57 protein-coding genes, 4 tRNA genes, 1 pseudogene and 1 riboswitch (2 of these 63 running past the window's edge) are annotated in these 56,577 nt (G+C 57.9%); of the genes and pseudogenes, 26 read left to right on the top strand and 36 right to left on the bottom strand.

The window, feature by feature from the left end; all coding sequences use genetic code 11:
- The 7 genes from BLU46_RS24375 to BLU46_RS24345 all read right to left on the bottom strand — a co-directional run.
- Positions 1-777: the 5' portion of a hypothetical protein gene (locus tag BLU46_RS24375; RefSeq protein WP_093207200.1), read on the bottom strand. The gene continues 300 nt to the left of window position 1, outside the view; only the first 777 of its 1,077 coding nucleotides appear in the window; the start codon lies at positions 775-777; the stop codon falls past the left edge of the window.
- 172 nt (positions 778-949) lie between these two features.
- Complete coding sequence (gene flgE / locus BLU46_RS24370) at positions 950-2,272, bottom strand: flagellar hook protein FlgE (RefSeq protein WP_063027880.1); 1,323 nt, start codon at positions 2,270-2,272, stop codon at positions 950-952.
- 31 nt (positions 2,273-2,303) lie between these two features.
- Positions 2,304-3,032, bottom strand: a complete 729-nt coding sequence (flgD, locus tag BLU46_RS24365; RefSeq protein ID WP_063027878.1) for a flagellar hook assembly protein FlgD — start codon at positions 3,030-3,032, stop codon at positions 2,304-2,306.
- Between the two features lie 16 nt (positions 3,033-3,048).
- Entirely contained in the window at positions 3,049-3,501 is a 453-nt protein-coding gene (flgC, locus tag BLU46_RS24360; protein ID WP_017475856.1) for a flagellar basal body rod protein FlgC, read from the bottom strand.
- A 3-nt stretch (positions 3,502-3,504) separates the two neighbouring features.
- Positions 3,505-3,912 (bottom strand): flagellar basal body rod protein FlgB, encoded by a 408-nt coding sequence (flgB, locus tag BLU46_RS24355; protein WP_003214246.1) that lies wholly within the window; start codon positions 3,910-3,912, stop codon positions 3,505-3,507.
- 234 nt (positions 3,913-4,146) lie between these two features.
- Positions 4,147-4,974, bottom strand: a complete 828-nt coding sequence (gene cheR / locus BLU46_RS24350; RefSeq protein ID WP_010165768.1) for a protein-glutamate O-methyltransferase CheR — start codon at positions 4,972-4,974, stop codon at positions 4,147-4,149.
- A 43-nt stretch (positions 4,975-5,017) separates the two neighbouring features.
- Positions 5,018-5,950 (bottom strand): chemotaxis protein CheV, encoded by a 933-nt coding sequence (locus tag BLU46_RS24345; protein WP_063027876.1) that lies wholly within the window; start codon positions 5,948-5,950, stop codon positions 5,018-5,020.
- A gap of 80 nt (positions 5,951-6,030) precedes the next feature.
- Here BLU46_RS24345 and flgA point away from each other — a divergent pair, with 80 nt between their 5' ends.
- The 4 genes from flgA (at position 6,031) to BLU46_RS24325 (ending at position 8,622) form a co-directional block, all read left to right on the top strand.
- Positions 6,031-6,795 carry a flagellar basal body P-ring formation chaperone FlgA gene (gene flgA / locus BLU46_RS24340; protein WP_063027874.1) on the top strand — a complete coding sequence of 255 codons (765 nt, stop codon included), beginning with the start codon at positions 6,031-6,033 and terminating at the stop codon, positions 6,793-6,795.
- 142 nt (positions 6,796-6,937) lie between these two features.
- Positions 6,938-7,261: a flagellar biosynthesis anti-sigma factor FlgM gene (gene flgM / locus BLU46_RS24335; protein WP_003214254.1), complete on the top strand. Its 324-nt coding sequence runs from the start codon at positions 6,938-6,940 to the stop codon at positions 7,259-7,261.
- Positions 7,262-7,309: 48 nt separating this feature from the next.
- Positions 7,310-7,777 (top strand): flagellar protein FlgN, encoded by a 468-nt coding sequence (flgN, locus tag BLU46_RS24330; protein WP_063027872.1) that lies wholly within the window; start codon positions 7,310-7,312, stop codon positions 7,775-7,777.
- Between the two features lie 95 nt (positions 7,778-7,872).
- On the top strand, positions 7,873-8,622 hold the full coding sequence (locus BLU46_RS24325) for a flagellar brake protein (protein ID WP_017475861.1): 750 nt from the start codon (positions 7,873-7,875) through the stop codon (positions 8,620-8,622).
- Positions 8,623-8,682: 60 nt separating this feature from the next.
- Here the strand turns inward: BLU46_RS24325 and BLU46_RS24320 are convergent, their stop codons facing one another.
- Entirely contained in the window at positions 8,683-10,065 is a 1,383-nt protein-coding gene (locus BLU46_RS24320) for an MFS transporter (protein ID WP_093207195.1), read from the bottom strand.
- Between the two features lie 511 nt (positions 10,066-10,576).
- Here BLU46_RS24320 and BLU46_RS24315 point away from each other — a divergent pair.
- Positions 10,577-11,788 (top strand): site-specific integrase, encoded by a 1,212-nt coding sequence (locus BLU46_RS24315; protein ID WP_093207190.1) that lies wholly within the window; start codon positions 10,577-10,579, stop codon positions 11,786-11,788.
- On the opposite strand, the gene BLU46_RS24310 is transcribed toward BLU46_RS24315, so the two are convergent.
- Positions 11,781-12,320, bottom strand: coding sequence for a hypothetical protein (locus tag BLU46_RS24310; protein WP_093207185.1), 540 nt, complete (start codon positions 12,318-12,320; stop codon positions 11,781-11,783). The two genes, BLU46_RS24315 and BLU46_RS24310, sit on opposite strands and share 8 nt — an antisense overlap.
- Before the next feature lie 115 nt (positions 12,321-12,435).
- Between BLU46_RS24310 and BLU46_RS24305 the strand changes: the two genes are divergently transcribed.
- The 3 genes from BLU46_RS24305 to BLU46_RS24295 all read left to right on the top strand — a co-directional run bounded on the left by BLU46_RS24305 (position 12,436) and on the right by BLU46_RS24295 (position 13,907).
- Complete coding sequence (locus tag BLU46_RS24305) at positions 12,436-12,636, top strand: helix-turn-helix domain-containing protein (protein WP_093207180.1); 201 nt, start codon at positions 12,436-12,438, stop codon at positions 12,634-12,636.
- Positions 12,637-12,754: 118 nt separating this feature from the next.
- Positions 12,755-12,991, top strand: coding sequence for a helix-turn-helix domain-containing protein (locus BLU46_RS24300; RefSeq protein WP_026013795.1), 237 nt, complete (start codon positions 12,755-12,757; stop codon positions 12,989-12,991).
- A 157-nt stretch (positions 12,992-13,148) separates the two neighbouring features.
- On the top strand, positions 13,149-13,907 hold the full coding sequence (locus BLU46_RS24295) for a hypothetical protein (RefSeq protein ID WP_231988833.1): 759 nt from the start codon (positions 13,149-13,151) through the stop codon (positions 13,905-13,907).
- Between the two features lie 103 nt (positions 13,908-14,010).
- Here BLU46_RS24295 and BLU46_RS33275 read toward each other — a convergent pair whose 3' ends face one another.
- Together BLU46_RS33275 and BLU46_RS24285 are read right to left on the bottom strand one after the other, a co-directional pair.
- On the bottom strand, positions 14,011-14,376 hold the full coding sequence (locus BLU46_RS33275; RefSeq protein WP_231988832.1) for a hypothetical protein: 366 nt from the start codon (positions 14,374-14,376) through the stop codon (positions 14,011-14,013).
- A gap of 114 nt (positions 14,377-14,490) precedes the next feature.
- Positions 14,491-14,721 carry a hypothetical protein gene (locus BLU46_RS24285; protein ID WP_231988831.1) on the bottom strand — a complete coding sequence of 77 codons (231 nt, stop codon included), beginning with the start codon at positions 14,719-14,721 and terminating at the stop codon, positions 14,491-14,493.
- Positions 14,722-14,908: 187 nt separating this feature from the next.
- On the opposite strand from BLU46_RS24285, the gene BLU46_RS24280 reads away from it, so the two are divergent.
- From BLU46_RS24280 to BLU46_RS33390, 8 genes are all read left to right on the top strand, one after another.
- A complete protein-coding gene (locus BLU46_RS24280) occupies positions 14,909-17,197 on the top strand; it encodes an AAA family ATPase (protein WP_157721312.1) in 2,289 nt (762 codons plus the stop codon).
- 1,153 nt (positions 17,198-18,350) lie between these two features.
- Positions 18,351-18,767, top strand: a complete 417-nt coding sequence (locus BLU46_RS24275) for a DUF5681 domain-containing protein (RefSeq protein ID WP_017138405.1) — start codon at positions 18,351-18,353, stop codon at positions 18,765-18,767.
- Positions 18,764-19,195, top strand: coding sequence for a hypothetical protein (locus BLU46_RS24270; RefSeq protein WP_093207166.1), 432 nt, complete (start codon positions 18,764-18,766; stop codon positions 19,193-19,195). Before BLU46_RS24275 ends, BLU46_RS24270 begins: the two co-directional genes overlap by 4 nt.
- Positions 19,182-19,367, top strand: a complete 186-nt coding sequence (locus BLU46_RS24265; RefSeq protein WP_093207161.1) for a hypothetical protein — start codon at positions 19,182-19,184, stop codon at positions 19,365-19,367. The genes BLU46_RS24270 and BLU46_RS24265 overlap by 14 nt, the downstream gene beginning before the upstream one ends.
- Positions 19,368-19,396: 29 nt before the next feature.
- Complete coding sequence (locus BLU46_RS24260; RefSeq protein WP_093207156.1) at positions 19,397-20,230, top strand: hypothetical protein; 834 nt, start codon at positions 19,397-19,399, stop codon at positions 20,228-20,230.
- A 68-nt stretch (positions 20,231-20,298) separates the two neighbouring features.
- Positions 20,299-20,643 (top strand): hypothetical protein, encoded by a 345-nt coding sequence (locus BLU46_RS24255; RefSeq protein ID WP_093207152.1) that lies wholly within the window; start codon positions 20,299-20,301, stop codon positions 20,641-20,643.
- Between the two features lie 33 nt (positions 20,644-20,676).
- Positions 20,677-21,234: a tail assembly protein gene (locus tag BLU46_RS24250; protein WP_093207147.1), complete on the top strand. Its 558-nt coding sequence runs from the start codon at positions 20,677-20,679 to the stop codon at positions 21,232-21,234.
- Positions 21,235-21,509: 275 nt separating this feature from the next.
- Positions 21,510-21,638, top strand: a complete 129-nt coding sequence (locus BLU46_RS33390; protein WP_269458710.1) for a hypothetical protein — start codon at positions 21,510-21,512, stop codon at positions 21,636-21,638.
- 20 nt (positions 21,639-21,658) lie between these two features.
- Here BLU46_RS33390 and BLU46_RS24245 read toward each other — a convergent pair whose 3' ends face one another.
- The gene (locus tag BLU46_RS24245) at positions 21,659-22,135 is read right to left on the bottom strand and encodes a hypothetical protein (protein WP_093207142.1); all 477 of its coding nucleotides are present in this window, start codon (positions 22,133-22,135) and stop codon (positions 21,659-21,661) included.
- 201 nt (positions 22,136-22,336) lie between these two features.
- On the opposite strand from BLU46_RS24245, the gene BLU46_RS24240 reads away from it, so the two are divergent.
- Positions 22,337-22,942, top strand: a complete 606-nt coding sequence (locus BLU46_RS24240) for a recombinase family protein (protein WP_093207138.1) — start codon at positions 22,337-22,339, stop codon at positions 22,940-22,942.
- Here the strand turns inward: BLU46_RS24240 and BLU46_RS24235 are convergent.
- Entirely contained in the window at positions 22,914-23,768 is an 855-nt protein-coding gene (locus BLU46_RS24235; protein ID WP_093207134.1) for a hypothetical protein, read from the bottom strand. The two genes, BLU46_RS24240 and BLU46_RS24235, sit on opposite strands and share 29 nt — an antisense overlap.
- A 160-nt stretch (positions 23,769-23,928) precedes the next feature.
- Positions 23,929-24,005: transfer RNA gene (locus BLU46_RS24230), tRNA-Arg, on the bottom strand.
- 337 nt (positions 24,006-24,342) lie between these two features.
- Here BLU46_RS24230 and BLU46_RS24225 point away from each other — a divergent pair.
- The 3 genes from BLU46_RS24225 (at position 24,343) to BLU46_RS24215 (ending at position 25,535) form a co-directional block, all read left to right on the top strand.
- The gene (locus BLU46_RS24225; RefSeq protein ID WP_063027868.1) at positions 24,343-24,570 is read left to right on the top strand and encodes a hypothetical protein; all 228 of its coding nucleotides are present in this window, start codon (positions 24,343-24,345) and stop codon (positions 24,568-24,570) included.
- A 20-nt stretch (positions 24,571-24,590) separates the two neighbouring features.
- Positions 24,591-24,770 (top strand): PA3371 family protein, encoded by a 180-nt coding sequence (locus tag BLU46_RS24220; RefSeq protein WP_017475886.1) that lies wholly within the window; start codon positions 24,591-24,593, stop codon positions 24,768-24,770.
- A gap of 438 nt (positions 24,771-25,208) precedes the next feature.
- On the top strand, positions 25,209-25,535 hold the full coding sequence (locus BLU46_RS24215; protein WP_003193592.1) for an Arc family DNA-binding protein: 327 nt from the start codon (positions 25,209-25,211) through the stop codon (positions 25,533-25,535).
- Between the two features lie 109 nt (positions 25,536-25,644).
- Here the strand turns inward: BLU46_RS24215 and mgtE are convergent, their stop codons facing one another.
- The 8 genes from mgtE to ltaE form a co-directional block, all read right to left on the bottom strand.
- Entirely contained in the window at positions 25,645-27,087 is a 1,443-nt protein-coding gene (gene mgtE / locus BLU46_RS24210; RefSeq protein ID WP_063027866.1) for a magnesium transporter, read from the bottom strand.
- Between the two features lie 339 nt (positions 27,088-27,426).
- Positions 27,427-27,503, bottom strand: a tRNA-Arg gene (locus BLU46_RS24205).
- Between the two features lie 72 nt (positions 27,504-27,575).
- Positions 27,576-27,652, bottom strand: a tRNA-Arg gene (locus BLU46_RS24200).
- Positions 27,653-27,760: 108 nt separating this feature from the next.
- A tRNA-Ser gene (locus tag BLU46_RS24195) sits at positions 27,761-27,851 on the bottom strand.
- A 61-nt stretch (positions 27,852-27,912) separates the two neighbouring features.
- The gene (gene csrA, locus BLU46_RS24190) at positions 27,913-28,101 is read right to left on the bottom strand and encodes a carbon storage regulator CsrA (RefSeq protein WP_002554426.1); all 189 of its coding nucleotides are present in this window, start codon (positions 28,099-28,101) and stop codon (positions 27,913-27,915) included.
- A gap of 185 nt (positions 28,102-28,286) precedes the next feature.
- Positions 28,287-29,528 carry an aspartate kinase gene (locus BLU46_RS24185; protein ID WP_003214308.1) on the bottom strand — a complete coding sequence of 414 codons (1,242 nt, stop codon included), beginning with the start codon at positions 29,526-29,528 and terminating at the stop codon, positions 28,287-28,289.
- A gap of 95 nt (positions 29,529-29,623) precedes the next feature.
- On the bottom strand, positions 29,624-32,242 hold the full coding sequence (alaS, locus tag BLU46_RS24180; RefSeq protein WP_063027864.1) for an alanine--tRNA ligase: 2,619 nt from the start codon (positions 32,240-32,242) through the stop codon (positions 29,624-29,626).
- Positions 32,243-32,388: 146 nt separating this feature from the next.
- Positions 32,389-33,393: a low-specificity L-threonine aldolase gene (gene ltaE, locus BLU46_RS24175; RefSeq protein WP_093207129.1), complete on the bottom strand. Its 1,005-nt coding sequence runs from the start codon at positions 33,391-33,393 to the stop codon at positions 32,389-32,391.
- A gap of 190 nt (positions 33,394-33,583) precedes the next feature.
- Positions 33,584-33,753: riboswitch (FMN riboswitch) on the top strand.
- 111 nt (positions 33,754-33,864) lie between these two features.
- On the opposite strand from ltaE, the gene BLU46_RS24170 reads away from it, so the two are divergent.
- Positions 33,865-34,374, top strand: a complete 510-nt coding sequence (locus BLU46_RS24170) for a 6,7-dimethyl-8-ribityllumazine synthase (RefSeq protein WP_093207124.1) — start codon at positions 33,865-33,867, stop codon at positions 34,372-34,374.
- A 146-nt stretch (positions 34,375-34,520) separates the two neighbouring features.
- Here BLU46_RS24170 and astE read toward each other — a convergent pair whose 3' ends face one another.
- From astE to acs, 14 genes are all read right to left on the bottom strand, one after another.
- The gene (gene astE / locus BLU46_RS24165) at positions 34,521-35,525 is read right to left on the bottom strand and encodes a succinylglutamate desuccinylase (RefSeq protein ID WP_063027860.1); all 1,005 of its coding nucleotides are present in this window, start codon (positions 35,523-35,525) and stop codon (positions 34,521-34,523) included.
- Between the two features lie 11 nt (positions 35,526-35,536).
- On the bottom strand, positions 35,537-35,827 hold the full coding sequence (locus BLU46_RS24160; protein WP_003214319.1) for a hypothetical protein: 291 nt from the start codon (positions 35,825-35,827) through the stop codon (positions 35,537-35,539).
- 23 nt (positions 35,828-35,850) lie between these two features.
- Positions 35,851-37,197: an N-succinylarginine dihydrolase gene (gene astB, locus BLU46_RS24155; RefSeq protein WP_063027858.1), complete on the bottom strand. Its 1,347-nt coding sequence runs from the start codon at positions 37,195-37,197 to the stop codon at positions 35,851-35,853.
- Between the two features lie 177 nt (positions 37,198-37,374).
- Positions 37,375-38,841, bottom strand: coding sequence for a succinylglutamate-semialdehyde dehydrogenase (astD, locus tag BLU46_RS24150; RefSeq protein WP_093207120.1), 1,467 nt, complete (start codon positions 38,839-38,841; stop codon positions 37,375-37,377).
- Positions 38,842-39,867: an arginine N-succinyltransferase gene (gene astA, locus BLU46_RS24145; protein ID WP_003214325.1), complete on the bottom strand. Its 1,026-nt coding sequence runs from the start codon at positions 39,865-39,867 to the stop codon at positions 38,842-38,844. It abuts the gene before it with no gap.
- Positions 39,868-39,916: 49 nt separating this feature from the next.
- Complete coding sequence (aruF, locus tag BLU46_RS24140; RefSeq protein ID WP_093207115.1) at positions 39,917-40,936, bottom strand: arginine/ornithine succinyltransferase subunit alpha; 1,020 nt, start codon at positions 40,934-40,936, stop codon at positions 39,917-39,919.
- Between the two features lie 245 nt (positions 40,937-41,181).
- Complete coding sequence (locus BLU46_RS24135; RefSeq protein WP_093207110.1) at positions 41,182-42,402, bottom strand: aspartate aminotransferase family protein; 1,221 nt, start codon at positions 42,400-42,402, stop codon at positions 41,182-41,184.
- Positions 42,403-42,712: 310 nt separating this feature from the next.
- The gene (locus BLU46_RS24130) at positions 42,713-43,693 is read right to left on the bottom strand and encodes a GlxA family transcriptional regulator (RefSeq protein ID WP_093207106.1); all 981 of its coding nucleotides are present in this window, start codon (positions 43,691-43,693) and stop codon (positions 42,713-42,715) included.
- A 246-nt stretch (positions 43,694-43,939) separates the two neighbouring features.
- Positions 43,940-44,704 (bottom strand): ABC transporter ATP-binding protein, encoded by a 765-nt coding sequence (locus BLU46_RS24125; protein ID WP_003214336.1) that lies wholly within the window; start codon positions 44,702-44,704, stop codon positions 43,940-43,942.
- Between the two features lie 27 nt (positions 44,705-44,731).
- Positions 44,732-45,844, bottom strand: a complete 1,113-nt coding sequence (locus tag BLU46_RS24120) for a succinylglutamate desuccinylase/aspartoacylase family protein (protein WP_093207102.1) — start codon at positions 45,842-45,844, stop codon at positions 44,732-44,734.
- A 1-nt stretch (position 45,845) separates the two neighbouring features.
- Positions 45,846-46,544: an ABC transporter permease gene (locus BLU46_RS24115; RefSeq protein WP_010165618.1), complete on the bottom strand. Its 699-nt coding sequence runs from the start codon at positions 46,542-46,544 to the stop codon at positions 45,846-45,848.
- Positions 46,541-47,230 (bottom strand): ABC transporter permease, encoded by a 690-nt coding sequence (locus tag BLU46_RS24110; protein ID WP_003214341.1) that lies wholly within the window; start codon positions 47,228-47,230, stop codon positions 46,541-46,543. The genes BLU46_RS24115 and BLU46_RS24110 overlap by 4 nt, the downstream gene beginning before the upstream one ends.
- Before the next feature lie 91 nt (positions 47,231-47,321).
- The gene (locus BLU46_RS24105) at positions 47,322-48,107 is read right to left on the bottom strand and encodes an ABC transporter substrate-binding protein (RefSeq protein WP_063027848.1); all 786 of its coding nucleotides are present in this window, start codon (positions 48,105-48,107) and stop codon (positions 47,322-47,324) included.
- A gap of 684 nt (positions 48,108-48,791) precedes the next feature.
- Positions 48,792-50,747: an acetate--CoA ligase gene (acs, locus tag BLU46_RS24100; protein ID WP_093207097.1), complete on the bottom strand. Its 1,956-nt coding sequence runs from the start codon at positions 50,745-50,747 to the stop codon at positions 48,792-48,794.
- Between the two features lie 394 nt (positions 50,748-51,141).
- Between acs and BLU46_RS24095 the strand changes: the two genes are divergently transcribed.
- From BLU46_RS24095 to BLU46_RS24075, 5 genes and pseudogenes are all read left to right on the top strand, one after another.
- Positions 51,142-51,411, top strand: a complete 270-nt coding sequence (locus BLU46_RS24095; RefSeq protein WP_008435250.1) for a DUF2790 domain-containing protein — start codon at positions 51,142-51,144, stop codon at positions 51,409-51,411.
- 133 nt (positions 51,412-51,544) lie between these two features.
- Positions 51,545-52,408, top strand: coding sequence for a helix-turn-helix domain-containing protein (locus BLU46_RS24090; protein WP_063027846.1), 864 nt, complete (start codon positions 51,545-51,547; stop codon positions 52,406-52,408).
- A gap of 128 nt (positions 52,409-52,536) precedes the next feature.
- Positions 52,537-53,793 (top strand): annotated as a pseudogene (locus BLU46_RS24085) (DUF1479 domain-containing protein).
- 37 nt (positions 53,794-53,830) lie between these two features.
- Entirely contained in the window at positions 53,831-55,114 is a 1,284-nt protein-coding gene (locus tag BLU46_RS24080) for an ABC transporter substrate-binding protein (protein ID WP_093207093.1), read from the top strand.
- A gap of 470 nt (positions 55,115-55,584) precedes the next feature.
- Positions 55,585-56,577 carry the 5' portion of a ribonucleotide-diphosphate reductase subunit beta gene (locus BLU46_RS24075; protein ID WP_023659243.1) on the top strand. It continues 258 nt past the right edge of the window, so only the first 993 of its 1,251 coding nucleotides appear in the window; its start codon is at positions 55,585-55,587; the stop codon falls past the right edge of the window.

The raw sequence follows: 56,577 nt of genomic DNA, 5'->3' as shown, positions 1-56,577 counted from the left end.
TGCGAACATGAAATTGGCATCCGTCAGCATCGCCGGATCATCGCCTTTAAATTGTGCATATTTGGCCGCATCCTCGAGGTCCTTCTTAGACAGATCAAGCTCGAAGCCGTCACGCATTTTCACGTGATAGCCGCCCCCCGTCTCTTTCACTTCCTTGAAAACGTCCGTGGGTTTCTGACCGTAACGCATCATCGCCCCCTTTATCGCGGAAACGGTGACGCAGTTACCATCAGGGCCCTGGCTGAAGCCACTCCAGATATTGTCCGGCTTCTTTCCAGGATTGCTGTTGTCGGGCTTGTAGTTGAAATGCCTTGAACCTTCGGTCAGCGGCTTGTTGTTCATGGGCTCGCTGGGGCCAAAATCATTTCTATTGGCCCCACCACCACCACCACCACCACCAGGCGATGGTGGTGGTGCCGGGGATGGCGCAGGAGAGGGCGGCGTGTCGTCCGAGTCCGGAAACAATATCTTCAGCAATTGTTTGAGGAACTCAAGCCATTGCCCGGAAGCCTCTTCAATCAGCTTGCTGAGGATTTCCTTGAATTTCTCGTCACCGATCTCCCCTCGCACTTCGTTGAGCTTGTCTCGCAGATCCTGCGCGAGCTGGCTCTTGGAGGTTTTCTCGGCATCATCCAACGCCGTGAGCAGTTTTTTGAGCGTTTCCTCGTTAGAAACACCCTTGTTTTTTTCATCGCCCAGCGGATCCGACGTCGCAACACCCCGACCTGAAAAAACCGCGCCCCCGATGACACCACCTGAAACCGCCACACTCGCCATAGCCTGCTCTCCACCCGTTGACCTCAGCCTTCTTGGCTTCGTAGGTGGAAAAACAGGCGTAGGGCGTTCCGCCAAAACCATGTCATCCAGTGACTGCCCTGGACAATCGACAGGCAAAAAAAAGCCCCTCGACCGAGGGGCTTTTCCAGTGATGCGGCTTAAGGCGACAACATCAGGTCATCTGAATGATGGTCTGCATGATGGTGCTTTGGGTGGAGATGGTCTTGGCGTTCGCCTGATAGTTGCTCTGGGCCTTGATCAGGTCCACCAGCTCGTTGGTCAGGTTGACGTTGGAGTTCTCCAGGGAGTTGGCCACGATCGAACCCAGGGTCCCGACTTGCGGGGTATCAAAACCCGGCTGGCCCGACGCGAAGGTTTCTTTCCAGGTGGTGCCGCCCGCTGGCTGCAGGCCCTGCTCGTTGTTGAAGCTGGCCAGGGAGAGCTGGCCGATGGCCTTGCTCTGCTGGTTGCTGAAAGTGGCGAACAACACACCGCTGCCGTCGATTTTCAGCCCGGTGATTTGACCGGTGGCGTAACCGTCGGTGGTGGGCGGGTTGCGGTAGGTAGCCGAGTTGAACTGGGTGATGTTCGCCATGTTGACGGCCACGCCGTCTGTGTTGGCGGCCGCGCCGTTAGACGTCCAGACACCATTGACCAGGGCGCCCGGCTTCCAGTCGGAAATGGTCAGGGTGGTGTTCGAAGCAGTGGCTGGCGGGGTGATGATGCCCGAGAGCTTGCCGGCGGTGTCAAACGACAGCGTCGAGGCAACAGGTGCCTTGACGTCAGTACCGGTGCCACTGATCGGCGAGCCGTCAGGATTGCGCCCATCGATCAGGGTGTAGGACTTCCACGTGTTGGAGTCCGTCTTCACCAGGTACTGCACCATCGGATGCGCGTTGCCCTGAGTATCGTAGAGCGTGGTGGAGTATTGAGTGGTGAAGGTCTCCGACTTGGTCGGATCAAACGGGGTCTTGGTCTGGTCGATCACCGGCGAGGACGAGTTCAGGTTACTGGTGGAGTCCACCTTGCTCGAAGCCTTCGGCGGCAGGTACGACAGGTTGAGCTGAAGGTCGGTCAAGGCGCCCTTCTGGATGTTGCCGTCGGCGTCCGCCGCGTAGCCTTGCAGGCGCGAGGTGCCGGTGTTGTTGGTGATGTAGCCGTCTTTGTCGGCACGGAAGGCACCGTTACGGGTGTACTCCAGCGAACCGTCGCTGCCCTTCTGCACGAAGAAGCCGCCGCCCTGGATCGCCATGTCCAGCGTGCCGCCGCTGTTGTTGACGTCACCCTGGGTGAACTGCTGGGACACTGCCGCCAGGTTTACGCCGTTGCCGATGCTGTTCTGGCCGGTGCCCAGCTTGGACGCCGCGTAGATATCCGAGAATTCGGCACGGGACGATTTGAAGCCGGTGGTCGCGACGTTGGCGATGTTGTTGCCGGTCACGTCCAGTTGTTTGTTGGCCGCATAGAGGCCGCTAAGGCCGATGTTAAAAGACATTGTTCTCTCCTTTTGCCGTATTTAGCCGGCTCTATGTACCGATAGTCTGAATTTGCGACAGCTTGATACTGCCCATGCCGCCCGCCAGGTTGAGCAGCATTTCGCCGCCGGTCTGGCTCAGGGTCACGCTGGTCACCGTTGCCGGCAGCGAGGTGAGCAGGGCAACCGAGTCGCCCTTGTCATTCTTGGTGGTGGCATTGAAGGTGTAGGTGCCGGGAGCCGCCGTCTCGCCCGCATCGTTCTTGCCGTCCCAGACAAAGCTGGAATTGCCGGCGCTCTGGGCGCCCATGTCGATGGTGCGAACGACGTTGCCGTCCTTGTCGGTGATCTTGACCGAGACGTTGCCCGTTGCCGCCGTCACCGCCACGGAACCGGTCATGCTTTTGCTGGTGTCGACCATGGCCTTGTCGGTCTGGGTGATCACCGAGCGGCCCACCAGCGACGACGCCTGCAGCGCCTGGGAAGAGCTGAAGTTGCTGGAGATCGCATTCACCGAGTCGTTCAGGGTGTTGATGCCTTCCAGGCTGCTGAACTGAGCCAGCTGTGCCACGAACGCGCCGTTGTCCTGAGGCGACAGCGGGTTCTGGTTTTTCAGCTGGGTGACCAGCAGTTGCAGGAACGCGTCCTTGCCCAACGACTGGTTGCCCGTCGCCGACTTGGCTGCGTCGCCGACGCTGCTGTTATCTGTCGCCGTCTTGACCTTGGAATTGAAAAGGTCCTGGACCGCGGTGTTCGTCGAGCTGGTATCAACAATGGCCATTATTTGGCGCCCCTTATCACTGACCCAGGGTCAGGACCTTCTGCATCATGGTTTTGGCGGTGTTCATCATTTCCGCGTTGGTCTGGAACGAGCGGCTGGCGGAAATCATGTCTGCCATTTCCTCGACCACGTTGACGTTGGGGTAGTACACGTACCCTTTGGCATCAGCGGCGGGATGATTCGGCTCGTAGCGGGCATCCAGGTTGCTCTGGTCTTCGACCACACCGAGCACCTGCACGCCCTGGCCCGCGGCATCCTGGTTCTGGAACAGCGAATCGCCGCTACCACTCTGGCCGCCTTGGCCGCCCTGGAACATGGTGGCGAACACCGGGTGCCGGGCACGGTAGGTCTGGTCAATGCTCGAAGACACGGTCTCGGCGTTGGCGATGTTACTGGCGACGGTGTTGAGGCGCGTGGTCTGGGCGCTCATGCCACTACCGGCAATATTGAAAACACTGGCGAGGGACATGGCTTATTCTCCACGCAGGGCTGACATCAGCCCTTTGAATTTGCTGTTGAGCAGGGTGAAGCTGGCCTGGAAGTTCACCGAGTTCTCGGCGTAGGCCGATTGCTCCAGTTGCGCGTCCACGGTGTTCTGGTCGATCGACGGTTGCATCGGCGTGCGATACAGCAGCGACTCGTCACCATTGCCCAGGCCTTGCGCTTCGATATGACGGCTGTTGGTCATGTTCAGGGCGAAGGTGCCGTTCTTGGTCTTGTCTTGCTGTGCGGCGAGCACGGCAGAGAAGTCCAGGTCCCGAGCCTTGTAGTTCGGGGTGTCGGCGTTGGCGATGTTGTTGGCCAGGACTTCGGCACGCTGGGCGCGGAAGCCCAGGGCTTGTTCGTGGATACCGAGCGCTTTATCGAAGCTGATGCTCATGGCGGAGACCTATAGGGACTGACCTGCTTTTCGTAACAGGGTTATAGCAATCGGCATGCCAATTCTTTTGAGGGCCGTATTACAAGGGTTTGCGGGGCAATTGCCGGCGGCAATGCCAGAAAAGCGGCAAAGGGTTTCCGCGAAACGCCAGTAAAGCGGCAATGAAGGTTTGCCGCTTTGCGGCCATAAAAAAGGGAGGCCTGTGCAGGCCTCCCTTTTTTGCTCAAGCATTCATCACTTGGCCTGGTAAATGATCCCAGGACTGCACTGCACCATCTGGTAATGATCCGGCAAACCGTTCAGCGCCTCGGAAGCGCCCAGAAACAGATAACCACCGCGCTTGAGGGTACCGTGGATGCGCAACAGAATGTCCTTCTTCACCTCGGCCGAGAAGTAGATCAGCACGTTGCGGCAAAACACCATGTCGAACTTGCCCAGGCTGGCATAACTGTCCAGCAGATTGAACGAGCGAAACTCCACCCGGCTCTTGATCGGCGCCTTGACCGCCCAGCGCCCCGCGCCTTTAGGATCGAAGAAACGCTGCAAGCGCTCCGGAGACAACCCCCGCCCCAATGCCAGGCTGTCGTACTCACCGGTCTTGCAGTTGGTGAGCATGGTGCCGGACAAATCCGTGGCCACAATTTGCGCCCCGGCCTTCAACTGGCCCATGTTGGTCCGCTCGAACTCATCGATGGACATCGAAATCGAATACGGTTCCTGCCCCGACGAACAGGCCGCCGACCAGATGCGCAGGCGCTGTCCCGGTGCGGCCTTGATCGCCTCAGGCAGCACCTTGTTCTTGAGCACTTCAAACGGATAGGTATCGCGAAACCACAAGGTTTCGTTGGTGGTCATGGCATCGACCACCATCTCCTTGAGCCCGCTGCGCGGCTGACCCTGGATCCGTTGCACCAACTCCCCGAGGGACTTGATGCCTTGCTGCTCCATCAGTTTGTTGAGACGGCTGGATACCAGGTACTGCTTGTTTTCACCGAGCAATATGCCACAGGCTTTTTCCAGGAAGACCCGGAACTGTTCGAAATCCAAATTACCCGTAGACAATGATACCGCCTCTTAAATCGTGTGACCGCCAGGGAAAAGGCCCCTAGCCGTGATCTGCTGCCTTGATCCGGTCGACTACCCGGGATGCCAGGTCATCAGGGCGGAATTTGGCCAGGAAGTCATCGGCACCGACCTTCTTGACCATCGCCTGATTGAATACACCCGACAACGAAGTATGCAGGATGATATGTAGTTTTTGCATGCGTGGGTCGTTGCGTATCTCGGCCGTGAGGGTGTAGCCGTCCATTTCCGGCATCTCGATGTCGGAAATCATCATCAGGAATTCTTCTTCCGGCTTCTTGCCCTCATCCACCAGCTTGCGCAGGTAATCCAGGGCCTGTCGACCGTCATTGAGCGCCACCACTTCAACGCCAACCGTCTGCAGGCAACGGGACACCTGTTTGCGCGCCACCGAGGAGTCGTCCACCGTCAGCACCCGCAGCGAGATCGCCTTGTGCGCGGTTTCGGCGTCTACCACGCCCACCGATATTGCCTCCGAGGTCGGAGCCACTTCGGCGAGGATTTTCTCCACGTCGATGATTTCCACCAACTGGTTGTCGACCCGCGTCACTGCCGTGAGGTAGTGATCGCGGCCGGTGCCCTTGGGCGGCGGATGGATCTCTTCCCAGTTCATGTTGACGATGCGTTCCACCGAGCGCACCAGGAAACCCTGGGTCTTGGTGTTGTACTCGGTGATGATCACGAACGGACTCTCGCGATCCTGCAAACCCGACGAGCCGGTGGCCATGGCCAGGTCAAGAATCGGGATGGTCGCGCCACGGATATTGGCCACACCGCAAACCACCGGGCTGGACTTGGGCATGATTGTCAGCTTGGGGCACTGCAGTACTTCCCGAACCTTAAAGACGTTAATCCCGTAAAGCTGCTTGCCGTCCAGACGAAACAGCAGCAACTCCAGGCGATTCTGCCCCACCAGCTGTGTGCGCTGGTTCACTGAATCCATTACACCGGCCATGCACAGACTCCTACGCTAAAACTTAGGGGTACGACGCGTACCCAACACTAAACGGCACGAGCTTTGCTTTTTTATTGGCCATGGACATCAAAACGACAGTTTCCCGACGCCTCCGATCCCCACAGTACCGCAGATTGCTCTGCGTCTCGATGGCGTTGCTTGCCTTGGCTACGGGCCAGCCGGCCCGCGCCGATAACGTCACCTTGCCTGATCTACTTATCGGCGTCACTCAAGGCTTTCTTGAGTTCACTGTAGAAGATTATCTGGCGACGACGCAGACACCGGGCCGCTATGAAATCCAGGTCAACCAGTTGGATCCGCGCCTGCGCATGCCCATGTGTGACAGAGAATTGACAGCTTCGCTGGAAAGTCCTGCCCAGCCCATCGGGCGCGTGACCGTGAAGGTGCGCTGCGAAGGCGCCTCGCCCTGGACGGTGTTTGTGCCGGCCCAGGTCAAATTGTTCCGCGATGTCGTGGTGGTGACACGCCCGCTGAAACGCACCGGAATCATTGGTGATGAGGACATTGCGATGCGCGAGCGGGACATCAGCCTGATCAATCAGGGCTATCTCACGTCCCTGGATCAGGCGCTCGGGCAGAAACTTACCCGACCAATGGTCACGGACCAGGTGATTACCCTGGTCCATCTTGAACAGGCCGAAGTGGTGCGCAAAGGTGACCAGGTGGTGATCTCCGCCAGCAGCGGCGGCCTGAATGTAAAAATGCCCGGGGAAGCCCTCTCCAATGGCGGCATGAGTGAACAGATTCGCGTGAAGAACCTCAACTCCAACCGCGTGATCAAGGCCCGGGTGACGGCGCCGGGGCAAGTTGAGGTGGCTTTATAGATCACTGGCATCGGACGCCAGCTTTTCCTACACTGTGCGCAACGCGGCATCGCGTATAGGTTTATTGTCAATCGAGCCTAAAGTTTGTCCGGGTATGGCCGAAAACATGGCAAGCGTCCAAATACCCAGAGGTTTTTTTAACATGGTCATCGATTTCAGTCGTTTGAATAACGCCCTGCCAACGCCCGGTTCTTCGCGCACCAACGGTGCCAAAGACAGCGTTGAAGCCAAGTCCCAGCCTCTGCCTGCCAAGACAGAACAGGCCGGCGCGAGCCAAAGCGGGGAATCGGTACACCTGAGCAATGAGGCTCAACAGTTGCAGAAGGTCACTGACTCGCTGAGCGATCAGCCAGTTGTCAATAAAGCCCGCGTGGCTGAATTGAAGCAGGCGATTGCGGATGGCAGCTATAAGGTCGACAGCAACCGTGTAGCCAGCAAGCTGCTTAACTTCGAAGCCGAGCGCTAGGCAAAGGCCTGCGCCAGGCTTTTGGACGCTTAAAACCCAAGGCCAGCCATGCACGACGAAAACTTGCTACAACTGATCATTGAAGACCTGCCTCCCGCACAGCAGTTGCTGGAGCTACTTCGGGAAGAGTCCCTGGCCCTGTTCGGGCGGGACATGCGCATGCTGGAAGAAATTCTGGCGCGCAAGCAATCGCTGATCGTCCTGCTGGAACAGCACGGCAAGAAGCGCAGCCAGATTCTCGTCAGCCTGGGCCTTTCGGCCGACCACAAAGGCCTGGAGCAACTCGCCAGCCACTCTACGGTGGGCGACCAGTTGCTGGCCCAAAGCAAAGAACTCAACCAATTGCTGACCCTGTGCCAGGAAACCAACCTCCTCAACGGCCAGGCGATCCAGCTGCAACAAGCCACCACCGCCAACCAGTTGCGTATCCTCCACGGCGGCGAGCCTCCGGCCCTCTACAACGCTCAAGGCTCCACCTCACGCCTGGCCAAGCCAAGCACCCGCAGCCAAGCCTGAAACCAGCTCACGCGCGCCCTATCCAAGGCGCGTCACATGCTGGCAAAATGAAAGCACTTGCGTGTAGTCGTATTTTGTCTGGAGATGGAAGAACCGTGTTCAACGCCCCTAACGCGGAAGATGCTCCGCAGCCACCCAAGGTACTTACCACGCCGCTGGAAATCGCGGGCACCTTGCGGATGCTACAAGAGAGCCATGATCCGCTGATCATCACCTTCCACGAACGCAACCAGCGCTTTCAAAGCTACCTGGTGGAAATCGACCGGGACAGCAAGACGCTGGCCCTGGACGAAATGATCCCGCGGGACGGCGAACGCTACCTTGAGAATGGCGAAGCTTTCCGTATCGAAGGTTTCCACGATGGCGTGCGAGTGGCCTGGGAAAGCAACGGCACCCTGACCATCGACGAAGCTGGCGGCCACCGCATCTACCGCGGCAGCATGCCCGACGAAGTGATCTACCATCAGCGTCGCAATGCCTTCCGCGCCGCCCTGAAGCTGGCGCAACTGGTCAGCGTCGAACTGGGTGGCGAGAAACTCAAGGCCCCCATCAGTGGCAAGTTGCTGGACATTTCCGCCACCGGCTGCAAATTGCGTTTCGAAGGGGACATCTCCGAGCGCCTGCAACTGGGCCAGGTCTACGACCGGTTTATCGCCGCCCTGCCCTTTGGCAGCATGACCACCTCGGTGGAACTGCGTTACCTGCACTTCGAAGAAAGGATCAACACCACCTTCGCCGGCGTACGCTTTCATAACATGAGCGGGCTGGTGCAGCGTCAGGTCGAGCGGTTTGTGTATCAACTGCAGCGTGAAGCTCGCCGCTTCGACAAGGACGATGATTTTTAAACACTAAAGATCGCGATAGAAAAACGGGCAGTTCCTCAAGGGAACTGCCCGTTTTTGCTTTCAGGGGCGCGCCCTGCTCAAGTCGTGAGGGTGATCATCCGGGTCCGGATGCTCCGGGGGCTCGGTGACGGGTGATGGCCCCTCCACCTCGGGATCGACTTCAGGCTCAGGGTCCGGAACCGCGGTCTGCATCTGCTCCTGCACCACCTGCTCGTCCACTCGCGGGTCGAGACACGCCACCAGCGGCGAACTGGACATGCTGTCAGGCATCGCCACGTGATGCAGCGGTGCATCGTCCACCTGATGAAGGTTGGTGACGGCCTTGGGCCGGATGCGCCACACCAGGATCAACGCACACAGGCTGAAAAACGCATACAGCATGTGGCTGCCGAACAGCTTCATCACCACACCGGCCAACAGCGGGCCGACACTGGCGCCGATACCGTAGGTCACCAGCAACATCGCCGTAAGCGACACCCGGCGATCACCCTCGACGTGGTCGTTGGAAAACGCCACGGCCAGCGGGTAGAGGCAGAACTGCACCAGAGAACAGAGAAAGCCTGCGACAAACAGCACTTCCAACGGCACCTGGGTCATGATCGCCAACGGCAACGCAGCCACCGCCAGGCACAAGGCAAAGCAGCGAATCAACAGCGCGCGGTCATACCGATCGGACAACCAGCCCAACGGCCACTGCACCAGCAGCCCGGCGAAAATACAGCTACCCATGAACAGACCGACCTGCTCCGTAGTCAGCCCCTGCTGGGACGCGTAAAGCGGCGCCAAACCATAGAAGGAACCCACAATCAGCCCGGCCCCCAACACCGTACTGAGGGACTGCGGCACCCGCTTGATAAAGAAGCGCGGCTCCATCGGCGCCGGATGCAGGGGTGCCGGGTGAATACGGCGAGTCATGGCCACCGGCACCAGGCACAGCGCAAAACACAGCGCGACCAGCATCAGCAACTCAAGGCCCAACTCAGGGTGCATCACAAGGATCAGTTGGCCCAGCACCAGGCCCAGGTACGACGCAATCATATAGCCGCTGAACACCGCACCGCGTTGCTTGGCTTCAGCCTGCTCGTTAAGCCAACTCTCGATGACCATGTACTGGCACATCATGCCCAGGCCGACAATCATCCGCAGCACAATCCAGGCTGGCAGCCAGTTGATCAGCCCGTGGCCCAACACCGCCGCGCCGACGATCCCTGCACAGGTGGCGTAGGCACGGATATGCCCGACGCGGCCAATCAGGCGGTGACCGATCTTGCCCCCCAATACCAGGCCAAAATAGTTGGCAGCCATCAACGCACCCACCCACAGGCTGTCGACGTGATCTGCCGCCAAGCGCAAGGCCAGGTAAGTACTGAGCAGGCCAGAGCCGATCAGCATCATCAGGGAAGCAAAATAAAGGGCTCGAAAAGGTTTCCAGATCTGGCGCATCGGCGTTCCGAGCGGCTCCTTGCAGTGGGTGTCAGGACTACCGGAATGATAGTCCCGGGTCGTCGGGTCCGGACAGCCAAAACACGCGGTTGCCGGGGAATATTTTGCTCATGCCAATTGGCTACGTGTCAGACGCTCGACAGTGACCTGCGAGGTACACGATGCAGACGAGTACTTGCTCCGCCCCACCCATGCCTCCCGTGTGAACCTCAAACGCGGGCAAGGTTCGGTTGGTGTTTGAAAAGACTGCCGCACTCAAACGCCCGGCCACAAAAAAGCCCCGCCAGATAAATCTGATCGGGGCTTGCTGACGTTCCGGCCGCGGGGGCAGGAACGATTATGTGGTGTCCCAGGGCCGGTTCGAACGGCCAACCTTCCCCTTAGGAGGGTCATATAAAGCCCAGTCACCATTGGGGAATCCCCGAATTTATTGGCTCTTGCGTCCGGTTGTGTCCGTAAAAACGACCCCGTATAGTTCTTTTTGCACCCACCATGCACCCATGGGAACAAATTGAAAGAGAAGCTAACAGCCAAACTGCTGGGATCACTGCAGGTCACTGGCAACGAATACGAAGTTCACGATACCACCGTCGGCGGTCTGTTCGTGCGAGTTACCGCCGCAGGCGCAAAGTCTTACGTCGTCTCCTGGGCCCGCGGCCGGAAGAAGACTTTAGGCCGTGTCGGAATTCTCACGCTTGATCAAGCTCGCACCGAGGCCACTCAGTACCTGGCGGAGGCTCGAACCCATGGCGAGCCCCTGGCTGTCACTCAAGGCCGCAGAGGCGCCACCCTGCCCTGTCTGCGCGATTTTATCGACGATACCTATATGCCGTGGTTCAAAGCCCATCACAAAGGCCATGAGAAGACGCAGCACACCCTCAGCAATAACTTCGACCCAATCATGCCCCAGCGCTTGGACGCGATCACCGGGCGAGACCTGGAGCTGATCCGCACAGGATGGATGCAGGCCGGCAACAAGCCCTCCACGGTCAACCGGAAAATGGGCTCTATCAGCGGAGTATTCAGCCGGGCGGTCGAGTGGGATTACATCGATGAGCACCCTCTGGCCAAGCTGAAACAGCTCAAGGTCGATTCAAAGGGGGTGATTCGCTACCTGGATGCTGACGAGACCAAGCGTCTACGCGACGCCCTGGACGCTCGACAGGATGAAATGAGGGCCGAGCGCGAGAGTGCAAACACCTGGCGGACGGACCGCCACAGAGAGCCGATGCCAAGCCTGCTGGAACTGCCTTTCACCGATCACCTGAAGCCAATGGTCCTGGTATCGTTGAATACAGGCATGAGGCGCGGAGAGCTATTTGACTTGAAATGGTCAGCGGTGAACTTCGACACGAAGACAATCACAGTAGCCGGGGCCACCACCAAGACAAGCGATACGCGCCACATCCCGATGAACAAGGAGACCATTGGTGCGCTGGAAGCCTGGAAGAAGCAGGTGAGCAAGTCGCCGTATGTGTTTCCAGGTCAGGGCGGCGGTCGCTTTGAGGACGTGAAAAGCGCCTGGCTCAAGTTGCTTGAGCGGGCGCAGATCGACGGGTTCCGCTGGCACGATATGCGCCACGACTTCGCTTCACGCCTGGTAATGGCTGGCGTACCGCTCAACACGGTACGGGATCTGCTGGGGCACGCCGATATTAAAATGACACTGCGCTACGCACATCTGGCGCCAGGAACAAAAGCCGCCGCGGTTGAGCTTATTTAGCTTTGGACTGCTCCAACATCCTCTTGTAGTCCTCATAGAAAGGCTCGAAAGGCTTGTTGTTTTCTATGAAGCTAACGTAGCTCTCGATCAGAGGCCATTCTGACCTCACTTTTTCCATGTCCAGGAAATAGTTGTATTCAGCCTTGTAACCCCATTTCTCGCTAAGGCCGTTTAAATCTCCGTATAGATCATCAGTCCCTTTGAAATAGTGGTCACCGGTAACAACCATTGCTTGCCGCCAAGCAGTCTCACCAGCGTACTGCGGGCCAAGTACACCGGCCCTTAGTTTATAAACAACCTCATCTTCGCTCCATATCGCCGTGAACACGTTCATGAAGCTGGTTTTCTCTGCCTCACCACTTTTCGCAAGGAAGGGGTTAACGACATAAAAGTCGTGCATGCCGTTCTCAATAAACGTCTCCAACAGCTTCACGATCTTTTCTTTTTGAGAAGCCGCCAATAACTCCAGCGCCGCCTTCAGGTACGGATCAACCCTCGCCGATAGGACGACTTTTTTTGAGCGGTTTGCCATCATTCGACTCCTTGCGTCTACAAATATTTTGCTTGCAGAGCGTGTTACTTACAAATAGGATGTTTACGTCCGGACAAGTATCGTACAGTCCGCCGCATCGATCAAGGATAAAGACATGACATCTTCTGAACAGATTGAACCGCTTTCGGTAAGCGTAGAGGGCGCCGCCCGCATCGTCGGCTACTCCCGCTCCGGCGTTTACGAGCTCATTGCCTCCGGAGATCTGAAAGCATTCAAGCTTGGGCGCCGCAGGTTGATCCTGATGACAGAGCTCAGAGCGTGGATTGAGCGCGCTGCAAAGGCTGGAACACGGTGAAGCGTGGAAAGAGTAAGGGGCGGGATTTGCGCAGGGCTGCGCGGGGGATTGCTAAGGCGGTGTTAGAGCACCGCCTTAGCGTAAACACACTGGATAGCACCAACGTGAAGGGCAAACTATGACACGTCATTCTTCAACAGAGCAAGACTGCAAGATGATGGAGGCCCTGCGAAACGGGCCAGTATCGACCATCGAAGCCGCCAAGGACCTGGATATCGTCCAGCCCCCCAACACAATCCGCCGCCTCAGGAAAAAGGGTCATGAGATCCGCACCTATTGGACGCACCAGTCCACTGAGCCAGGCCGACCGCCACACCGCGTGGCCAAGTACATCCTGATGCGCGAAGCGTCTTAATCCGGAGACCGCTGGGTCGCCGCATTTTTGCGGCGCCCCCCTGGCGCCTGCCTGTGAGCCGCCAGCGGGCTTCGGCACGCTGGTAATCCAGCCGAATTACGCTGAGGTCGATTCAGTGGAATGCCTAGCCACAAAACTACTTAGCCGTGGCGACGCGGTGAGCATTGAGCTTGGGCAGCTCGCCATTCAACCGGCGAGCGGCAAGCTCGTGCCGCCTGAGTGGATCACCACCAATACAGCCCGGCTTTGTCGGGAGGCACTTATGTCGGTGGGCATGGATGCTTTTGAGTACGTAGGCTATTCAACTGGGCATTACGGCAAAACCCGGAGTGCTGGTATCACCCTTCAATTTGTCTCGATACTGTCAGGCCAATCTGTCTACGCAGTGTTCAACGCTGATCTGACACGTCAGCGGAACACGGCTACGGCCAAGGCTGGCGCTCTGCTACCGAAAGGACAATTTCGCATCGGTAAGCGAAGCCATTTCTACAAGTTCTGGATGGGGACCGGCCTGCCTTTTCCTCGGCGGCTGGCAGCTATGCACGATTACATGGGGAAGCTACGTAGCGTCCTAGTGACTGGATCAGTGACTGATGACCGTTTCAAAGTCGGCAGTCTGGTACCGGTCAGTCTGACCGCAGAGCAATTCAGAGCAGCCATTTTGCCGGACAACATCCGGACAATTTCCGGACAAGCGCCGGACAACTTCCGGACAAGAGATCCGGACAAGGAAATGGCTACAGACCACGAACCACAAGGGCTTCAGCCGATTACAACTACGTGTGTTTCAAACTACGGAAACAAGGTAATAAGGAAGGAAGGTTACAAGACCATTCCTTCCCCCCCTATACACACCCCTAAGCCACCCCAGGATCAGAGTGTTGATGAGTGGTTGGAGGCATACAGCTCGACCTGATCCACCTTGCTGAGAATTCACCTACCGCCGCCAATGAAAAAGGGCACCACCCTGTGACGGGGTAGTGCCCTCGATACTGCGAAAGTTTCGTAGTTTGTCAGCCCTACTCCAACACCACCGCGCGGTATTGCTGATCGCCGCCCAGGTCATCCGAGCCGAATAGAGCCTGATTGACGGCCTTCCTACTCTCAAGCAGCAGGTCATGCTCATCATGAGTGCCAATGTCCGCCGCAACCCACTCAGGGAGCTCCTGACGCCGCCGCATCTCGCTCAGGTGCGTCCACCACCGAGTAGCGTAACGCCGCTCTGCGAGAATGAGCTCAACCACTAGGGTTCGTTGCTTCTCGGTGAAGAGGGGCAGGTGTAAGGGGCTAGAGTCGCCCGCCTCAAGGCCTTCCGGGCACTCCCCTTCAAATCCGGACTTATCTTGGCCTTTCAGAGCGTTACTGATATTTTGGTAAAGTTGCATGACGTGTACCTTGAAGTTTCGTCGTGTGATCGCCAAGCCGCTGTTGACGCAGCGGCTTGGCACCTTTTTAAAAGTGGGATTCCCTCACATTTAAATACCCGGAGTAAGGGGTATTTACTGCTTACCCTTCTCGCTGATCCAGCCTGCCGCCCAGCTCAAGGGGTCTTTCGACTCCATCGGCTTGAGTGGCTTGCCGTCTCGCGCCGCCTGCTTACCCTCCTCTTCCGTTTCCGCGTGAATCCATACCGTTGTGTGTTTGAAGCCATCAGCAACTCGGCGCGCCTTCAACTCCTTTTGTCTCTCGTTGCTAGTCTTTGCCTGCTTTTGCATATCGTCTTGGCTCATTGGTCACCGCGTTTGTACTAACGGAAATCCATACTGACACTTAGTTAGTACTGACGCAAGGATGGAGAGCAAAATAATTGCAGGGGCGCATTCCCTGCCGTTCTCAAGCTAATTCCATGCCCTGTGCTACCTTCAGTTGGCAATCGTCTGTCCATGATTGTCTATGCGTTTCTTGGAGGATTTTGTCGTGCTCGAACGGATCGAAAGGATTCAAGGAATAGGCCTACTTCACGACGTCAACGGCAGACCTTTGCGTCTATGCAAAGCACAGCTAATTTATGCGGACAATGGTCGAGGAAAATCCACATTAGCGAGTATTCTCCGCTCAGCTGCAACTGGAGACCCATCACTTATAACTGAAAGAAAAACCATCGACGCCAGCTTGGCTCCATTGGTAGATCTCACGTTTGGCAGTGGTCACAAAGTATCTTTTTCTAATGGGGTCTGGTCTGAAAAACGACAGGAACTCTTAGTATTTGATGCCGATTTCGTCGAGAAAAATGTTCATTCCGGTGGAGTTGTAACTCCAGGTCAACGCAAGAACCTGCTCCAATTTGCGCTTGGCTCATCAGCAGTAAAGGCACGTGAAACTGAAGAGGAAACAACAAAGCTTGCCGCGGCAGCCAGCTCTGAAGTAAATCAAATCACTGCACAATTGGCAGGATTTCATCAGGGAATGCTTTTACCTGCATTTCAAAAACTCAGCCCTGATCCAAACGCAGCAACAAAAATAGTAGACCTTCAGAAGAGGATTCAAATCGCCAACAACATTGGAAACATTCTTACTCGTCCTCTACCAGTGCAAGTCTCGCTACCTACCCTCGATATCGAAAGTCTGTTCAAAATATTGAATACTACATTAAATGATATTGAAGAGGACGCGGAAAGCATCATTCAAAAACATCTCCAACACATCTCAAAACCAGATATTGAAAAATGGATTAGTGACGGTCAGAAATTCGATGACGGCAAGAACTGTCCTTACTGCGCTCAAAAAACCACCGACACAACCCTGATCAAAGCATACAGGACACACTTCAACAAGGCTTATGAGGATCTTAAACAGCAAGTATCATTACTGGATCGTGGAATACAAATTCGAGCATCCGATTCTGTAATTGATGTTTTTGATATCGGATTCTCAAAGGCATTAGCCACCATTGCAATCTGGACACCAGAGATAATTACACCGCCATGCACCTTTGAAAGTTCAAAAACTAAAAAGATCATTGGAGATTTGAGAGAAATATTGCTAGAGCTTGCAGCGACTAAAATCAGCAAACCGCTGGAATCTATTGGAAGCGATACAGAAAAAAGCAAGGTTCATGAGCTATGGAATGAGGTAATTGATTTAATGCAGCAAGCAAACCAAAAAATCCAGAATTCAACGCAACTAATAGAAAAATACAGAACCAGTCTCGCATCCGAAAACGCAACATTGATGGGCCAACAGATAACAGCACTCCAACTGGGTACGGTGCGGCACAGCCCAGCAGTCATAGCTTTGCTCACATCGCTAGCTACTGCAAAACAAACCGCGACCGTGGCAGAAACTAAAAAGAAGGCTGCCCGAACACAGCTAAACGAGCAAATGGCATCCGTGCTGGCAACTTTTCAGAAGTCCATTAATTCGCTACTAGATAAATTTGGAGCAACTTTTCGCATCGAAAAGATGGATTCCAACTTTAAAGGCGGCTCTGCACGTAGCGAATATGGATTGCGCTTAAGAGGTATGTCTATATCTCTAGATGGCACTCCGAAATTCTCGACAGTTCTGAGTGAAGGAGATAAGCGAACATTAGCATTTGCTTTTTTTGTAGCAACTATTTCAGCAGATCCGAATCTGCTTCAAAAAATAGTAGTCATTGATGACCCTATGTGCAGCCTTGACGTCAATAGAAAAAACCAAACCAAGGCAATACTCAAGAGCATTCATGATAAGTCCGAGCAACTCATAGTATTAGCGCACGACCCCTACTTCATCCGAGATATGCGTGATGATCTGAGTAGCAAGGCCGCGCAACCACTACAAGCCCTACAATTACGACACGCGGCTAACGGCTATAGTGACCTAGACAAATTCGATGTAGACAAAGAGTGTGAGTCGCCCTTCTACAGACACCACCGTGTACTTATGGAGCTTTGCGCAGGAGTTCCAAATGACTCAAGGAGTACCGCGAAAGCCATCAGACCATTTTTAGAGGGATATTTGCACCGCCGATTCCCAGGGCTACTTCCCAAAGACTCAATGTTCGGCCAAGTCCTAACTCATATAAGAGACTCGACAGCACCAAGCCCCTTAACTTATGCAAAAAGCCTTATCGACGAGCTTCAAGAAATCAATAGTTATGCAGGTCAATTCCATCATGACACTAACCCGGACTGCGACACAGTACAGATCACGTCTAGTGAATTACTTACTTATGGTGAAAGATCTTTAAAATTGGTTTATAGCGGAACTGTTGAACAGGTCTGATTTCAAGGGGCGGGGGAGCATGAATCTCAAATCGCTCCCTCCTGGATTTCAAATCTGCAAACAGGACGATTCCAACTGGTCCGTTAACGGTGTTCAAAAAAATGAGTACATCAGGTGCCTGGACGTGATGTGAGCAGAACTCGGCGGATCTGCTAATGCCCTCAGGCTTGAGTACATCTCCCATTAGGTAAAAGCCCCACGCTACCCCGCTCCCACATTGAAATATCCCCATGTGTGACGATTTGGTCTCAGTGAGATGGTTTGGCCTCACTGGGAGTGGTGGAAGCGCTACGGACAGTGGAAAGCAACACACAGTGTAGGAATCCACACGGTGGGTTGGTCAACATGACCATACCTATTCCGCAAGACCCGAAATGGTGCCCTCTCCCTTTCCCATCGAGACAGACCAAATGAGCCGAGTCGGACCGTCTGGCCTGCTTGGCAACCGCTCCTCCTGACAGCAGGCTGGAGCAGGTATTGCTGCCACAGCAACGCCTTAATGTGATCCCGGCTCACCTTTAAAGCGTGAGGTGGTGAAGCGCCACCCCATCCAATTCTGTCCCGGGGCCAGAGTTCAGCCCGGCCAATCCACTCTCCCCAAAGCAGGAAATCCTGCTTTCACAAATACCCCCAATCAGGGGTATTACCCCGCAGGGGGAAGATCGGTCCAAATCTGGACGCATTTAATCCACGCCACGTTTTGCGAATTACGAAAACGTGGCGCGGAACCTGACATACCAAAATGGGAGCTCAGTTTGTTGTCCTAAATGCGGACTTCAACGCCCTGTATCACTTTGACTACCCTCGACTTACTGCAACAAAAACACCCTCTCCAATACCGCCAAAACCAGCTATTTCAGTCCCATTCAATCCCGTTCTGTGTAGCACCTGAGGTGCACCTAAAAAGCACTGGATAAATGATCAGATCATGCCTAATGTGAGTTTTTGAGCCACTCAAAACTCCATTCGAGGCCGCACCTATGAACACAGCTAAGCCCGCCCGAGGACGCCAGCACAAACCAACTCGCTCCGAAGTTGCTGCCGCCTGGGGCCGCCTTCGCGAAGCCGCAGCAGACGGAAGCGTTCAAGCATCCGCCCTGCTGATAGCGCTCGCTGAAAACAAACCTGTCATCGCCATGGAATCGCCGGCCGCATGACTGATCGCGATAAAGCCGGCAAATGGAAGCCGGGGCAATCGGGTAATCCCGGTGGTCGTTCTGGCCAAACGCAGGAGCTGCGCGCCCGACTCGCGGAAGGTGCAGACGCCGTGACAAAGAAGGTTCTGACAGCGGCCAAGAAGGGCGATATGCAGGCTTGCCGGCTGATCCTTGAACGACTGGTACCGCCAATCAAGCCAACTGCCGAAACAGTGTGCTTCGAACTCGACGACACCGACCTACCCAGCGCAGCCAAATCAATCCTTCGCGCAGTTGCCGCCGGCGAGCTACCGCCCGACCAGGGCAAAGCATTGATCGAAGGACTAGGCGCTGTAGCCCGGGTGATCGAAGTCGCCGAGCTGCAAAAGGCCGTCGAAGAACTCCGCGAACAGATGGAGGGAATGCGGCAATGAGCATTAAGTGGATGCGGGCCGAGCTCAAGCGAATTGCAGAGAAGATCGGCACCGAAGACGAAGAGACAGTGCTCGTTATGTTGACGGTGGTGGACTGCAGGGTTGACGCGGTTGAGGAGGAGATGGACTACCCCAAGACAGTAGGCCATTCGTTCAACTATCCCGTCCTGGGCGTACAGACGGTGATGCACTTCCCACTCTGCACCATGAACAGCTATGACGCGGCCAATCTGGCAGAGGCGTTCATTCTCTACGTCCGCGCAATTGAAAGCCTCCGCCGTCCCGCTCCGGTAGGTGTGATGGATATGCGGCCATTCCCAAGTCCTGGTGCCTGGATCTTCCCGCCACTGGCTGCTGGGCAAGACATCAAAGATCACGTCGCAAAACAGTATCAACTGATCATCGAGGCCCGCCATGAACATCCGTAGCCAGGTGGCCAAGTTGCGCCAGCAATCCGGTCTCACCCAGTTCAATCGCGACGTGCGAGAGATCAGCGCCCTTATGGACGAGTTGCACGCCGCAGCAACCGGCGGCGGCCCCCAAGAGAGCGTGTCCCTATTCGAGATCCTGAGCGAAGCCTCAGACCAACAAACGGCCTAACCACGGCCAGACAATCAAAAGGTAACCCAATGAAAATCGGCAAACGATCCGTCCTCAAAGTTGGCTTGGCCAACCTCCACTACTCCGAATACGAGCACTCCCAGGTAGAGGCAAGAACCTTCAACATTCAGCGCCCCGATGGCACCAAAGGAACCTGGCAGGCTGGTGGCTTGCTGAAGTCCGTTCGCCATTTGCAGGGATTGTCGCTGGAGGCGTTCAAGGACCTCGGAGAAGAAATTCTCTCGATTCGCGAGAACAAGGACCTCAACGCCGCTGCCATTGAGCGCAAGGGCAAGGAGCAGATTGATGGAATCATCCCCGCCCTGATGCCGGCGATGGAGAAGGCAGCAAAAGATATGTTCACGCTGGCCCAGACAGTGGCCAGCGGATTCGCAGCGGTCACACCTCGCGCTAGCTCGGACGTTGTTGGTTTCCTGGCCGACCAGGAGCTGCGAGCCATCGTGCGAGGCCTCAAACCTGAAGAGCGTCAGCGGCTAGTTGCTGAGGCACGTACAGGCAGTCACCCCGACGTTGTAGAGGCCGTGCTCAGGGCAAACCCAATGCTCTCCGGCCTATCGCCAGAGGCTGCTGACAGCCTGTCGCGCGCAGGCATTGCCGCGTCGCGCGCCGAGGACATTGAAGGGCTCAAGCAGATGCTAGCGATCTACGATGACGTGCTGGCCACCGCCTCCAATGCTGGTGTCGCACTGAGCGGTATGGTCGCCAATTCGAATGGCTATACCGGCCGGTTTGAGAAGTGGCGATCGGGCTGTGAGGGCTCCGAAGCACTTCGCGAATGGCTGGCGAAAATGCCCACTCGCACCACCGCAAAAGCGTCTCCTGATCAATCCGAAGCGGCCTAACTGCCCCTCCGTGCGCTACGCAAGTATTGGTAGCGCCGATCAACGGCAGACTCTGTGAGTGTGAAGACATGACCTTTCAAGAGCGTTTTACCGAAGCGTGCAAAACGCAGAAATTCAAACCCTACGAACTGATCCAGGGGCCGGACGCCGGCTACACGGTGTGGGAGGTCCAGCACGTCAGTGGTGGCCAACAAGTGACAGTCGACGGCCCCTTCTTCACCGAGGAAGAGGCCAGGGTTTCGGCCGACCTGCTGAGCGGAACATTCCGCGGCGCCCGGGCCAGCGAGGCGATTTACAACCGGGTGTGGAACTACGACCCGCGCCAGGAACAACTGACCATCGATCAGGCGCGTATGTCGCGCGCAGTGCTCGCCATTCGACTTGGGCTTCCAGCACCTTCCACCAATCCATAGGAGGCCCCATGGCCGCTACAGCAATCGAATACAATCAAACTGTACGGGCAGCTACGGCAGTTCGGTAAGTCCTACCAGTTCTCCGTCCGCACGCCGGCCGAGGCCATCAAAGCACTGTCAGTGCAGATCCCAGGGTTTGAACGGTTTCTATCTAATGCGAAGTCTCGCGGGCTCGTGTTTGCCGTTTTTCGAGGTAAGAAAAACATCGGTGAGAGCGAGCTTACTTATCAAGGCCAAGGCGACATCATCATAGCGCCTGTGATCGTTGGTAGTAAGCGCGCTGGCGTTTTGCAAACGGTCGTCGGTGCGCTGCTTATAGCTGCGTCATTCTTCACGTTCTGGGCGCCTCCGGTGTCAGCAGCGCTATTCGCATCAGGCGTGGGTATGGTTGCTGGAGGCGTTATTCAAATGCTTAGCCCCCAGGCCGGCGGCCTCAAGACCAGCGCCGCGCCAGAGAACGCCCCCGGCTACGCCTTCGGCAGCGCCAAGAACACCACGGCCTCCGGCAACCCGGTACCGCTCTGCTACGGCAAGCGACGGGTGGGTGGAGCAATCATTAGTGCCGCCATTTACGCCGAAGACCGGGTTTGATCCTGGTATTAGAAAATGGCGTTTTTTGAAGCCTCATATAGTGGTAGGAGAACAAAACCCTCACCTATACGGGCACAGTCGCGTAGAGGCATGAGAAAAATGTCACATACCACGGTGAGAGGCTTTAACCCACACTAAAACTACATACTTTCAAATTGTCGGGAATCCGACACCCCAGGCCGTAGAAGATCGAGAGATCGCCCGGTCATGAAATCAAAAGCCCCAGGCGCTAACGACGCTCTGGGGCTTTTTAATGCCCCCAAAAGGAGAACCCCATGGAAATCACTACGCTTTTACTAACGCTCATCCAAGAAAGCGCAACCCTCAGCGACGAGCGTTTCTTCTCAATATGCGGGATCTTCGCTCTGTGGATTACCTGCCGCTTGGTGAAAGCCATGCGTTGATAACAAGTTGCCAAAACTTTTTAGATATCGAAAGGGAGACTCAATTTGGCGGCCTCACTTGGAGCTAATAGGGTGACGATGTTAAGGCTTTGTAGGTATGCCTCCTTGGCTTCTGGCTCGTTTTTGAAACGTCCTTCATGCGCAACGCTATTTCGGTGGGTGTTCAGAGCGGTCAGACTCCTCTGAAGGCTCTTCAATTCATCCCATGTGCCGAGATGCATAGAGGCAGGAGTGATCAGGCGTTGGTATTTCCCAAGTAATCCGTTCGCATTTTTGAGTAACGAATCGACGAAGCTTTCCGGCAAATTGTGCTCGTTTTGAAGGAACTGTCGAATATATATGTTCGCTGCTATCTCGGCAGACGTTGCTACTCGCATTATGCAAGCCGACCAATCCTCACGCTTATACAACCCATTCGCTTTCTTCCAGTTTGATACGAGCTTCTCATCATCAGATCGCTCGACGTAAGGGACTTTTTGGCTCTCACTATCGGACACGTTTCTTCCTTGAATCAGTAGGTAAGGTGGCTTGGGCGCCAAGCATTGATTACGAATCAGCAGGCAGTGACTGATCGTAATATAAAGGTATGCCTATCCAGATACAGGCTTATTTTGCCTTTTTCGGGCTTTTCGCTTGATAAGTAACACCCAAAGTGCAACATTATTAGTAGAACGCCCTAACTGATACAGGCACCCATCATGTTCATCCGCGCATACCTCCGAGCTTCCACCGAAGAACAAGACGCCGGTCGCGCCCGGGCCTCGCTCGAGCAATTTGCAAGCGATCACAACAAGGTCATTGCAAGCGTGTACCTGGAGAACGCCAGCGGCGCCACCGCAGACCGGCCTGAGCTGCTGCGCCTGCTCAAGGATGCACGCAAAGGTGACGTGTTGCTGGTGGAGTCGATAGACCGCCTATCCCGCCTCCCAGTAGAGGACTGGCAAAAGCTCAAAGCCGCGATCGACTCCAAGGGCCTGCGGATCGTCGCGCTCGACCTGCCGACCAGCCACCAAGGGATGCAGGACACCAAGGGCGATGAGTTCACCGGCCGGATGCTGGGAGCCATCAACTCAATGCTGGTGGAGATGATGGCCGCGATCGCACGCAAGGACTACGAGCAGCGCCGAGATCGGCAGGCACAGGGCATTGAGAAAGCTAAAGCCGCCGGCAAGTACCAGGGGCGGCCGGTAGACGAGGGCTTGCACAAGAGGGTTAAGGAACTACTGGAAGCAGGCCTTGGCATTCGGGCGACTGCACGTCACGCCAAATGCTCAACTACAACTGTTCTGAGGATTCGCGGATAGGCGTAAGGAGCGGCGGAGTCACCTGGCTCATCACTGACTCCATTTCCTCAGCATGCAAAAGTGCTGCACTACCTGAGGATTGGCCACTTAGAAGACGCTCAATACCGGGAATCAACTTTATCTCAAACTGGTGATTAAGCCATCTCAGTCGTCCCTCCTTAAGCTTGTCGAATTCTGCAAGCTTTTCGGCACCAAAAACCACAGGTATTAACCGCCGGATGACTTCGTCTTTGTACCAGACCAGTTTGGAATCGTCTTTTTTTCCCTCAGTGAAGCCAAAAATGATACGACCTAGCAGCCCGTGATAGGTAGCAAAGAGCGCCCATACGACCTCTCCTAAAAAAGGCCGCACCGTCTCAACAGTTCCAAAAAACTCGGTGATTAGCTCGAAGCGAACGCCAAGCACCTCCTCCCGATATTTACCGTAAATCAGCTTCCGTATCTCTTCTTCACTCAAAGCATCAGTCAACGTAATGATCGCAGGGAACTTTTTCCTTGCACTCAATACTGCTTGCCATAACAAATCGACCGCGTCGATCTTCCGCGAGATTGTTGCCTTTTGAACGTCTGAAAAAGACGCAGCAGCGATTTTTAGCTTATCAGCTTGCCGTGCCACCTCCGATTGAAGCGATGCAAGCTGCAAATCGCCCTGAGTCTTCAGCTCAGCCTTAATGTTCTCAAGTCGATGATCATATTCGTGCTTGACGCTCATTTTTATGCGCTGATCAATCCAACGTCTTACGCACCATCCAAGAAAAGCTAAAAGAGCCGTGATGGCCGCGGCATAGCCCATGAGACTCAGAACGTATTCATTGAGGGTTTCCATACCGTGGCGACGACTCCTTTCCTTGAATATTAATAAAAAAGCCCCGCTAGATATTTATCTCAGCGGGGCTCTTCATGACTCTGTTGACTCATCTGCACCCACGATGCACCCACGGGTGCTGGAGTGAAAATCGAAAAATCGTCAAAACGCTTGATTTATATGGTGTCCCAGGGCCGGTTCGAACGGCCAACCTTCCCCTTAGGAGGGGGATGCTCTATCCAATTGAGCTACTGGGACTAATGACAGCCAGCCGGCAAGGAGCACGGCGACGGACGGCGTGCATGTTAACGGCGCAGGTCAATTTTGTCATGTCGTCCGTGGGCTTTTTGAGTGTAGGCCTATGCCCGTGACTTTAACGCGTGTTCCACTCAACGATTACGGGCAGTTCGCCGCCATCGTGCAAAATGCACTCCGCCAAAATGCCATCATTGCAAATTGCAACATCACGACAACATGGACCAGATATAACTATCTGATTTAAAAGGATTTATTGTCAAATAAAGACTGGCACGGCACCTGCAATCCTTTATCCTACAAATACAGTCCGGCCCAGCCACCTGCGGAGAACATACCCATGAACAGCGCACTTCTACTAGCCCTTAATACCGTTGCATTGGCTGCGCTGGTGATGTTCCATTTTCAATCCACCACCGCTGATGATGCCGCACAGGTCAGCCAGGCGATTCCCCATCACCTGCAGCAACGTCCGCAGTTGGCGGTCATGAAACCGAACATGCAATCACCGCTGCAACTGACCCAGGGCACTCAGGCCGCTCCCGCCACTGAACACTGGGTTTTCTGAACCGCTTACCGGAGTTTTCCATGACCAAGTCTGCCTGGCTGTTTCTGACCCTGGCCCTGGCCGCCGTCGGCCTCGGCTTGAACGTATTGTCGCAAGACGTACAGACCGTCGCTTTCGTCGCCGCAGCTGTATTCGGCAGCTTGTGGTTGTTGGCAATCATCATTGGCCGCCGCATCAAATTCGATCCTGTACTGCGCTGAATCCTCCCCGCTCGTCGCCCTCTCTGCACAAGGCAGTCAACCTCAGGCTCCCCCGTCAGAACGACTGACCATATGTCGCTCCGCCCTCGTAAATTGGCAATTTGCCACTAATCTTAAAGTTAAGGGCAAAAGGCCATATTGCTATAGGATGTGCGCCCGAAAAGCCTTTTGCGCCTAGGGCCTGCGGCCTCGACACCTATTTGGGTGCAACCGTGGAAAAGTTTTCCAACCAGTCCGCAAATTTTGAAATGAGTACTGGCATAAAGCCGGTAGCCGGTTCAATATTTGTCACAGAATTGACGCCAAGGAACTGGCAAAACTGAGGCATGATGCGGCCTCTTTGCAATTCAGGTTGAACATTTGGCAGCAAGCCTTGTCCTAACATGCATCTTGCGGCCAATTCCAAAAACCGCTCCCCTGAACTAACCGGTTAAATATATGCGCCCATTGAAACAGGCAATTTATTCCAGCCGTACGGCTGACAAGTTCGTCGTACGTCTGCCAGACGGAATGCGGGAACGCATTGCCGAGGTGGCTCGCAATCATCACCGCAGCATGAACTCCGAAATCATCGCACGCCTGGAACAAAGCCTGATTCAGGAAGGTGCGCTGGGCGAAGAGCTGAGCATGCGCCTGGACAGCCCCGAGCTGTCACTGCACGAACGCGAACTGCTGCAGCGTTTTCGTCAGCTCTCCCACCGCCAGCAAAATGCTCTCGTCTCGCTTATCGCTCACGACGTTGAGGCAGCTGCAGAAGCCAACTGATTGGCAACCGAAAGCTGAAAGCCAGCCATGGGCTGGCTTTTTTTTGCCTGGGATTTGGTAAAGAAAAGAAAGGGTCAAGGGGCATAAGCCCCCTGACCTATAGAAGGGATCAAAGCAGGAAGATGGTTGCCAGGCCCAGGAAGATGAAGAAGCCGCCACTGTCGGTCATGGCGGTGATCATCACACTGGCGCCCATGGCCGGATCTCGCCCAAGGCGCACCAGGGTCATTGGAATCAGAACCCCCATCAAGGCCGCCAGCAGCAGGTTGAGCGTCATGGCCGCGGTCATGACCACACCAAGGGACCAACTGCCATACAGCAGGTACGCCACGATACCGATGACGCCACCCCACACCAGGCCGTTGATCAGCGCGACCGCAAGCTCCTTGCGCATCAAACGCTTACCGTGCCCGGTACCCACCTGATCCAGCGCCATGGCACGCACGATCATGGTGATGGTCTGATTACCCGAGTTACCGCCAATCCCGGCCACGATCGGCATCAGCGCGGCCAAGGCCACCAGCTTCTCGATGGAGCCTTCAAACAGGCCAATCACCCTTGACGCAATAAACGCGGTAATCAGATTGACTGCCAGCCAGGCCCAGCGGTTACGCAGGGACTTCCACACCGACGCAAAAATATCTTCTTCTTCTCGCAGACCGGCCATGTTGAGGACTTCGCTTTCGCTCTCCTCACGAATCAGGTCGACCATTTCATCGATGGTCAGACGGCCGATCAGCTTGCCGTTCTTGTCGACCACCGGGGCCGAGATCAAGTCATAACGCTCGAACGCCTGGGCAGCGTCGTAAGCGTCTTCGTCCGGATGGAAACTCACCGGGTCGCTGGCCATGACGTCCGCGACTTTCTTGTCCGGGTCATTGACCAGCAGGCGCTTGATCGGCAGCACGCCCTTGAGAATGCCTTCGTAATCGACCACGAACAGTTTGTCGGTGTGGCCTGGCAGCTCCTTGAGGCGGCGCAGGTAACGCAGAACCACTTCCAGGCTGACGTCTTCGCGGATGGTGACCATCTCGAAGTCCATCAACGCACCGACCTGCTCCTCATCGTAGGACAGCGCCGAGCGCACACGCTCACGCTGTTGGGCGTCGAGGGTTTCCATCAGCTCATGGACGACGTCACGCGGCAGCTCGGAAGCCAGGTCAGCGAGTTCGTCGGCATCCATGTCCTTGGCGGCAGCCAGGAGCTCGTGATCGTCCATGTCGGCGATCAGGGTTTCACGGACCGAGTCGGATACTTCAAGGAGGATGTCGCCGTCGCGATCAGCCTTGACCAACTGCCAAAGCGTCAGACGGTCATTAAGCGGCAAGGCTTCGAGGATGTAGGCAACGTCGGCAGAGTGCAGATCATCGAGCTTGCGTTGCAGCTCGACAAGGTTTTGCCGGTGGACCAGGTTCTCGACCCGGTCATGATTCGCGCCTTCCTGGCGATGCGTCAGATCTTCGACCACACGCTGGCGCTGCAGCAGCTCGACGACTTGAGCCAGGCGATCCTGCAGGCTTTCTTGTGTTTTCTTTACTTCAACTTCGGTCATAGGCGAACTCCACTCCCAGCAGCGGGGCACGCCGGAAGGATCAATCAGTCAATTCATGATTGGTAAAACGGGGTACTGAGTAACTACTGGGTAAGTCCATGGAGGTGTTCCACAAGCCCCGGCGGGGCTGACGGGCGCAATGATACACCGGGCGGCCGCTTTTAACGTCAAAAAACTGGAAAGAACAAGCGCTTGCGACACAAAGCTGAGCATTGGCCACACATATGAACTGCGACGACGCGGCTTGAAAGGAAAACACATGGGCGGGAGAAAAAGGCGCCACGGGAAATAAAAACCCCAGACGGCAAAAAGCCCGCACTAGGCGGGCTTTTTGTTGTTTGGTGCACTCGACAGGATTCGAACCTGTGACCGCTCGGTTCGTAGCCGAGTACTCTATCCAGCTGAGCTACGAGTGCAGATTGTGTTTTTAGACCAGATCACAACTGGTTGAAGCCAAGTTACCTGCATTGCTGCAACTAACTCTTAAATGGTGCACTCGACAGGATTCGAACCTGTGACCGCTCGGTTCGTAGCCGAGTACTCTATCCAGCTGAGCTACGAGTGCATTTGTTGCCGCGCATTATAGGCCGTTCAATCTCTATGTAAAGCTATTTTTTCGTTTAATTTCAACAACTTAGCGAAAAAACCAGATTGCAACGTACTAAGCAAATAATGGCGGAGAACGGGGGATTCGAACCCCCGACACCCTTTTGAGGTGTACTCCCTTAGCAGGGGAGCGCCTTCGGCCACTCGGCCAGCTCTCCGCAACACGGGGCGTATATTAACCAGCTTCATCCCCGTTTGCAAACATAAAAACGATAAAAATTAATGGCTTGGTTCTTCGTCCTTCTCTTTCTTGATCCGCAGGTAAATTTCCTCGCGGTGGACAGCCACCTCTTTCGGAGCGTTAACCCCGATACGCACTTGATTGCCTTTGACGCCGAGCACGGTCACGGTGATTTCGCCATCACCAATAATCAGGCTTTCTGCGCATCGACGAGTCAGAATCAACATACCTTTCTCCTCACGCATTTCATTTCGGGAACAACAGTCTGCAAAAAAAAGGCATTCGACCTACAACCAAATGGCCGTAGCCCTACCGCCTAAGTATTGTCGAGCGCAGGCAAAAGAACAGGCCTTCACCACGCGCCCGGCAAAAAAATGAAAGGCGCGGATCACCGCGCCTTCCTGGCAACGCATCACTCGCCCTGTCGGGCCGGAGCGTCCAGCTCAAACGCGGTATGCAATGCGCGTACAGCCAGCTCCAGGTACTTCTCTTCGATCACCACCGACACCTTGATTTCCGAGGTGGAGATCATCTGGATGTTGATGCTTTCCTTGGCCAGGGCTTCGAACATGCGGCTGGCAACGCCCGCATGGGAGCGCATGCCCACACCCACGATCGACACCTTGGCAATCTTGGTATCGCCGACCACTTCACGGGCGCCGATTTCCTTCGCGGTGTTCTGCAGGATCCGCTCCGCCGCATCGTACTCGTTGCGGTGCACGGTGAAGGTGAAATCGGTGGTGTTATCGTGCGAAACGTTCTGCACGATCATGTCGACTTCGATGTTCGCGCCACTGATAGGGCCCAGAATCTTGAAAGCCACGCCCGGGGTGTCTGGCACGCCACGGATAGTCAGCTTGGCTTCATCACGGTTGAAAGCGATACCGGAAATGATCGGCTGTTCCATGGATTCCTCTTCATCAATAGTAATGAGGGTGCCCGGACCCTCCTTGAAGCTGTGCAGTACGCGCAGCGGAACGTTGTACTTGCCGGCAAACTCAACGGCACGGATCTGCAATACCTTGGAACCGAGGCTGGCCATTTCCAGCATCTCTTCGAAGGTGATCTTGTCCAGGCGCTGGGCCACGGACACAACCCGCGGGTCAGTGGTGTAGACGCCATCCACATCGGTGTAGATCTGGCACTCATCAGCCTTCAGGGCTGCCGCCAGGGCCACGCCGGTGGTGTCGGAACCGCCACGACCCAAGGTGGTGATGTTGCCGTGCTCGTCGACGCCCTGGAAACCGGCGACAACTACCACACGACCGGCCTTCAGGTCAGCGCGAATCTTCTGGTCATCAATCTGCAGGATGCGGGCTTTAGTGTGCGCGCTATCCGTAAGAATGCGGACCTGGTTGCCAGTGTAGGACACCGCTGGCACACCACGCTTGTTCAGCGCCATGGCCAGCAACGCGATGGTCACCTGCTCACCGGTGGAAATGATCACGTCCAGCTCACGGGGAACCGGTTGCTGATCGCCACTGATTTGCTTGGCCAGATCGATCAGGCGATTGGTCTCGCCGCTCATGGCCGACAGCACCACCACCAGGTCATCGCCGGCATCGCGGAATTTCTTAACCTTGTCGGCGACCTGCTCGATTCTTTCGACAGAGCCGACCGAGGTGCCTCCAAATTTCTGTACGATCAAAGCCATTTCTAAGCCGCCTCAGCCCGTAAAGGGGCGCCTGTTATTCAATCAACCCGCACTGACTGAGCCCGCGACTAGACCACGGGCTCATTAACAGCGTCTTAAATACCTGCCTCGACAAACGGCACGGTCAGGGCCAGGGCCGCGTCCAGGGCGCCAGCGTCAACACCACCGCCTTGCGCCATGTCCGGACGACCACCGCCCTTCCCGCCCACTGCCGCGGCGGCTTGCTTCATCAAATCACCGGCCTTGAGTTGGCCAGTCAGGTCTTTGGTTACACCGGCAACCAGAACGACCTTCTCCTCATGGACACTGCCGAGCAGGATCACTGCGCGGCCGAGCTTGTTCTTCAACTGATCGACCAAGGCCAACAGCGCCTTGCCGTCCTGACCGTCCAGGCGCACGGCCAGCACTTTCACACCCTTGACGTCCAGGGCGGAAGCCGACAGATCGTCGCCCGCCGCGCTGGCCGCCTTGGCCTGCAACTGCTCCAGCTGTTTCTCCAGCTGACGGTTGCGCTCCAGTACGCCGGAGAGCTTGTCGATCAGGTTGTCGCGGCTGCCCTTGACCAGGCCGGCCGCTTCCTTGAGTTGTTCTTCTGCCGCATTGAGGTAGGCCAGGGCCGCAGCACCGGTGATCGCTTCAATACGACGCACGCCGGAAGCCACACCGCCTTCGCTGATGATTTTCAGCAGGCCGATGTCGCCGGTACGGCTGGCGTGGATACCGCCACACAGCTCCACCGAGAAGCTGCCGCCCATGCTCAGTACGCGCACTTCGTCGCCGTACTTCTCGCCAAACAGCGCCATTGCGCCTTTTTGCTTGGCGGTCTCGATGTCGGTTTCTTCGGTTTCCACCGGGGTGTTCTTGCGAATCTCGGCGTTGACGATGTCTTCCAGGGCCTTCAACTGCTCAGGCTTGATCGCCTCGAAATGACTGAAGTCAAAACGCAGGCGCTGGCTATCCACCAACGAACCCTTCTGCTGCACATGCTCACCCAGTACCTGACGCAACGCGGCGTGCAGCAAGTGAGTGGCCGAGTGGTTCAAAGCAGTTGCATGCCGTACGTCGGCATCTACCTGAGTGTCCACCGGCGCGCCGACGGTCAGGTTACCCAGCACCAGCACGCCGTGATGCAGGAACGCACCGCCGGTCTTGGTGGTGTCGCGCACTTCAAAGCGACCGGAGGTGGAGCTCAGGAAACCGCAGTCACCGACCTGGCCGCCGGATTCAGCGTAGAACGGGGTCTGATCCAGGACTACAACGCCCTCGTCACCTTCGTTCAGCACGTCGACCGACTTGCCGTCCTTATAGATAGCCACGATCTTGGCCGAGCCAACGGTGGCTTCATAACCAATGAACGAAGTCGCTACATCAACCTTTACCAGGGTGTTGTAGTCCAGGCCAAAGGAGCTGGCGGAACGGGCACGTACACGCTGGGCTTCCATCTCACGCTCAAACCCGGCTTCGTCGATAGTCAGCTCGCGTTCGCGGGCGATGTCGGCGGTCAGGTCCATCGGGAAACCGTAGGTGTCGTACAGCTTGAACACCACGTCGCCCGGCACCACGGTGCCTTTGAGTTCAGCCAGGTCCTGCTCGAGGATCTTCAGGCCGTGCTCCAGGGTCTTGGAGAACTGCTCTTCTTCAGCCTTGAGCACGCGCTCGATGTTGGCTTGCTGCTGCTTGAGTTCCGGGAAGGCATCGCCCATCTCGGCCACCAGCGCGGCAACGATCTTGTAGAAGAAGCTGCCGGTGGCGCCCAGCTTGTTACCGTGACGGCAGGCGCGACGGATGATGCGGCGCAGCACATAGCCACGGCCTTCGTTCGACGGCAGCACGCCGTCGGCGATCAGGAAACCACAGGAACGGATGTGGTCCGATACAACCTTGAGGGACGACTGGTTGTCGTTGGCACAGCCAATGGCCGCGGCCGAAGCGCTCAGCAGGTTGGTGAACAGGTCGATCTCGTAGTTGGAGTGAACGTGCTGCATCACCGCACTGATCCGCTCCAGGCCCATGCCGGTGTCCACCGACGGCGCTGGCAACGGATGCAACACGCCATCGGCGGTGCGGTTGAACTGCATGAACACGTTGTTCCAGATCTCGATGTAGCGGTCGCCGTCTTCTTCCGGCGAGCCCGGTGGGCCGCCCCAGATGTCGGCGCCGTGATCGTAGAAAATCTCGGTGCAAGGGCCGCACGGGCCGGTATCGCCCATGGTCCAGAAGTTGTCGGAGGCGTAAGGCGCGCCCTTGTTGTCGCCGATGCGAATCATGCGCTCGACCGGCACCCCGATTTGCTGGGTCCAGATGTCGTAGGCTTCGTCATCGGTGGCGTAGACGGTGACCCAGAGTTTTTCCTTCGGCAGCTTCAGCACGCCGGTCAGGAAGGTCCAGGCGAAGGTGATCGCATCTTTCTTGAAATAGTCGCCGAAGCTGAAGTTACCCAGCATCTCGAAGAATGTGTGGTGGCGGGCGGTGTAGCCCACGTTTTCCAGGTCGCTGTTCTTGCCGCCGGCGCGTACGCACTTCTGGCTGCTGGTGGCGCGGGTGTAGGCGCGCTTTTCCTGGCCCAGGAAGCAGTCCTTGAACTGGTTCATCCCCGCGTTAGTGAACAGCAGGGTTGGGTCATTGCCTGGGATCAAGGAGCTGGAGGCGACACGGGTGTGACCTTGCTCTTCGAAGAAGCGAAGGAAGGCTTCACGGATTTCTGCGCTTTTCATTAGGTTCTTCCACGGAGGCTGCGGCCAAAGGCCAGTGCTAAACGTCATCAGACGGAGCGACGGCAAAGGGCCGCATTATATCGGCCCTTTGCCCGTGGTACAGCGTGTTTATGTGATAGAAACAGTCAATTAGACGGTCTGCACTGTCATTTCCGGGAAAACTCGACAAATGTCGCGAGCACTTGCTCGATCTGTGCCCGGCTGACGTCCAGGTGAGTGACCATGCGCAGACGCGGCGCGGCGCTCAACTTGATCCCGCGCTCGGCAGCAAAGGCCTTCAAGGCCTGGGCCCGATCACCGATATCAACGTAGACCATATTGGTCTGCACCGGCTCCACCGTATAACCCGCCTTGCGCAGTTCATCCCCCAGCCATTGGGCGTTGGCGTGGTCGTCGGCCAGGCGCTGCACCTGGTGATCCAGGGCGTACAGCCCCGCCGCCGCCAGCGAACCGGCCTGACGCATGCCACCCCCGACCATTTTGCGCAACCGGCGAGCCTTGGCGATCAATGCCGTGGAGCCGCACAACACTGAGCCGATCGGCGCGCCCAGGCCTTTGGACAGGCACACCGACACCGAATCGAAGTGCTGGGCAATCTCCCGCGCCTCCACACCCAGCTTGACCGCCGCGTTATAGAGCCGCGCGCCGTCCAGGTGCAAGGCCAGGCCGTGCTCCCGGGTAAACGCCCGCGCAGCCGCGAGGTATTCAAGGGGCAGGACTTTGCCCTGCATGGTGTTTTCCAGCGCCAGCAGGCGGGTGCGGGCGAAGTGGAAGTCGTCCGGCTTGATCGCCGCCAGCACGTGCTCCAGGTTCAGGGAACCGTCGGCCTGAACTTCCAGGGGTTGTGGCTGGATCGAGCCGAGAACCGCCGCACCGCCGCCTTCGTATTTGTAGGTGTGAGCCTGCTGACCGACGATGTATTCCTCGCCACGCTCACAGTGCGCCATCAATGCCAGCAGGTTGCTCATGGTGCCGGTGGGCACGAACAAGGCGGCGGCAAAACCCAGGCGCTTGGCCAGTTCGGCTTCCAGGCGATTGACGCTCGGGTCCTCGCCGTAGACGTCGTCGCCGCTGGCGGCAGTGGCCATCGCCTCGAGCATGCCAGGGGTCGGTTGGGTCACTGTGTCGCTGCGCAGGTCAATCACGTTCATCAAACTAGCCTCTAGCGGATTGGAGCGTTTCTTGTGTTAACGATTACTGCGGGCAAACCCGCGGAATATCAAGCCCCGTGCTTGCACAATCGAATACCAACCAAACAAACCGATATAGGTTATCGATAAACCAACCGTGCAGTTTCTGAAAAACCATGATAAAAACTCTCCGCCGCCAGGGTTCTGGCGGCAACGTTCTCAGGGCGGGGTGTAATTCCCCACCGGCGGTAATTGCACGCAATGTGCATAGCCCGCGAGCGCTTGGCGCCTCGAACTGCCTCGGCAGGACGGCGACAAGGTCAGCAGACCCGGTGTGATCCCGGGGCCGACGGTCATAGTCCGGATGAAGAGAGAACGGGATTGGCACCTAAGGGCCGCGCTGACGTCATGTTCACATGAGCCAGCTGTGCGTACCCTTAAATCCCATTCGATTCATAACGCCCTGTTTTTTTCTTAAACAGGAGTCAGAACATGCAACCCACCGCAATCGACAGCAAAAGCAAAAACCATCACGGCGAGCGCGTCGCGTTTATCCAGGCCTGCTGGCACAAGGATATTGTCGATCAGAGCCGTAAAGGTTTCCTCGCCGAAATGATCGCCCAGGGCTACCAGCAATCGGACATCGATTTCTTCGAAGTCGGCGGCGCCTTTGAATTGCCCCTGCACGCCAAGCTGCTGGCCAAGTCCGGCCGTTATGCCGGTATCGTCGCGGCCGCCCTGGTGGTGGACGGCGGGATCTACCGTCACGAGTTCGTGGCCCAGTCCGTGGTCAGCGGCCTGATGCAGGTCCAGCTGGAAACCGAAGTGCCGGTGTTCTCGGTATCCCTCACCCCGCACCACTTCCACGCGGGCAGCGAGCACCATACGTTCTTTTATGAGCACTTCGTCCACAAAGGCCAGGAAGCGGCACGCACCTGCGCCGACACCCTGCACAAGGTTCGCGCACTGCGTCGCAATGAGCCACGGGCGGTAGCGGTTTAAGCAACACCACCAAGCCCAGCCTCAGAGCTGGGCTTGTGTGGGAGCTGGGTTGCCTGCGATAGGATTAACTCGGTCTGCCAAATACACCGAGGCGATCCTATCGCAGGCAAGCCAGCTCCCACATTTGACCGAGTCAGTCTCGGGAGTCAGGCCAGGCCAGCATCCGTGGTCGGCACAATCAATATCCCTGCGCGCAAGCCATTCTTGACCTTCGGGTTCGGGAAGATGATGCGTGCGCCCTCCTCCTCGATTACCCAGCGGGTCTTGGCAATGTCCTCGGCCAGCAGGTAACCCTTCTCCAACTCCGAAAAGTTTTCCACGTCCGCCGGCAAGTGCAGGACGAAGGTATCGCTGTGCTTGATCACTTCCCGGGAGACGCTGAACAGCTTCAAGCCGTCCAGGCTCTCGGTGGCCGGCTCGTTGCCTTCGATGATCTGCTTGAGGCGGGTTTCCAGGCGCGATACGTCCACGCCCTGATTCTGCCCGAACGGCCGGGCCTTGCCCAATTCCAGGGTGAAGGACTCAGCCTCAAGCTGCTCGTAGGTAAACGCGGTGAAAGTGATCGAGGTCTTGTTCTGCAGCAGCACCGCTTCCATGCCGGCGGCTCGCAAGCGCGCCAGCTCGGCACGCGAATGCTGACGGCCATCTTTCCACGGATACAGCGCGAACTGCTCGATCTTCGAGCCACGGATGGCGGTGTGCAGGTCGTAGTGCAAACGGCTACGCCCCGGCACGCTGAAGAAGGTGCGGGCCAACTGTTCGAGCTCGGCGGCGCGCATGGCTTCGGGGCCGATGCTTTGTTCATGACGGCCGTTGAACAGCCGGTTGACGTCCAGTTCAAGGTAACGCTCGCCGCGGCGCATGGCCTCGGGGTTACCGAACAGGAACAGAATACGGGTGCGGGGCTTGATCTCCCCACGGGCAATACCTTGCAGCAAGCGGTCGGCCAATTCGATTGGCGCGGTTTCGTTGCCATGGATGCCGGACGACAGCAGCACGTCGCTGCCGTTGTCCCGCGCCTCAGGAGGCCGCACTTCCAGCGCGCCCTCACTGAGCCAGCGCAGTTGCACGCCGTCGACAGTCAGTTGAATTTTTTGCGCCGGTTCGCGACCGGCGAGGGTCAGTTCAAGCAGTTTGCCGAGGGCGAGCATAAGCAGCTTCCTTAGTGGTTGCAGCCAGGACCGTGGACGTGATCGTCATCATCACCTTCAACGTCGGCCGGTTCCATTTCCAGTTGCAGGCTCATCAGGTTGGTGGCCAATGGGCGCATCAGCAGGTTGGCGTATTCCGCGTCGCCCTCTTCCACGTCAACGCCGATCAACAGTTGGCCACGGCCGTCGTGCTGGATCCAGATCTCCTTGCCCTGCCACACCACGGCGACGCGGGTGCAGGACGTTTCCAGCTGGGTGCCGTCGGTGTCTTCAAGGATCAGTTTCAGGGTGTCGGTGGTCATAAATAGTTCTCAGCCGTGCGGCGTTAATTGATCTGGAAAGGATAAACCGAGCCCAGTTTAAGGATTTGCGTCAGTTCATCCAGTGCCGTCCGGCACTCAAGCAGCAATTGCGGGTCAGCCAGGTCGGTTTCCCGCAGGCTGTCGCGGTAGTGCTTGTCGACCCATTGGGTCAGCGTGTCGTACAACGGCGCCGTCATGATAACCCCTGGGTTGACCGCCGCCAGTTCGGTTTCATTCAACGCGACGCGCAAGCGCAGGCACGCCGGGCCCCCGCCGTTCTGCATGCTTTGCTTGAGGTCGAAGACTTTGACTTCGCGGATCAGCCCGCCGGAAGACGTCAGGCCTTGCAGGTACTGCCAGACGCGTTCGTTGGCGCGGCATTCTTCCGGCACGATCAGCAGCATCGAACCGTCGGCGCGGCTCAGCAACTGGCTGTTGAACAGGTAGGAACGCACGGCATCTTCAACACCGACCTGGGCCCGTGGCACGCAGATCGACTGGAAATTGCCACCGAGCTTGCCGAGTTTGCCCTGCAATTCGCCGAGCATCTGATCGGTATTGAGGAACGCGTCCTCGTGATAGAACAGCACCTCGCCGTTGCCCACTGCGATCACGTCGTTGTGAAACACACCGGCATCGATCACCGCCGGGTTCTGCTGGGCGTAGACCACGCCGTCATCCCGCAGGCCGTGCAGGCGCGCGACCGCCTGGGAGGCCTCGAGGGTCTGGCGCGCCGGGTACTTTTGCGGCGCCGGGTAGCGGGTGTCGAACGCACTGCGGCCGAATACGAAAAACTCTACGCCCGCCTCGCCATAGTCACGGCAGAAACGCGTGTGGTTGGCCGCGCCTTCGTCGCCGAACTGCGCCACTGCCGGTAATGCGGCGTGGTGGGCGAAGTGCTTCTGATCAGCGAACATCGCCCCCAGCACGCGGCTGGTGGTCGGGTGCTCGATGCTGCGGTGGTATTTGCAGTTGAGGTTGGCGGCAGTGAAATGTACGCGGCCATCGGCGGTGTCGGCGCTCGGGCTAACGGTGGCGGCGTTGGCCACCCACATGCTCGACGCCGAGCAGCTGGCAACCAGCAGCGGCATGGCTTGCTTGGCGGCCTGCTGGATGACTTGTGCGTCGGTACCGGCAAAACCGAGACTGCGCAATGCGGCCACATCCGGACGTTCCTGAGGCGCCAGCACACCTTGCACAAAGCCCATTTCCATCAGCGCTTTCATCTTCGCCAGGCCTTGCAGCGCCGCTTCCTTCGGGTTGGAGGACTGCTGGCTGTTGCTCTGGGACGCGACGTTGCCGTAGGACAAACCGCCGTAGTTATGGGTCGGCCCCACGAGACCGTCAAAATTGACTTCACAGGATTTCATCGGCGAGGCTCCACGAACATCTGTATTTTTTATAGGCATCAAGTGCAGATCTGTATCTGTTAACCCGATCAAGTGTGGGAGCTGGCTTGCCTGCGATGCGGGCATCTCGGTCATTCAGATACACCGAGGTGATGCCATCGCAGGCAAGCCAGCTCCCACATTAGATCAGTGTCACTTTCACTTAAGCGTTACGCCCGGGGTCAGTGTTGCTGGCAACACCAGGCTCGGGGTCTCAAGGGAGGCCACCGGGTACGCACAATAATCCGCCGCGTAATAGGCGCTGGCGCGATGGTTGCCCGAAGCCCCTACCCCGCCAAATGGCGCGCTGCTCGCAGCCCCCGTCAGCTGTTTGTTCCAGTTGACGATCCCGGCACGGCTTTCCAGCCAGAACTGCTGGTAACGCGCCTCGGAATCCGACAGCAACCCGGCCGCCAAGCCGTATTGGGTGTTGTTGGCCTCGGCAATCGCCGCCTCGAAATCGGTGTAGCGGATCACTTGCAGCAGCGGGCCGAACAGCTCTTCGTCAGCGCGATCCGTGACCTCGGTCACATCGATAATCCCAGGCGTCAGCAACGCAGCCTGGGCCTGGGGTTGGGTCATTTCCAACAGCGCCACGGCGCCATTGGCCAGCAGCAATTCCTGGGCATCCATCAATGCCTTGGCGGCACCGAGGGAAATCACCGAGCCCATGAACGGCGCCGGTTGTTGGTCAAACGCGCCGACTTCAATGGTCGAACTCACCGCCACCAGGCGTGCGAGCAACGCATCGCCCCAGGCGCCTTGCGGCACCAGCAGGCGACGGGCACAGGTGCAGCGCTGGCCGGCCGAGATAAATGCCGACTGGATAATGGTGTACACCGCCGCGTCAACGTCGGCCACTTCGTCCACCACCAGCGGGTTGTTGCCGCCCATTTCCAGCGCAAGGATCTTGTCCGGGCGCCCGGCGAATTGCTGGTGCAGATGGTTGCCGGTGCGGCTGGAGCCGGTGAAGAACAAACCGTCGATACCCGGATTGGCCGCCAGGGCGATCCCGGTTTCCCGCGCGCCTTGCAGCAGGTTCAACACGCCCGCCGGCAGGCCGGCGTCGATCCAGCATTGCACGGTCAGCTCGGCGACTTTCGGGGTCAGTTCGCTCGGTTTGAACAGTACGGTATTACCCGCCAGCAAGGCCGGCACGATGTGGCCGTTAGGCAGGTGACCCGGAAAGTTGTAAGGGCCAAATACCGCCACCACACCGTGGGGCTTGTGACGCAATACGGCGGTGGCGTCGCCCAGTGGGCCGCTCTTCTCGCCGGTACGTTCGCGGTAGCTTTGCACCGAGATCGCCACCTTGTTGACCATGCTCGTGACTTCGGTCGCCGATTCCCACAATGGCTTGCCGGTTTCCTCACCGATGCAGCGGGCGAGTTCGTCGGCACGGCTTTTCAGGTTGGCGGCGAAGGCTTCCAGCACGCTCAGGCGTTCTTCCAGGGAGCGCTTGGCCCAGGCCGGAAACGCCTGGCGTGCAGCCTGAACGGCGGATTCGACCTGCTCGGTGGTAGCGCCATTACCCGACCACACGACCTGCTGGGTCACCGGGTTCAGCGACTCAAACACTTCACCCTGGCCAGCCAGCCACTCACCTGCGATGTATAGCGAATTCATTTATTTCGACTCCCGGGCAGCGGACAACGGTACGGCACGCACTTGATCACCAGCGATCAGTTGCAGGCGCTTGGCGGTCTGTTGATCGACCACCAGGGTGCCCGCAGCCAACCGCGCCGGTGCGGCGGTAATGCGGCAATCTTCGCGTTTACGGTTATGGATCAGGAACGGCGTGGCGTCGTCGCCCGGCGTACCAATCGCCAGCACCAGCGCCTCGCTGTCGCGCACGGCGCGGATCTTGGTGGTTTCACATTCCACCGCCGGGCCGGCGTCGAAGATGTCGACGTAGCCCTGATAACTGAAGCCTTCGCTCTTGAGCATGCTCAGGGCCGGCTCGGTGTCGGTGTGGACCTTGCCGATCACGTTGCGTGCGTCTTCAGACAGGAAGCAGGTGTACAGCGGAAACTTCGGCATCAGCTCGGCGATAAACGCCTTGTTGCCCACGCCGGTGAGGTAGTCGGCCTGGCTGAATTCCATCTTGAAGAAGTGTCGGCCCAGGCTTTCCCAGAACGGCGAGCGCCCGGCTTCGTCGGACATGCCGCGCATCTCGGCGATGATCTTGTTGCCGAACAGCTGCGGGAATTCTGCGATAAACAGCATGCGCGCCTTGGCCAGCATGCGACCGTTAAGGCCGTTGCGGTAATCGGCGTGCAGGAACAACGAGCACAACTCGGAGTTGCCGGTCAGGTCGTTGGCCAGAAACAGCGTCGGGATTTCACGGTAGATGTTCAGCTCCTGAGAGGCGCTGACCGTCAGGCCGACCCGGAAGTTGTACCAAGGCTCACGCAGGCCGACGGCACCGGCGATGGCGGAAATCCCCACCACGCGGCCTTCATCGTTTTCCAGCACGAACAGGTAGTCCGCATCACCGCGCCCGGCTTCGCCGCGAAAGGTCTTTTCAGCCCAGCCGACCCGGTGGGTCAGGCGCTCTTCGTTGGCCGGCAAGGTGGTGAGGCCGGTGCCGGTGCTGCGCGCCAGATCAATCAGGGCCGGTAAATCGCTGCTGCGTACGGGACGAACGATCATGCTATCTCCTCAAACGGGCCGCCTTGCAAGCCACCCGCGAAACTCATTCTTAAACCGCTACCAGTCGAACGCTGGCACCTTCGCCGACGCCCAGGGCTTCGGCGGTTTCCAGGTCCAGAGTCACTGGCTTGCCCGGTGCGTAGTCCAGTTCCAGCATCACCGCGCGGTAATCCTGCAACTGGCCGTTGCTGACCAGGTACTGGCGGCCGACACCCTTGGCCATCTCACCGATCTTCACCGGCACCACACGGCTCTGGGCGATCGAGCGAATGCCCGAGACCCGCGCATGCAGGGTTGGGCCGCCGTCGAAGATGTCGATGTAATGGTCAGTCTCGAAGCCTTCACGCATCAGGATGTCGAAGGTGATCTGCGCCCGTGGGTGCACCTGGCCCATGGCTTCCTGGGCGGCGTCCGGCAACAGCGGCACGTAGATCGGGTAATGCGGCATCAGTTCGGCCAGGAAGGTCCGGCTCTTCAACCCGCACAGGCGCTCGGCAGCGGCGTAATTGAGGTCGAAGAAGTTGCGGCCGATGGCGTCCCAGAACGGCGAATCACCGTTCTCGTCGCTGTAGCCGACAATCTCGGTGACCACCGAATCCGCGAAACGCTCCGGGTGGCCGGCCACGAACAGCAGACGGCCACGGGAGTTGAGTTCCGACCACGGCGAACCCACCAGCTCCGGCACCACGTAGAAGCTGGTCAGCAGGCTATTGCCGGTGAGGTCATGGCACTGCGAGAGCACGTGGATCTTGTTGTGGATCTTCAGCTCGCGGGAAGCATGCACGAAGGTTTCGTTGCGAAAGCTGTAGAACGGTTCCGAGTAGCCCGCCGAAGCGACGATGGCCGAGCAGCCCACCAGCTTGCCGGCGTCGGTGTCTTCAAGCACGAAGAAATAGCTTTCTTCGCCGTTGAAGCTGACCTCGGCGGCGAAGGACGCTTCGCTCGCGGCGATCTTGTCGCTCAGGCGTTCGACATCATCCGGCAAGGAGGTGACACCAATCGGGCTGTCCGCAGCCAGACGCTGTACCTCGCCCAGATCAGCCATTTGCGCGGGGCGCATCACCAGCATGGTGTCACTCCTTAACTCGAAAAACTCACAGAGGGAAAAATGCCGGACAGGGGAACTGCCTACACAGGACTTATTGTGTAAGCAGATCCATGTGGGAGCCGGGCTTGCCCGCGATGACGGTGTGTCAGTCAGCACAGAGGTTGCCTGTGGCACCGCCATCGCAGGCAAGCCAGCTCCCACACTTGATCCGGTCCGGCCTTAAAATTTTTGTTCGACGCCAGGATCGCCAGGCGCCAAACGGTCTATCAGGCTTGCGTCAGCTTTTTAACAGCACGCTCGAAGCGGTCCAGGCCTTCCTGGATATCGGCATCTTCCACCACCAGGCTCGGGGCGAAACGCACCACATCCGGGCCGGCTTGCAGGATCATCAGGCCTTCGCGCTCAGCGGCGTTGAAGATGTCCTTGGCCTTGCCTTTCCAGGCATCGCTCAGCACGCAACCGAGCAGCAGGCCCAGGCCACGCACCTCGGTGAAGATGCCGTATTGCTGGCCAATCTTCTCCAGACGGGAAACCAACAAGTCGTGCTTGGCATTAACGCCCGCCAGCACTTCCGGCGTATTGATCACGTCGATCACCGCTTCCGCCACCGCGCACGCCAGCGGGTTGCCGCCGTAGGTGGTGCCGTGAGTGCCGACCACCAAATGCTTGGCCAGGTTTTCGCGGGTCAGCATGGCAGCAATCGGGAAACCGCCGCCCAGGCTCTTGGCGCTGGTGAGAATGTCCGGTACGACGCCGTAATGCTGATAGGCGAACAGCTCGCCGCTGCGGCCCATGCCGGTTTGCACTTCGTCGAACACCAGCAGCGCGTTGTTCGCGTCGCACAGGTCGCGGGCACCTTGCAGGTACGACAGTTCTGCCGGCAGCACGCCGCCTTCGCCCTGGATCGGCTCCAGCACCACGGCGCAGGTCTTGTCCGAAACGGCGGCTTTCAGCGCCTCCAGATCGTTATAAGGCACGTGGGTGATGCCGACGATTTTCGGACCGAAGCCGTCGGAATACTTCGACTGGCCACCCACGTTCACGGTGAACAGGGTGCGGCCGTGGAAGCTGTTCAGGGCGGCGATGATTTCGTATTTCTCGGTGCCGAAGCGGTCGAACGCGACGCGACGGGCCAGCTTGAAGGCAGCCTCGTTGGCTTCGGCGCCGGAGTTGCAGAAGAACACACGCTCGGCAAACGTGGCGTCGATCAGCTTATGGGCCAGGCGCAGGGCCGGCTCATTGGTGAAGACGTTGGACACGTGCCACAGCTTGTTGGCCTGTTCGGTCAGTGCACCGACCAGCGCCGGGTGGGCGTGGCCCAATACGTTGACCGCGATGCCGCCGGCAAAGTCGATCAGCTCTCGGCCCGCCTGGTCCCATACGCGGGAACCTGCGCCACGCACGGGGATGAAAGCGGCAGGTGCGTAGTTGGGAACCATGACCTGGTCGAAATCGGCACGTTGCACCGGGGCTTGCTCAACGGACATCGGAGTCTCCTGAAGAGGAACGCCTGCCTGAAACTGGCGGGCGATGCAGGGATTGTAAGGACAGTTTTCAGCGCGGCCTTGCCGCCAAGCGACAACTTCTTATAGCGCCAACCCGCGATTTTCGCGGGTTTACGCCAATGCGACAAATAGCATCGCAATGGCGCAGTTTAAACCGCCCGGGCCGGTTTTGGGCGGTCGTTGAGGCACAACTATCTAATGCCGTCGCCGATGGCCGTTTTGGTCTGCTGTTGATCTCATCCGCGCACAGGAACAGCGCCATCGCCTGGAGATGCCGGCCGAGCACTGATGCCTAGCCGCGCTCGGACGGCACCGACGACAATTCGAACGGGCTGCTGCTGCGGCGCTGGTTGCGGTCTTCACGAGGGGTGGCGCCGAAGAAGTTGCGGTAGGCGCTGGAGAAGTGCGGCCCCGAGGAGAAGCCGCAGGACAGGCCGATCTGGATGATCGACTTGCTGGTTTGCATGAGCATCTGGCGGGCCTTGTTCAGGCGCAGTTCCAGGTAGTACTGGCTGGGGACGCGATTGAGGTATTGCTTGAAGATCCGCTCGAGCTGTCGTCGGGATACGCACACGTGCTGGGCGATTTCGTCGGTGGTCAGCGGTTCTTCAATGTTGGCTTCCATCAGCAACACGGCCTGGGTCAGCTTTGGATGGCTGGAACCCAGGCGGTTTTGCAGCGGGATGCGCTGGCGCTCGCCGCCTTCGCGGATGCGCTCTACCACCAGTTCTTCCGAGACGGCACCGGCCAGTTCGGCGCCGTGGTCACGGGCCAGCACCGCCAGCAGCAGGTCGAGTACCGACATGCCACCGCAGGCGGTCAGGCGGTCACGGTCCCAGTCGAACAGATGGCTGGTGGCGATGACCTTGGGGAAACGCTCGGCGAAATCGTCCTGCCAGCGCCAGTGCACGGCGGCGCGATAGCCGTCGAGCAAACCGAGTTGGGCCAGCGGGTAAACACCGGCCGACAGACCGCCAATCACGCAGCCGGCGCGCACCAGTTGCTTGAGGGCGGTGCTGAGCTGGGAAGCAATGACGGTCGGTGGTTCATCCGCCAGCAGGAACAGCTTTTGAAAGCCTTCCAGCTTGCCGGCCCAAGGTTCACCCGGCAGTTGCCAGGCACCTTCGATTGGCGGTTCGGCCTGCAAAAACGAAAGTTCGTACACCACGTCCGGATGCACCCGCTGAGCAACGCGCAAGGCCTCCTCAGCCAGCGCAAGCGTCAGTGCTTTAGTGCTGGGCCAAATCAGGAAACCAATTCGATGGGCAGTCATGGAGTGCTATCCGAAGCGAGTAACAGTAATGAAGACAAAGGCCAATGCTAGCCCGTAAACCGACACAAATCTCAAACCATATGGAGATCTAATGTGGGAGCTGGCTTGCCTGCGATGGCGGCGTGTCTGTGCCAGAGAGGCAAACTGACCCACCGCTATCGCAGGCAAGCCAGCTCCCACAGGGGATCGGGGTCAGCCTTAAAGCTGTGAAGCTTGCACTAATTCAGTGCATAAAAGCAGTCCTGTTTACTTCAAGCTGCCGGAAAGAAACTGCTGCAAACGCTCGGACTGCGGATTTACCAGCACTTCGCGCGGGTTGCCACGTTCTTCAACGATGCCTTTGTGCAGGAACACCAGTTGGTTGGAGACTTCACGGGCAAAGCCCATTTCGTGGGTCACCACCACCATGGTCCGGCCTTCCTGGGCCAGGTCCTGCATCACCTTGAGCACTTCGCCCACCAGCTCCGGGTCGAGGGCCGATGTGGGTTCGTCGAACAACATCACCTCAGGCTCCATCGCCAGGGCACGGGCAATCGCCACGCGTTGCTGTTCACCGCCGGACATGTGACCAGGGAACGCATCCTTACGATGGCCCACACCCACTTTAGCCAAGTAGTGCTCGGCCTTTTCCCTGGCGTCTTTTTTCGACATGCCGAGGACGTGCACCGGTGCTTCCATGACGTTTTCCAGCGCAGTCATGTGGGACCACAGGTTGAAGTGCTGGAACACCATCGACAGTCGCGAACGCATGCGTTGCAGCTGTTTCGGGTCTGCAGCCTTCATGGCGCCGTCTTTGTTGGCCACCAGTTTCAGCTCTTCGTTATTGAGCAGAATCTTGCCGGCATGGGGTTGCTCCAGCAGGTTGATGCAGCGCAAAAAGGTACTTTTGCCCGAGCCACTGGACCCGATGATGCTGATCACATCACCGGCCGCGGCGGCCAGGGACACACCTTTGAGCACTTCATGACTGCCATAGCGTTTATGCAGGTCTTGGACTTCAAGTTTGTACATGCGGTCGGTTCTCACAAAAACAGTTGGTCAGTCGTTGAGCAAGCGCCCGTGCCGCAGCGCTTCGCGCCCCGCCACCTTGGCCAGCCAGAAACCCGCTTGGGCATAACGTAGCCGTTCAACGGCAAACAACACCCCAGGCGTGCCCGCGCAAACAATGCTCACGCGGTCGGACAAGGGATCGATCACTTCAAATATCGGGTCGCCGGCTTCCACCACATCCCCGGCTTTACGCAGGTAGCTGATCACGCCGGCGTGGGGCGCGAACAACAACTCGGTGCCTTCAAAGGGCAGGCCTTCGCAGGGTTCGTGCTGCGGCGCGGGCCATTCACCACGGATCAGGCCTTGCTCGGCGAGGAACGCCAGGATGCCTTCGGCGTGGAAAATCGCGTCGTCACGGCCGGTATCGGCCTGGCCGCCCAACTCCAAGGTCGTCGCCAGGCACGCCAATGGAATCTGCGCCTCGGGAAATGCCCGGGACAGACGCAGCCACGGCAGCGAACAGGCTTCGTCAAACGAACTGCCGCCGGAATCTTCCGCCAGCAGGCCGACCTTCACATTCAGGTGCGCCGACAGTGAACGCCACTGCGGCCAGTGTTGCGGCAGCGCGTACATGTGCAACGCGGCTTCGGCGTCGCAATGCAGGTCGAGGACCACGTCGGCGGTGCAGGCATGGCTCAGCAACACCCGCTGCATGCCTTGCAGTTGGCTGCTCGGCTCCGGCAAGGCGTTCAGCGCGTCGCTCATGGCCTGGCGGATCAAGCGCACATTGGCGTGAGGATCATCCCCCAGCTTACCGTTGAGCAACTCTGTAACCGGCTCGCTCAACTCAACGAAATCGCGGTTGAAATTCTTGCCGCTGCCGATCTCGAAACGGCCCTGGTGGCTGCCTTGCAGCAACTGCCCCAGGCCCATCGGATTGGCGACGGGGACCAGCTCGATCACGCCGTTGAGGGCGCCTTGCTGTTCCAGTTCCGTCAGGCGCTTTTTCAGCTCCCAGGCGGCGCGCATGCCGGGCAATTCATCGGCGTGGAGGCTGGCCTGGATATAAGCCTTGCGCTCGCCGCTGCCGAAACGGAACACCGTCAGTTGGCGTTCGCAGCCCAAATGCCCCCAGGGCAACAGGTGATCGACACGTTCCATATCAATGCTTCCGTGGAGCCAGGTAGCTCAGCCAGCGGCCTTCGGCCAACTTGAACAGGCGCACCAGGATGAAGGTCAGGCACAGGTAGAACGCACCCGCAGTGATATAGGCTTCGAACGGCAAATAGTACTGGGCGTTCACCGTGCGCGCGGCACCGGTGATGTCGATCAGGGTGACGATGGAGGCCAGGCTCGTGGTCTGGAGCATCATGATCACTTCGTTGCTGTACTGCGGCAGCGCCCGACGCAGGGCCGATGGCAGCAGGATCCGGCGATACAGCTTGTAGCGCGACATGCCCATGGCCTTGGCCGCTTCGATCTCACCATGGGGCGTAGCCTTGAGGCTGCCGGCAATGATTTCGGCGGTGTAGGCGCTGGTGTTCACGGCAAACGCCAGGCAAGCGCAGAAGGTCGCGCTGGACAGCAGCGGCCACAGGAAGCTTTCACGCACCGCTTCGAACTGGGCCAGGCCGTAGTAGATCAAGAACAACTGCACCAGCATCGGCGTGCCGCGAATCACGTAGGTGTACAGCCAGGCAACGCCGTTGACAATCGGCTGCTTGGACACGCGCATCAGGCCCAGGGGCAAGGCCGCGAGCAAGCCGAAGAACAGCGAAATGGCCAGCAGTTTCAAGGTGGTCAGCAAGCCGCCGAGGTACAGCGGCATGGCCTCCCAGATGACGTTGTAGTCGAAGATCATAGATCAGCCGCCTTTACGCCTACCGAGTAGCGCTTCTCAAGATGACGCAGGGCCAGCAACGACACGCTGGTGATCACCAGGTACATCGCCGCCACTGCGAGGAAGAAGGTAAAAGGTTCGCGGGTGGCGTCTGCCGCCTGCTTGGCCTTGAACATCATGTCTTGCAGGCCCACCACCGAAATCAGCGCAGTAGCCTTGGTCAGTACCAGCCAGTTGTTGGTAAACCCGGGGATCGCCAGCCGAATCATCTGCGGCACCATCACCCGGAAAAACACCTGGAACGGGCTCATGCCATACGCCAGGCCGGCTTCGGCCTGGCCCTTGGGAATGGCCATGAAGGCGCCACGGAAGGTTTCCGAAAGGTAGGCGCCAAAGATGAAACCCAGGGTGCCGATACCGGCGGCCAAGGGGTTCAAGTCAATGTAGTCGTTGTAGCCGAGCAACGGCGCAACGCGGTTAAGCAGGTCCTGACCGCCGTAGAAAATCAGCAGGATCAGCACCAGGTCGGGGATCCCGCGGATCACCGTGGAGTACAGGTCGCCCAGCCAGGCCAACCAGCGCACCGGCGAGAGGCGCAACGCGACCCCGATCAGACCCAGAACAATGGCCAAGGCCATGGACGACAAGGCGAGCTGAAGCGTCAACCATGCGCCATCGAGGATGACAGCCCCGTAGCCTTTCAACATGATTCAGGTCCTCGAAAAGGGGGATGAAAAAATGGCGCAAACTTCAGAGATCCTGGTGCTTGCGCCATTCTGGACAGACAGCTGCGACGAGTTACTTAGGGTCAGCGCCGTAAATATCGAAGTCGAAGTACTTGTCCTGGATCTTCTTGTATTCGCCGTTGGCACGGATCGCTGCGATGGCCGCGTTGATCTTGTCCAGCTCGGCCTTGTCGCCTTTACGTACTGCGATGCCTACACCGTCGCCGAAGTATTTGACGTCGGTGAACTGTGGGCCCACGAACGCGTAGCCTTTACCGGCTGGAGTCTTCAGGAAACCGTCTTGCAGCAGGGTGGCGTCAGCCACGGTGCCATCGAGGCGACCGGCTTCCACGTCCAGGTAGATTTCGTTCTGCGAGCTGTAAGGAACAACCGTGGCGCCTTTAGGGGCCAGGACTTCCTTGGCGAAACGATCGTGGATCGAACCGCGCTGCACACCGATCTTCTTGCCTTTGAGTTCGTCCAGGCTTTCGCTGACGGTGGTGCCTTCCTTCATCACCAGGCGCGCTGGGGTCAGGTAGTAGCGGGTGGTGAAGTCCACGGACTTCTTGCGATCTTCAGTGATGGACATGGACGACAGGATCGCGTCGATCTTGCGCACTTTCAGCGCCGGGATCAGGCCGTCGAACTCTTGCTCGACCCATACACACTTGACCTTCATCTCTGCACACAGGGCGTTGCCGATGTCGTAGTCAAAACCCACGATGCTGCCATCCGGCGCCTTCGAGGCAAACGGAGGGTAAGCCGCTTCGATACCAATCTTCAGGGGCTTTTCATCAGCGAAAGCCTGCATGGACAGCACGGACAGCGCCAGGGCGCCCAACAGCACGAGTTTCTTCATCTTGGGACTCCATCGGTATAGGGCAAAACAGCAGTATGAGCCAGGGCCCACGATGCGAATGAGTGAAACCGAATAGCGGTGCTGCGTCCTGCGCCAGTTCAGCATCGGCGACGACGAGCGAGTGATCGGCATTCTAACGACAGGCCGGAAGCCGATATTTCCTCAATGCGACAACAATTTACAGAAGCACCGAGAAAGCGGTTCCAGCACATTGACAGCCTCTGGATTTTATGCATAGGCAAAAGATATTAAACCTGTTAACGCTGCAAGTTGCGGGCCTATTATTCGCAAACCCTTCTAGCACGGCAAGTGTAGCGTTGGATCTAATTTTTCGGGGCGTCTAAAACGCGGGTTTTCGGGGCAACGGCGTAGCACTTTGCCTCATGTTTGGGCGTGGGGTTACACATTTACCGGGTTCGGTAACATTCAGAAACTTCCTACGAGCAACACCGATATTTATTGGCCTCGTGTAAGTCGCCCCACCGGATGACCAGCCTTGGAATGCAATCTAAATGTGGGAGCGGGCTTGCTCGCGAAGGCGGCGTGTCAGCCAGCACACCACTAACTGATACACCGCCTTCGCGAGCAAGCCCGCTCCCACAGGGGTTATAGGTCGTCTGTCCGATCGCACAAAAAAGCCCCATCCGGCCTACGCCGGATGGGGCTTTGTCCCACAAACCCGCCTTACGCGACGTTCATGGTCTTGTGCGTTTCGATCAGATGCGCCACCACACTTGGGTCCGCCAGGGTGGAGATATCCCCCAACCCGTCGTATTCAGCGGTGGCAATCTTGCGCAGGATCCGGCGCATGATTTTCCCCGAACGGGTCTTCGGCAAGCCCGGCGCCCACTGGATCACATCCGGTGAAGCAATCGGCCCGATCTCTTTACGCACCCAGTTTTTCAGCTCCAGGCGCAGCGCTTCATTCGGCTCTTCGCCGTTTTTCAGCGTGACATACACGTAGATGCCCTGGCCCTTGATGTCGTGGGGCACACCCACCACTGCCGCTTCCGCGACTTTCGGGTGGGCGACCATGGCGCTTTCAATCTCGGCGGTGCCCATACGGTGGCCGGACACGTTCAACACGTCGTCCACCCGACCGGTGATCCAGTAGTAGCCATCCTCGTCACGACGCGCACCGTCGCCGGTGAAGTACATGCCACGGAAGGTCTTGAAGTAGGTGTCCACAAACCGGTCATGGTCGCCATACAGGGTACGTGCCTGGCCCGGCCACGAATCCAGAATCACCAGGTTTCCCTCGGCCACACCTTCAATCAGGTTGCCCAGGTTATCCACCAGCGCCGGTACCACACCAAAGAACGGGCGTGCCGCCGAACCTGGCTTGAGCGCATGGGCGCCCGGCAGCGGGCTCATCATGTTGCCGCCGGTCTCGGTCTGCCACCAGGTGTCCACGATCGGGCAACGGGATTGGCCGACGTTCTTGTAGTACCAGTCCCACGCTTCCGGGTTAATCGGCTCACCCACCGAACCCAGCAGGCGCAAGCTGCTGCCATCGGCGCTTTCGCAGGCAGCGGTGCCGGAAGCCATCATGGCGCGGATCGCGGTCGGTGCGGTGTAGAGGATGTTGACCTTATGCTTGTCGACGATCTTCGCCACCCGGGTAATGTCCGGATAGTTCGGCACGCCTTCGAACATCAGCGTGGTCGCGCCGTTGGCCAGCGGGCCGTAGACGATATAGGTGTGACCGGTGACCCAGCCGACGTCAGCGGTGCACCAGTAGATTTCGCCCGGGCGGTAGTCGAACACGCGCTCGTGGGTCAGGGCTGCGTACAACAGGTAGCCGCCGGTGGTGTGCTGCACGCCCTTCGGCTTGCCGGTGGAGCCGGAGGTGTAAAGGATGAACAGTGCTTCTTCGGCGCCCATCTCTTTCGGCGCACACACGGTGCCCGCCACTTTCATCAGGTCTTCGTACCAGATGTCGCGATGCTGGTTCCACTTGATGTTGCCGCCGGTGCGCTTGCACACGATGACTTTCTGGATGCTGCTGGTTTCCGGGTTGGTCAGGGCGTCGTCGACGTTGGCCTTCAGGGAAATTTTCTTGCCGGCACGAATGCCTTCGTCGGCGGTGATCACCACCTTGGATTTGCAGTCGATGATCCGACCGGCCAGGGCCTCTGGCGAGAACCCGCCAAACACCACCGAGTGAATCGCACCGATCCGGGCACAGGCCAGCATGGCGACCGCAGCTTCGGGAATCATCGGCATATAGATAGTCACCACGTCGCCGCGGTGCACATCCTGGCCGCGCAGGGCGTTGGCGAACTTGCAGACTTCTTCATGCAGCTCGCGGTAGGTGATGGTGCGGCTTTCGGCAGGGTCGTCGCCCTCCCAGATGATTGCCGGCTGGTCGCCACGCTCAGCGAGATGGCGGTCCAGGCAGTTGTAGGAAACGTTGAGGGTGCCGTCGGCAAACCACTTGATGTCGACATGGTGATCGTCGAAGGAGGTCTGCTTCACCGTGGTGAAAGGCTTGATCCAGTCAAGGCGCTTGGCTTGCTCGCGCCAGAAACCGTCGGGGTTGACCACCGACTGCTGGTACATGGCCTTGTAGGTCGCCTCGTCGGTCAGCGTGTTGGCTGCTACTTCGGGGCGAACGGGGTACAGAGAAGCCGCACTCATCTTTCTTACCTCGGTGACATAGTTGTTGTTGTATGGCCCTGTTGTAGCCGGGCCGGCCCTATAGAACCATTCGACGATGGTAGTAACAAGCCCCTACAAATTGCCCACCTATCCCCTGGCAGCGCTCTGGCCCGTGGCCTGTGGCGCTTTGCAGGTTTCTGAAAAAACCTTCATCTCGGGATTGTTACAAAAACCACCAATAGTGTTTATCAAAAGCACGGGTATATGAATATAACTCGGACGCCTAAAATCAACCTCGCCATCAAGGCACTGTGATTAACAACGTAACAGCCCCCACGAAGGCAACGTTAATCCGAACTTCCCAATCAAGTTACACACGCGGCCTCACAAGGGCCCCGTGACCCCTTTCGACCGCCAAAAGGTAAATAGTCAAATGAAAGCGTTATTAGTTATGGCCCTTAGCAGCTTGTGCGCCACCGCCGCCCTGGCCGACGAAGCCCCGACTGACGTAGCCAGCCAGAGCACCCCGATTGTTGAGGATTACACTTACAGCACCCATCTGGACGTCGCCAAAGTAGTGTCCATGAGTGAAGTCCCGGATGTATGCAAAGTTGTACCGGTAAAAATGGAATATGAAGATTCACAAGGTCAGCGTCATATTCTTCAATATCAGGTCATGGGTAACGGTTGCTCTAACGGATAATAACTTCGTTAGTTTGAACTGAACCTGATCTTATTCGCCGCAAGAAATCGTTCTTGCGGCAAAGAGCCCTCCCCCTCGAATCGAATGCTACGATTGTGGCGCCGCCACCTCACCTGCAAGGCAGGATGCATTCATGCGAGCCAGTTTCGAAAAAATCCCTACCGAAGCGAACACCTCCTGGACCCTGCTGAACAGGCGTCTACCGGAGGCGATTCCGTTTGAATGGCATCACCATCCCGAATACGAACTGACCCTCACCCTCAACAGCCGCGGGCACCGCTATATCAGCAACGATGTGGCGCTCTACGATGATGGCGACCTGGTGCTGGTGGGGCCGAACGTGCCCCATAGCTGGTCTTCCGCCGAGCTGATCGACCCCGCCAAACCGCACATTGCCTTGGTCATCTGGTTTTCCGAGGCCTGGGCGGATTCGCTGGTGCAGCTGTTTCCGGAGATGGGATCGACGCGCGCGCTATTGGCTGCTGCGCGACAGGCGCTGAGTTTCAGTGACGCTACGTCCCAGGCGCTGCGCCCGGTGATCGAAGCCATGGTCGAGCAAGACGCTTCCCAGCGCTTGATCTCGTTGCTCACCGTACTCAACACATTGTCCCGGGATATCGCCGCGCAGCGCATCGCGACGGAAAACGCCGCCCCTCATATCGTTGAAGACGCTCGCATCCGCCGCGTTCTGGACTACCTGCACGGCCACTATGCGCAACCTGTCGGCATTCCCGAGCTGGCGCAGATGGCCTGCGTCAGCGTTTCAGCCTTCCATCGCATGTTCCGCAAACACACACGCTGCACGGCGCTGGACTACATCGTCCGGCTACGCATCGGACATGCCTGCGCTTTATTGATGCAGGGAAATCTGGCGGTCAGCGCGATTTCCGAACAGGTCGGCTATGCCTCCCAGGCGTTGTTCAATCGGCAGTTCAAGGGGCACAAGGGCATGACGCCGTCACAGTTTCGGCTTCAGCACGGGCATCACTTCCAATAAGCCGATTCTTCTATACGCTTCGCAACAAACGCCACAATCGTACTGCTCAACGCTCCAAATCATGCTGCCGCCCAAGCGGGCCGGGGTGATTCCATACCTGTACGCACAACAACAAGACAGGTCCCCTCATGAGCAACTACCACGCCTTCGAATGCGCCGAGCTGCCGGACGACTACAAGCGCAGCATCGTCGCGATGAAAAAGGCCCTGCGCGCGCAGATCGGCGATGTGCCTGGGCTGTTTGACGAGGTCAGCGAGTTCATCAGGGCTGAAATCGCCTCGATCAAGGCCGAGCAGTGCGCCTGGCCCGAGCTCGACTTTGAAGCCATCGCCAACGGCCAAGTCAGCGAAGCACAACGGGCACTCATCAAGCGCCGGGGCTGCCTGGTGATCCGCAACCACTTCCCCAGGGAACAGGTGCTGGGGTGGGACAAGAGCCTGCTGGACTACCTCGACCACAACCATTTTGACGAGGTGTATCGCGGCCCGGCCGACAATTTCTTCGGTAACCTCGAAGCCTCGCGCCCGGAGATATTCCCGATCTATTGGTCGCAAGCCCAGATGCAACTGCGCCAACACGAACGCATGGGCGCTGCACAGTCGTTCCTGAACCGCCTGTGGACCATCAATTCCCAAGGCCGGCAATGGTTCGACCCGGACATCAATGCGCTGTACCCCGACCGCGTCCGCCGCCGCCCACCCGGCACCACCTCCAAAGGGCTTGGCCCGCACACCGACTCGGGCGCCCTGGAACGCTGGCTGCACCCGGCCTACCTCAAGGTGTTCGACAAGATCTACCGCAACGACTTCAAGTCCTACGACCCCTGGGACGCCGCCCATCGCACCGAAGTCGATGAATACGCTTACAAGGACACGGTGAAATGCTCCGCCTTCCGCACCTTCCAGGGCTGGACCGCACTGTGCGACATGCAGGCCGACCAGGGCGTGCTGCATACCTTGCCGATCCCCAAAGCCATGGCCTACATGCTGCTGCGCCCGCTGCTGGACGACGTCCCCGAAGATGAGTTGTGCGGCGTTGCGCCGGGCAAGGTGCTGCCAGTTTCAGAGAAATGGCACCCGCTGCTGGTCCAGGGCATGACCCCGATTCCGGACGTGCAGGCCGGCGATTCGGTGTGGTAGCACTGCGACGTGATCCACAGCGTCGCCCCCGTCGAAAACCAGCAAGGCTGGGGCAACGTGATGTACGTGCCCGCCGCGCCCATGTGCCCGAAAAACCTGCGGTACGCCAAGGATGTGCTCAGGGCGTTCGAGCAAGGGGCCTCACCGGATGATTTCGCCCGGGAGGACTACGAGAAAGAGTGGAAAGACCGCTTCATGACGCCGCAACTGAACACCCTCGGCCGCAAAGGGCTGGGGCTGGAATAAGCACCGCTCCCCATAACAACAAAAAGGGTTATCCCACATGAAAATCACCCATCGCCTTGCCGTTGCCATCTCCCTAGCCAGCCTTTGCACGTTCGCCGCTCACGCAGCCGACAGCAAAGGCACTGTTGAAGTCGTCCACTACTGGACCTCGGGCGGGGAAGCCAAGTCTGTGCAGGTGCTGCAACAACTGATCGAGAAAGACGGTTTCACCTGGCAAAACAGTGCCGTGGCCGGCGGCGGTGGCGCTGCTGCCATGACCGTCCTCAAGAGCCGCGCAGTCTCCGGCAACCCGCCCTCTGCCGCGCAGATCAAGGCACCGGACATTCAGGAGTGGGGCAAGCTGGGCCTGCTGACCAGCGTCGACAACGTCGCCAAGGCCAATCACTGGGACAGCTTGCTGCCCGAAAGCATTGCGCAACTGATGAAATTCGACGGCCACTACGTCGCCGTGCCGCTCAACATCCACCGCATCAACTGGTTATGGATCAACCCCGAAGTGCTCAAGAAAGCCGGCGTGTCCAAAGCCCCGGCAACCCTGGAAGAACTCTACGCCGCCGGCGACAAACTCAAGGCCGCCGGTTTCATCGCCATCGCCCACGGCGGCCAACCCTGGCAGGACACCACCGTATTTGAAGGCCTGGTGCTCAGCATCCTGGGTGCAGAAGGCTTCCAGAAAGCCTTTATCGACAACGACGAAGCCACCTTCACCGGCCCCAAAATGACCGAAGTCTTTGTCGCGCTGCGCAAGCTGAAGACCTACATGGACCCCAACGGCGCAGGCCAGGACTGGAATATGGAAACCGCCAAAGTCATCAATGGCCAGGCCGGCATGCAAATCATGGGGGACTGGGCCAAAAGTGAGTGGACTGCGGCCGGTAAAAAAACCGGGGCCGATTATGAATGCGTGCCCTTCCCCGGCTCACAAGGCATTTATAGCTACACCATCGACTCACTGGCCATGTTCAAACCGTCCAGTAAAAATGATACGCCGGGCAACAACGCGGCTCGCGACGACTTGGCCAAGATCGCCCTGGAGCCGCAGTTCCAGACGGTGTTCAACCAGAACAAAGGCTCCATCCCGGTGATCAAGGGCCTGGACATGAGCCAGTTCGACAGCTGTGCCCAGGCTTCCGCCAAGGACTTCGCCGAAGCCGAGAAAGCCGGCACGCTGGAGCCGAGCATGGCCTTCAACATGTCCACGTCCCAGGCGGTGCAAGGGGCGGTGTTTGATGTGGTCAGCAACTTCATGAGCAATAAAGACGCGGACCCCGCCAAGGCTGGCAAGCAGATGTTTGCCAGCATCAAAGCCGCAGCCCAGTAACCCCCCGCAACCCGTTCTTGCGCCAAACGGCGCAAGAACTTCCAGACCGAATCTGCCCCAGTTCGGCGCGCTGAAACAAACGCCTACCGCCCGTCAAAAAAATCCAAGCCAGGCAAAGCCTTGTAAACCCGGACCTTGGCTGCAAACACCACCATTTTGGCCGCTCACCGAGACCATCCGCCGCAACACAAAGTCGAATTTTTCCCTATAATGCGCGGGTAAATCGGGCCTGCAATATCCCTTTACACTGGGATGAAGAGCCAGACCTGAGGCCCCCGCTGGAGCCAGCAAGCATTGCTCCGCCCCTCAAGCCTCAAGCAGAACACCCGTAACCCTGATTCCGTTTAATGCGTGCGTTAGCTGCAACAAACGATTCCTTAAGATCCACCGCGGCCTTTGGGCCGTGTGAACACCCAACCATCCGGTTTCACACGGGCACCTTAGAGCCCTCACGCAGGAGACGACACGTCATGCTGAGCTGGGACGAATTCGACAAAGAAGAAGACGGCGAAGTAGTTGCCAAAGGCGCCAACGCCGGCCACGCCACCGAAGCCAACATGGACCGCCTCGACGGTGCCGGCGCTGCTGCCGCCATCGAAGCCCGCGCCGTCACCGCCGCTGACTCCGCCGCCATCGTGCGCGCCAAGGCCGCCCTAGACAAACTCGACGTCGCCGAAGGCCTCGCCGAGCTCGAAGGCTCCGCCGCCCGCGTCGCCGTTGACGAAAAGCGCATGATCAACTGCCGCGCCGACCTCAACCAACTCGTGCCGTTCAAGTACGACTGGGCCTGGCAGAAATACCTCGACGGCTGCGCCAACCACTGGATGCCGCAAGAGGTCAACATGACCGCCGACATCGCCCTGTGGAAAAACCCTGAAGGCCTGACCGACGACGAACGCCGCATCGTGATGCGCAACCTCGGCTTCTTCTCCACTGCTGACTCCCTGGTTGCCAACAACCTGGTACTGGCTGTTTACCGCCTGATCACCAACCCGGAGTGCCGCCAGTACATCCTGCGCCAGGCCTTCGAAGAAGCGATCCACACCCACGCCTATCAGTACTGCATCGAATCGCTGGCCATGGATGAAGGCGAGATCTTCAACATGTACCACGAGATTCCATCGGTCGCGAAGAAAGCGGCTTGGGGCTTGAAGTACACCCGTTCGATCTCCGATCCGAAGTTCGAAACCGGTACCGTTGAGACCGACAAAGAATTGCTGCGCAACCTGGTGGCGTACTACTGCGTCCTGGAAGGCATCTTCTTCTACTGCGGCTTCACCCAGATCCTGTCCATGGGCCGTCGCAACAAAATGACCGGCGTGGCGGAACAGTTCCAGTACATCCTGCGGGATGAGTCGATGCACCTGAACTTCGGTATCGATGTGATCAACCAGATCAAAATCGAAAACCCGCACTTGTGGGATGCCGAGATGAAGGAAGAAGCGACCCAGATGATCCTGCAA

This window comes from Pseudomonas yamanorum (assembly GCF_900105735.1).
GTDB classification, from domain to species: Bacteria; Pseudomonadota; Gammaproteobacteria; order Pseudomonadales; family Pseudomonadaceae; genus Aquipseudomonas; species Aquipseudomonas yamanorum.
The sequence above is the reverse complement of the archived record's forward strand: the minus strand, read 5'-3'. Positions and strand labels throughout refer to the sequence as shown.

Coding starts and splice junctions, on each gene's coding strand:
- astD (WP_093207120.1), bottom strand. CDS start 38,841: ATGAATTCGCTATACATCGCAGGTGAGTGGCTGGCTGGCCAGGGTGAA.
- mgtE (WP_063027866.1), bottom strand. CDS start 27,087: ATGACCGAAGTTGAAGTAAAGAAAACACAAGAAAGCCTGCAGGATCGC.
- flgN (WP_063027872.1), top strand. CDS start 7,310: ATGCACGACGAAAACTTGCTACAACTGATCATTGAAGACCTGCCTCCC.
- BLU46_RS24265 (WP_093207161.1), top strand. CDS start 19,182: ATGAACATCCGTAGCCAGGTGGCCAAGTTGCGCCAGCAATCCGGTCTC.
- BLU46_RS24095 (WP_008435250.1), top strand. CDS start 51,142: ATGAAAGCGTTATTAGTTATGGCCCTTAGCAGCTTGTGCGCCACCGCC.
- astE (WP_063027860.1), bottom strand. CDS start 35,525: ATGCTCGCCCTCGGCAAACTGCTTGAACTGACCCTCGCCGGTCGCGAA.
- BLU46_RS24255 (WP_093207152.1), top strand. CDS start 20,299: ATGACCTTTCAAGAGCGTTTTACCGAAGCGTGCAAAACGCAGAAATTC.
- BLU46_RS24110 (WP_003214341.1), bottom strand. CDS start 47,230: ATGTTGAAAGGCTACGGGGCTGTCATCCTCGATGGCGCATGGTTGACG.
- BLU46_RS24345 (WP_063027876.1), bottom strand. CDS start 5,950: ATGGCCGGTGTAATGGATTCAGTGAACCAGCGCACACAGCTGGTGGGG.
- BLU46_RS24320 (WP_093207195.1), bottom strand. CDS start 10,065: ATGCGCCAGATCTGGAAACCTTTTCGAGCCCTTTATTTTGCTTCCCTG.
- csrA (WP_002554426.1), bottom strand. CDS start 28,101: ATGTTGATTCTGACTCGTCGATGCGCAGAAAGCCTGATTATTGGTGAT.
- flgD (WP_063027878.1), bottom strand. CDS start 3,032: ATGGCCATTGTTGATACCAGCTCGACGAACACCGCGGTCCAGGACCTT.
- BLU46_RS24310 (WP_093207185.1), bottom strand. CDS start 12,320: ATGGCAAACCGCTCAAAAAAAGTCGTCCTATCGGCGAGGGTTGATCCG.
- BLU46_RS24105 (WP_063027848.1), bottom strand. CDS start 48,107: ATGAAGAAACTCGTGCTGTTGGGCGCCCTGGCGCTGTCCGTGCTGTCC.
- BLU46_RS24115 (WP_010165618.1), bottom strand. CDS start 46,544: ATGATCTTCGACTACAACGTCATCTGGGAGGCCATGCCGCTGTACCTC.
- BLU46_RS24285 (WP_231988831.1), bottom strand. CDS start 14,721: ATGAGCCAAGACGATATGCAAAAGCAGGCAAAGACTAGCAACGAGAGA.
- BLU46_RS24090 (WP_063027846.1), top strand. CDS start 51,545: ATGCGAGCCAGTTTCGAAAAAATCCCTACCGAAGCGAACACCTCCTGG.
- BLU46_RS24225 (WP_063027868.1), top strand. CDS start 24,343: ATGAACAGCGCACTTCTACTAGCCCTTAATACCGTTGCATTGGCTGCG.
- flgA (WP_063027874.1), top strand. CDS start 6,031: ATGGACATCAAAACGACAGTTTCCCGACGCCTCCGATCCCCACAGTAC.
- BLU46_RS24135 (WP_093207110.1), bottom strand. CDS start 42,402: ATGTCCGTTGAGCAAGCCCCGGTGCAACGTGCCGATTTCGACCAGGTC.
- ltaE (WP_093207129.1), bottom strand. CDS start 33,393: ATGAACGTGATTGACCTGCGCAGCGACACAGTGACCCAACCGACCCCT.
- BLU46_RS24235 (WP_093207134.1), bottom strand. CDS start 23,768: ATGGAAACCCTCAATGAATACGTTCTGAGTCTCATGGGCTATGCCGCG.
- flgB (WP_003214246.1), bottom strand. CDS start 3,912: ATGAGCATCAGCTTCGATAAAGCGCTCGGTATCCACGAACAAGCCCTG.
- acs (WP_093207097.1), bottom strand. CDS start 50,747: ATGAGTGCGGCTTCTCTGTACCCCGTTCGCCCCGAAGTAGCAGCCAAC.
- BLU46_RS24240 (WP_093207138.1), top strand. CDS start 22,337: ATGTTCATCCGCGCATACCTCCGAGCTTCCACCGAAGAACAAGACGCC.
- BLU46_RS24080 (WP_093207093.1), top strand. CDS start 53,831: ATGAAAATCACCCATCGCCTTGCCGTTGCCATCTCCCTAGCCAGCCTT.
- BLU46_RS24120 (WP_093207102.1), bottom strand. CDS start 45,844: ATGGAACGTGTCGATCACCTGTTGCCCTGGGGGCATTTGGGCTGCGAA.
- BLU46_RS24305 (WP_093207180.1), top strand. CDS start 12,436: ATGACATCTTCTGAACAGATTGAACCGCTTTCGGTAAGCGTAGAGGGC.
- BLU46_RS33275 (WP_231988832.1), bottom strand. CDS start 14,376: ATGCAACTTTACCAAAATATCAGTAACGCTCTGAAAGGCCAAGATAAG.
- BLU46_RS24300 (WP_026013795.1), top strand. CDS start 12,755: ATGACACGTCATTCTTCAACAGAGCAAGACTGCAAGATGATGGAGGCC.
- astB (WP_063027858.1), bottom strand. CDS start 37,197: ATGAAATCCTGTGAAGTCAATTTTGACGGTCTCGTGGGGCCGACCCAT.
- flgM (WP_003214254.1), top strand. CDS start 6,938: ATGGTCATCGATTTCAGTCGTTTGAATAACGCCCTGCCAACGCCCGGT.
- BLU46_RS24130 (WP_093207106.1), bottom strand. CDS start 43,693: ATGACTGCCCATCGAATTGGTTTCCTGATTTGGCCCAGCACTAAAGCA.
- BLU46_RS24160 (WP_003214319.1), bottom strand. CDS start 35,827: ATGACCACCGACACCCTGAAACTGATCCTTGAAGACACCGACGGCACC.
- BLU46_RS33390 (WP_269458710.1), top strand. CDS start 21,510: ATGGAAATCACTACGCTTTTACTAACGCTCATCCAAGAAAGCGCAACC.
- alaS (WP_063027864.1), bottom strand. CDS start 32,242: ATGAAAAGCGCAGAAATCCGTGAAGCCTTCCTTCGCTTCTTCGAAGAG.
- BLU46_RS24220 (WP_017475886.1), top strand. CDS start 24,591: ATGACCAAGTCTGCCTGGCTGTTTCTGACCCTGGCCCTGGCCGCCGTC.
- flgC (WP_017475856.1), bottom strand. CDS start 3,501: ATGTCCCTCGCCAGTGTTTTCAATATTGCCGGTAGTGGCATGAGCGCC.
- BLU46_RS24260 (WP_093207156.1), top strand. CDS start 19,397: ATGAAAATCGGCAAACGATCCGTCCTCAAAGTTGGCTTGGCCAACCTC.
- BLU46_RS24270 (WP_093207166.1), top strand. CDS start 18,764: ATGAGCATTAAGTGGATGCGGGCCGAGCTCAAGCGAATTGCAGAGAAG.
- aruF (WP_093207115.1), bottom strand. CDS start 40,936: ATGCTGGTGATGCGCCCCGCGCAAATGGCTGATCTGGGCGAGGTACAG.
- BLU46_RS24170 (WP_093207124.1), top strand. CDS start 33,865: ATGCAACCCACCGCAATCGACAGCAAAAGCAAAAACCATCACGGCGAG.
- BLU46_RS24125 (WP_003214336.1), bottom strand. CDS start 44,704: ATGTACAAACTTGAAGTCCAAGACCTGCATAAACGCTATGGCAGTCAT.
- BLU46_RS24185 (WP_003214308.1), bottom strand. CDS start 29,528: ATGGCTTTGATCGTACAGAAATTTGGAGGCACCTCGGTCGGCTCTGTC.
- astA (WP_003214325.1), bottom strand. CDS start 39,867: ATGATCGTTCGTCCCGTACGCAGCAGCGATTTACCGGCCCTGATTGAT.
- BLU46_RS24275 (WP_017138405.1), top strand. CDS start 18,351: ATGACTGATCGCGATAAAGCCGGCAAATGGAAGCCGGGGCAATCGGGT.
- flgE (WP_063027880.1), bottom strand. CDS start 2,272: ATGTCTTTTAACATCGGCCTTAGCGGCCTCTATGCGGCCAACAAACAA.
- BLU46_RS24215 (WP_003193592.1), top strand. CDS start 25,209: ATGCGCCCATTGAAACAGGCAATTTATTCCAGCCGTACGGCTGACAAG.